This is a genomic window from Massilia scottii (assembly GCF_030846495.1).
In the GTDB taxonomy this organism is placed as follows: Bacteria; Pseudomonadota; Gammaproteobacteria; order Burkholderiales; family Burkholderiaceae_D; genus Telluria_A; species Telluria_A violaceinigra.
In genome coordinates, this window is record NZ_JAVCWM010000016.1 from 57,672 (window position 1) to 115,158 (window position 57,487).

The 57,487-nt window shown below is 64.1% G+C and carries 50 protein-coding genes (2 of these 50 only partly in view); 31 read left to right on the forward strand and 19 right to left on the reverse strand.

Annotated elements, in window-relative coordinates; genetic code table 11:
* The 4 genes from truA to trpA all read left to right on the forward strand — a co-directional run.
* Positions 1-141, forward strand: partial view of a tRNA pseudouridine(38-40) synthase TruA gene (truA, locus tag RBA41_RS21630; protein ID WP_306626321.1) — the 3' end only. 657 nt of this gene lie to the left of the window's left edge; 141 of the gene's 798 nt are visible here — the last part of the coding sequence; its start codon lies off the left edge, out of view; its stop codon occupies positions 139-141.
* A 9-nt stretch (positions 142-150) separates the two neighbouring features.
* Positions 151-813 carry a phosphoribosylanthranilate isomerase gene (locus tag RBA41_RS21635; protein WP_306626322.1) on the forward strand — a complete coding sequence of 221 codons (663 nt, stop codon included), beginning with the start codon at positions 151-153 and terminating at the stop codon, positions 811-813.
* Positions 814-1,123: 310 nt separating this feature from the next.
* Positions 1,124-2,371: a tryptophan synthase subunit beta gene (gene trpB / locus RBA41_RS21640; RefSeq protein WP_306626323.1), complete on the forward strand. Its 1,248-nt coding sequence runs from the start codon at positions 1,124-1,126 to the stop codon at positions 2,369-2,371.
* 63 nt (positions 2,372-2,434) lie between these two features.
* On the forward strand, positions 2,435-3,232 hold the full coding sequence (trpA, locus tag RBA41_RS21645) for a tryptophan synthase subunit alpha (protein WP_306626324.1): 798 nt from the start codon (positions 2,435-2,437) through the stop codon (positions 3,230-3,232).
* A 70-nt stretch (positions 3,233-3,302) separates the two neighbouring features.
* Here the strand turns inward: trpA and RBA41_RS21650 are convergent, their stop codons facing one another.
* On the reverse strand, positions 3,303-4,130 hold the full coding sequence (locus tag RBA41_RS21650; RefSeq protein WP_306626325.1) for a PEP-CTERM sorting domain-containing protein: 828 nt from the start codon (positions 4,128-4,130) through the stop codon (positions 3,303-3,305).
* A 346-nt stretch (positions 4,131-4,476) separates the two neighbouring features.
* Between RBA41_RS21650 and RBA41_RS21655 the strand changes: the two genes are divergently transcribed.
* Complete coding sequence (locus RBA41_RS21655) at positions 4,477-7,014, forward strand: cellulose binding domain-containing protein (protein ID WP_306626326.1); 2,538 nt, start codon at positions 4,477-4,479, stop codon at positions 7,012-7,014.
* Positions 7,015-7,098: 84 nt separating this feature from the next.
* On the opposite strand, the gene RBA41_RS21660 is transcribed toward RBA41_RS21655, so the two are convergent.
* A complete protein-coding gene (locus RBA41_RS21660) occupies positions 7,099-7,434 on the reverse strand; it encodes a TIGR02450 family Trp-rich protein (protein WP_306626327.1) in 336 nt (111 codons plus the stop codon).
* Positions 7,435-7,506: 72 nt separating this feature from the next.
* Between RBA41_RS21660 and accD the strand changes: the two genes are divergently transcribed.
* From accD to RBA41_RS21695, 7 genes are all read left to right on the forward strand, one after another.
* Positions 7,507-8,379: an acetyl-CoA carboxylase, carboxyltransferase subunit beta gene (gene accD / locus RBA41_RS21665; protein WP_054263957.1), complete on the forward strand. Its 873-nt coding sequence runs from the start codon at positions 7,507-7,509 to the stop codon at positions 8,377-8,379.
* 111 nt (positions 8,380-8,490) lie between these two features.
* Positions 8,491-9,789 (forward strand): bifunctional tetrahydrofolate synthase/dihydrofolate synthase, encoded by a 1,299-nt coding sequence (folC, locus tag RBA41_RS21670; protein WP_306626328.1) that lies wholly within the window; start codon positions 8,491-8,493, stop codon positions 9,787-9,789.
* A gap of 10 nt (positions 9,790-9,799) precedes the next feature.
* Positions 9,800-10,858: an SPOR domain-containing protein gene (locus RBA41_RS21675; RefSeq protein WP_306626329.1), complete on the forward strand. Its 1,059-nt coding sequence runs from the start codon at positions 9,800-9,802 to the stop codon at positions 10,856-10,858.
* A gap of 25 nt (positions 10,859-10,883) precedes the next feature.
* A complete protein-coding gene (locus RBA41_RS21680; protein WP_306626330.1) occupies positions 10,884-11,369 on the forward strand; it encodes a CvpA family protein in 486 nt (161 codons plus the stop codon).
* A 41-nt stretch (positions 11,370-11,410) separates the two neighbouring features.
* Entirely contained in the window at positions 11,411-12,931 is a 1,521-nt protein-coding gene (purF, locus tag RBA41_RS21685; protein WP_099876113.1) for an amidophosphoribosyltransferase, read from the forward strand.
* A 3-nt stretch (positions 12,932-12,934) separates the two neighbouring features.
* Positions 12,935-14,173 carry a cystathionine gamma-synthase family protein gene (locus RBA41_RS21690; protein WP_306626331.1) on the forward strand — a complete coding sequence of 413 codons (1,239 nt, stop codon included), beginning with the start codon at positions 12,935-12,937 and terminating at the stop codon, positions 14,171-14,173.
* A 94-nt stretch (positions 14,174-14,267) separates the two neighbouring features.
* Positions 14,268-14,993 carry a tetratricopeptide repeat protein gene (locus tag RBA41_RS21695; RefSeq protein WP_306626332.1) on the forward strand — a complete coding sequence of 242 codons (726 nt, stop codon included), beginning with the start codon at positions 14,268-14,270 and terminating at the stop codon, positions 14,991-14,993.
* A 34-nt stretch (positions 14,994-15,027) separates the two neighbouring features.
* On the opposite strand, the gene lexA is transcribed toward RBA41_RS21695, so the two are convergent.
* Entirely contained in the window at positions 15,028-15,663 is a 636-nt protein-coding gene (gene lexA, locus RBA41_RS21700; RefSeq protein ID WP_306626333.1) for a transcriptional repressor LexA, read from the reverse strand.
* A gap of 132 nt (positions 15,664-15,795) precedes the next feature.
* Here lexA and RBA41_RS21705 point away from each other — a divergent pair, with 132 nt between their 5' ends.
* The 9 genes from RBA41_RS21705 to RBA41_RS21745 all read left to right on the forward strand — a co-directional run bounded on the left by RBA41_RS21705 (position 15,796) and on the right by RBA41_RS21745 (position 21,675).
* Positions 15,796-16,266, forward strand: a complete 471-nt coding sequence (locus RBA41_RS21705) for a DUF29 domain-containing protein (RefSeq protein ID WP_306626334.1) — start codon at positions 15,796-15,798, stop codon at positions 16,264-16,266.
* A 29-nt stretch (positions 16,267-16,295) separates the two neighbouring features.
* A complete protein-coding gene (locus RBA41_RS21710; RefSeq protein WP_306626335.1) occupies positions 16,296-16,742 on the forward strand; it encodes a DUF29 domain-containing protein in 447 nt (148 codons plus the stop codon).
* A 138-nt stretch (positions 16,743-16,880) separates the two neighbouring features.
* On the forward strand, positions 16,881-17,285 hold the full coding sequence (rpsF, locus tag RBA41_RS21715; RefSeq protein ID WP_054263949.1) for a 30S ribosomal protein S6: 405 nt from the start codon (positions 16,881-16,883) through the stop codon (positions 17,283-17,285).
* Between the two features lie 41 nt (positions 17,286-17,326).
* Positions 17,327-17,620 (forward strand): primosomal replication protein N, encoded by a 294-nt coding sequence (priB, locus tag RBA41_RS21720; RefSeq protein ID WP_054263948.1) that lies wholly within the window; start codon positions 17,327-17,329, stop codon positions 17,618-17,620.
* A 34-nt stretch (positions 17,621-17,654) separates the two neighbouring features.
* Entirely contained in the window at positions 17,655-17,945 is a 291-nt protein-coding gene (rpsR, locus tag RBA41_RS21725) for a 30S ribosomal protein S18 (RefSeq protein WP_008450941.1), read from the forward strand.
* Between the two features lie 27 nt (positions 17,946-17,972).
* Complete coding sequence (rplI, locus tag RBA41_RS21730; protein ID WP_306626336.1) at positions 17,973-18,425, forward strand: 50S ribosomal protein L9; 453 nt, start codon at positions 17,973-17,975, stop codon at positions 18,423-18,425.
* Between the two features lie 142 nt (positions 18,426-18,567).
* Positions 18,568-19,953, forward strand: a complete 1,386-nt coding sequence (locus RBA41_RS21735) for a replicative DNA helicase (RefSeq protein ID WP_099876125.1) — start codon at positions 18,568-18,570, stop codon at positions 19,951-19,953.
* Between the two features lie 73 nt (positions 19,954-20,026).
* Complete coding sequence (locus RBA41_RS21740) at positions 20,027-20,653, forward strand: DUF47 domain-containing protein (RefSeq protein WP_099876127.1); 627 nt, start codon at positions 20,027-20,029, stop codon at positions 20,651-20,653.
* 11 nt (positions 20,654-20,664) lie between these two features.
* Positions 20,665-21,675 (forward strand): inorganic phosphate transporter, encoded by a 1,011-nt coding sequence (locus RBA41_RS21745; protein ID WP_099876129.1) that lies wholly within the window; start codon positions 20,665-20,667, stop codon positions 21,673-21,675.
* Positions 21,676-21,747: 72 nt separating this feature from the next.
* Here RBA41_RS21745 and RBA41_RS21750 read toward each other — a convergent pair whose 3' ends face one another.
* Positions 21,748-23,574 carry a GspE/PulE family protein gene (locus tag RBA41_RS21750; protein ID WP_306626337.1) on the reverse strand — a complete coding sequence of 609 codons (1,827 nt, stop codon included), beginning with the start codon at positions 23,572-23,574 and terminating at the stop codon, positions 21,748-21,750.
* A gap of 70 nt (positions 23,575-23,644) precedes the next feature.
* Complete coding sequence (locus RBA41_RS21755) at positions 23,645-23,947, reverse strand: hypothetical protein (RefSeq protein WP_306626387.1); 303 nt, start codon at positions 23,945-23,947, stop codon at positions 23,645-23,647.
* Between the two features lie 555 nt (positions 23,948-24,502).
* On the opposite strand from RBA41_RS21755, the gene RBA41_RS21760 reads away from it, so the two are divergent.
* Positions 24,503-25,423, forward strand: a complete 921-nt coding sequence (locus RBA41_RS21760; RefSeq protein WP_306626338.1) for a hypothetical protein — start codon at positions 24,503-24,505, stop codon at positions 25,421-25,423.
* A gap of 118 nt (positions 25,424-25,541) precedes the next feature.
* Here the strand turns inward: RBA41_RS21760 and RBA41_RS21765 are convergent, their stop codons facing one another.
* From RBA41_RS21765 to RBA41_RS21775, 3 genes are all read right to left on the reverse strand, one after another.
* Complete coding sequence (locus RBA41_RS21765) at positions 25,542-25,778, reverse strand: hypothetical protein (RefSeq protein ID WP_306626339.1); 237 nt, start codon at positions 25,776-25,778, stop codon at positions 25,542-25,544.
* A gap of 134 nt (positions 25,779-25,912) precedes the next feature.
* Complete coding sequence (locus tag RBA41_RS21770) at positions 25,913-26,266, reverse strand: hypothetical protein (RefSeq protein WP_306626340.1); 354 nt, start codon at positions 26,264-26,266, stop codon at positions 25,913-25,915.
* Positions 26,267-26,402: 136 nt separating this feature from the next.
* Entirely contained in the window at positions 26,403-26,723 is a 321-nt protein-coding gene (locus tag RBA41_RS21775; RefSeq protein ID WP_306626341.1) for an antibiotic biosynthesis monooxygenase family protein, read from the reverse strand.
* Positions 26,724-26,831: 108 nt separating this feature from the next.
* Here RBA41_RS21775 and lepB point away from each other — a divergent pair, with 108 nt between their 5' ends.
* Positions 26,832-27,752 carry a signal peptidase I gene (lepB, locus tag RBA41_RS21780; RefSeq protein ID WP_306626342.1) on the forward strand — a complete coding sequence of 307 codons (921 nt, stop codon included), beginning with the start codon at positions 26,832-26,834 and terminating at the stop codon, positions 27,750-27,752.
* Positions 27,753-27,761: 9 nt separating this feature from the next.
* On the opposite strand, the gene RBA41_RS21785 is transcribed toward lepB, so the two are convergent.
* Both RBA41_RS21785 and RBA41_RS21790 read right to left on the reverse strand, forming a co-directional pair.
* Positions 27,762-30,131 (reverse strand): GspE/PulE family protein, encoded by a 2,370-nt coding sequence (locus tag RBA41_RS21785; RefSeq protein WP_306626343.1) that lies wholly within the window; start codon positions 30,129-30,131, stop codon positions 27,762-27,764.
* 34 nt (positions 30,132-30,165) lie between these two features.
* Positions 30,166-31,056: an MBL fold metallo-hydrolase gene (locus RBA41_RS21790; RefSeq protein WP_306626386.1), complete on the reverse strand. Its 891-nt coding sequence runs from the start codon at positions 31,054-31,056 to the stop codon at positions 30,166-30,168.
* A 248-nt stretch (positions 31,057-31,304) separates the two neighbouring features.
* On the opposite strand from RBA41_RS21790, the gene RBA41_RS21795 reads away from it, so the two are divergent.
* From RBA41_RS21795 to RBA41_RS21810, 4 genes are all read left to right on the forward strand, one after another.
* On the forward strand, positions 31,305-33,569 hold the full coding sequence (locus tag RBA41_RS21795; protein WP_306626344.1) for a CHASE2 domain-containing protein: 2,265 nt from the start codon (positions 31,305-31,307) through the stop codon (positions 33,567-33,569).
* 221 nt (positions 33,570-33,790) lie between these two features.
* Positions 33,791-35,374, forward strand: a complete 1,584-nt coding sequence (locus RBA41_RS21800) for a ShlB/FhaC/HecB family hemolysin secretion/activation protein (RefSeq protein WP_306626345.1) — start codon at positions 33,791-33,793, stop codon at positions 35,372-35,374.
* Between the two features lie 11 nt (positions 35,375-35,385).
* Complete coding sequence (locus RBA41_RS21805) at positions 35,386-40,014, forward strand: two-partner secretion domain-containing protein (protein ID WP_306626346.1); 4,629 nt, start codon at positions 35,386-35,388, stop codon at positions 40,012-40,014.
* Positions 39,983-40,732, forward strand: coding sequence for a FecR family protein (locus tag RBA41_RS21810; RefSeq protein WP_306626347.1), 750 nt, complete (start codon positions 39,983-39,985; stop codon positions 40,730-40,732). The genes RBA41_RS21805 and RBA41_RS21810 overlap by 32 nt, the downstream gene beginning before the upstream one ends.
* 8 nt (positions 40,733-40,740) lie before the next feature.
* Here the strand turns inward: RBA41_RS21810 and RBA41_RS21815 are convergent, their stop codons facing one another.
* From RBA41_RS21815 to RBA41_RS21825, 3 genes are read right to left on the reverse strand one after another with little or no spacing between them, the layout of a single operon-like run.
* Complete coding sequence (locus RBA41_RS21815) at positions 40,741-41,664, reverse strand: lipase secretion chaperone (RefSeq protein WP_306626348.1); 924 nt, start codon at positions 41,662-41,664, stop codon at positions 40,741-40,743.
* On the reverse strand, positions 41,661-42,551 hold the full coding sequence (locus RBA41_RS21820; protein ID WP_306626349.1) for a peptidylprolyl isomerase: 891 nt from the start codon (positions 42,549-42,551) through the stop codon (positions 41,661-41,663). The genes RBA41_RS21815 and RBA41_RS21820 overlap by 4 nt, the downstream gene beginning before the upstream one ends.
* Positions 42,552-42,578: 27 nt before the next feature.
* Complete coding sequence (locus RBA41_RS21825; RefSeq protein ID WP_306626350.1) at positions 42,579-43,226, reverse strand: esterase/lipase family protein; 648 nt, start codon at positions 43,224-43,226, stop codon at positions 42,579-42,581.
* A gap of 330 nt (positions 43,227-43,556) precedes the next feature.
* On the opposite strand from RBA41_RS21825, the gene RBA41_RS21830 reads away from it, so the two are divergent.
* Positions 43,557-44,582: an AraC family transcriptional regulator gene (locus RBA41_RS21830; RefSeq protein ID WP_306626351.1), complete on the forward strand. Its 1,026-nt coding sequence runs from the start codon at positions 43,557-43,559 to the stop codon at positions 44,580-44,582.
* Here RBA41_RS21830 and RBA41_RS21835 read toward each other — a convergent pair.
* The 4 genes from RBA41_RS21835 to RBA41_RS21850 all read right to left on the reverse strand — a co-directional run bounded on the left by RBA41_RS21835 (position 44,579) and on the right by RBA41_RS21850 (position 51,088).
* On the reverse strand, positions 44,579-47,893 hold the full coding sequence (locus RBA41_RS21835) for an ATP-binding protein (RefSeq protein ID WP_306626352.1): 3,315 nt from the start codon (positions 47,891-47,893) through the stop codon (positions 44,579-44,581). The two genes, RBA41_RS21830 and RBA41_RS21835, sit on opposite strands and share 4 nt — an antisense overlap.
* Positions 47,894-47,993: 100 nt before the next feature.
* Positions 47,994-49,793, reverse strand: coding sequence for a PhoH family protein (locus tag RBA41_RS21840; protein WP_306626353.1), 1,800 nt, complete (start codon positions 49,791-49,793; stop codon positions 47,994-47,996).
* A gap of 248 nt (positions 49,794-50,041) precedes the next feature.
* Positions 50,042-50,512, reverse strand: coding sequence for a peroxiredoxin (locus RBA41_RS21845; protein ID WP_306626354.1), 471 nt, complete (start codon positions 50,510-50,512; stop codon positions 50,042-50,044).
* Between the two features lie 195 nt (positions 50,513-50,707).
* On the reverse strand, positions 50,708-51,088 hold the full coding sequence (locus RBA41_RS21850; RefSeq protein WP_306626355.1) for an Mth938-like domain-containing protein: 381 nt from the start codon (positions 51,086-51,088) through the stop codon (positions 50,708-50,710).
* A gap of 226 nt (positions 51,089-51,314) precedes the next feature.
* On the opposite strand from RBA41_RS21850, the gene RBA41_RS21855 reads away from it, so the two are divergent.
* A complete protein-coding gene (locus RBA41_RS21855; protein ID WP_306626356.1) occupies positions 51,315-52,544 on the forward strand; it encodes a pyridoxal phosphate-dependent aminotransferase in 1,230 nt (409 codons plus the stop codon).
* A 22-nt stretch (positions 52,545-52,566) separates the two neighbouring features.
* Positions 52,567-53,889: a homoserine dehydrogenase gene (locus RBA41_RS21860; RefSeq protein ID WP_306626357.1), complete on the forward strand. Its 1,323-nt coding sequence runs from the start codon at positions 52,567-52,569 to the stop codon at positions 53,887-53,889.
* An 84-nt stretch (positions 53,890-53,973) separates the two neighbouring features.
* On the opposite strand, the gene RBA41_RS21865 is transcribed toward RBA41_RS21860, so the two are convergent.
* Positions 53,974-55,560 carry a glycoside hydrolase family 9 protein gene (locus tag RBA41_RS21865; RefSeq protein ID WP_306626358.1) on the reverse strand — a complete coding sequence of 529 codons (1,587 nt, stop codon included), beginning with the start codon at positions 55,558-55,560 and terminating at the stop codon, positions 53,974-53,976.
* Positions 55,561-55,623: 63 nt separating this feature from the next.
* Entirely contained in the window at positions 55,624-56,214 is a 591-nt protein-coding gene (locus RBA41_RS21870; protein ID WP_306626359.1) for a response regulator, read from the reverse strand.
* A 116-nt stretch (positions 56,215-56,330) separates the two neighbouring features.
* Between RBA41_RS21870 and RBA41_RS21875 the strand changes: the two genes are divergently transcribed.
* Positions 56,331-57,487, forward strand: partial view of an AfsR/SARP family transcriptional regulator gene (locus tag RBA41_RS21875; RefSeq protein WP_306626360.1) — the start only. Its footprint extends 2,026 nt past the window's final position; 1,157 of the gene's 3,183 nt are visible here — the first part of the coding sequence; its start codon is at positions 56,331-56,333; the stop codon falls past the right edge of the window.

Genomic DNA, 57,487 nt, shown 5'->3' on the forward strand with positions numbered 1-57,487 from the left:
CTGCAGGACGTGCTCGAAGGGCGCGACCGCAACGACGCGGCGCCCACCTTCATGCCCGATGGCCTGTACCTGGCCAAGATCGACTACGATCCCAAATGGGGCTTGCCGCACGAGGCGGCCCGTCCACTGCCCTGGTTTTAAAGGCCATCCATGCAACGCACACGCATCAAGATTTGCGGGCTGACCCGCCCTGAAGACGTCCAGGCCGCAGTGGCCGCGGGCGCCGATGCACTCGGCTTCGTGTTTTACCCGAAAAGCCCGCGCTATGTCACCCCCGCGCAGGCCGGCGCGTTGATGTCGGCGGTGCCGCCGTTCGTCTCCACGGTGGCGCTGTTCGTCAACGCCAGCATCGACGAGGTGAGGGCGGTTGCGGCCGTGGCGCCGTTTGCGCAGCTGCAGTTCCATGGCGACGAAACGGTGGAGCAGTGCGCCGCGATCGCCGCCGCGGTCGGGCGTCCGTTCATGCGCGTGTTCCGCGTGCGTCCCGAGACCACCGGCGCCGACCTGCTGGCCGAAGAGGCGCTGTGCCGCGCCGCCAGCCCGCTGTTCTCAAGCCTGCTGCTCGACACCTTCGTGGACGCCTACGGTGGCGCCGGCAAGGTCTTCGACTGGGCTGTCATTCCGGCCGAACTGGCCCCGCGCGTGGTGCTGAGCGGCGGCCTGACGGTCGACACGGTGGCCGGCGCGGTGCGCCAGGTGCGTCCGTACGCGGTCGACATCAGCAGCGGCGTCGAACAGGCCAAGGGCATCAAGGATGCCGCCAGGATCGACGCTTTCACTGGCGCCGTACGGTTGGCCGATCACGGGGCCTGAAGCGCCTGATGCGTCGGCGTCACCACAAGCGGCGCCGATTTGCTAGAATACGTTCAACAATACCGCACTACCAGTTGCCCGCATCCGGCGTCCGCCCGGAGCGCGTGACCTCCACGGTGGCGCAGGAAAGGCTGCGATTTGGTTACTCATTCCAAAAGAACGCGCGCCTCGGGTCGTTTTGTGTGGTGGCTCGGGCGTACTAAACGCGATTGACGCGGGGCTGCTCACGCCCCTGTTTTTCCAGCCATGGACCGCCGCCTTCGCGGCTGCGGCCGGCCTGCCGATATCACCTTCGAAAGCGAGCATACTCATGAAAGACGCACCTGCGCGCGGCCCTGCCGCCCCGATTTTCCAGACTTCCGATTACCAGCTCCCCGATGCGCGCGGCCACTTCGGCCCGTACGGCGGTTCCTTCGTCGCCGAAACGCTCACTCACGCGCTGGCCGAGCTGAAAGAGGCGTACGCCAAATACAGCCACGATCCCGAATTCCTCGACGAATTCCGCTATGAGCTCAAGCACTTCGTCGGCCGTCCGTCGCCGATTTACCACGCCAAGCGCTGGTCCGAGCAGCAGGGCGGGGCACAGATCTTCTTCAAGCGCGAAGACCTGAACCACACCGGCGCGCACAAGATCAATAACGTGATCGGCCAGGCACTGCTGGCCAAGCGCATGGGCAAGCCGCGCATCATCGCCGAAACCGGCGCCGGCCAGCACGGCGTGGCCACGGCCACCATCTGCGCCCGCTTCGGGCTCGAATGCGTGGTCTACATGGGCAGCGAAGACGTCAAGCGCCAGGCCCAGAACGTGTACCGCATGAAGCTCCTGGGCGCGACCGTGGTGCCGGTGGAATCGGGCTCCAGGACGCTCAAGGACGCGCTCAACGAAGCGATGCGCGACTGGGTCACCAACATCGAAAACACTTTCTACATCATCGGCACGGTGGCCGGTCCCCATCCGTATCCGATGATGGTGCGCGACTTCCAGTCGGTCATCGGCGAGGAATGCCTGGTGCAGATGCCGGAACTGGCCGGACGCCAGCCCGACTACGTGCTGGCCTGTATTGGCGGCGGCTCGAACGCGATGGGGATTTTTTACCCTTACATCGACGAGAAGAACGTCAAGCTGATCGGCGTGGAAGCGGCCGGCGAAGGGCTCGATTCGGGCAAGCATTCGGCCTCGCTCACGGCCGGCATTCCGGGCGTGTTGCACGGTAACCGCACCTATCTGCTGCAGGACGAGAACGGCCAGATCATCGAGACGCATTCGGTGTCGGCGGGGCTCGATTATCCGGGCGTGGGGCCGGAACACGCGTGGTTGAAGGATCTGGGACGCGCGCAGTACGTGTCGGTGACCGATGACGAAGCGCTGCAGGCGTTCCACGACTGCTGCCATATCGAAGGCATCATCCCGGCGCTGGAGTCGTCGCACGCGCTGGCCTATGCGGCCAAGCTGGCGGCCACCCTGCCCAAGGAGCAGCTGATCCTGGTGAACCTGTCGGGCCGGGGCGACAAGGACATGCACACGGTGGCGGAGCGGATGGGACTCGATTTCAGCTGATTTTTCAGCGCAATTGTGTTCTGAAGTCCGACCTTTTCGACCACCCTACAAGAAAGCATCGCCATGTCCAGAATCGCACCAACCTTTGCCGCCTTGGCGGCCAGTAAAAAAACCGCGCTCGTCACCTTCATCACGGCGGGCGACCCGGGTCCGGAAATGACCGTGCCGCTGATGCACGCCCTGGTTGCCGGCGGCGCCGACATCCTCGAACTGGGAGTGCCGTTTTCCGATCCGATGGCCGAAGGGCCGGTCATCCAGCGCGCCTGCGAGCGCGCGCTCAAGTTCAATGTCGGCATCGGCGACGTGTTCGGCTATGTGCAAGAGTTCCGCAAAACCAATCAGAGCACGCCGGTGGTGCTGATGGGGTATGCCAATCCGATCGAGCGCATTGGCACCGACGCCTTCATCGCGCGGGCCAAAGAGGCGGGCGCCGATGGCGCGATCGTGGTCGATTATCCACCCGAGGAGTGCGAGGAATTTGCCACGGCGATGCGCGCCAGCGACCTCGATCTGATCTTCCTGCTGGCGCCGACATCGACGCCGGAGCGCATTGCGCAGGTGGCCAGATTCGGCAGCGGCTTTAGCTACTACGTGTCGCTCAAGGGCGTCACGGGGGCGGGCAATATCGACGTGGCCGATGTGGCGCGCCGCCTGGCGCCGATTCGCGAGCATGTGAAGCTGCCGATCGGTGTGGGCTTCGGGATTCGCGATGGCGAGACCGCCAGGGCGGTGGCCCAGGTGGCCGACGCGGTGGTGATCGGCAGCCGGATTATCCAGGAGATCGAGGCGACGCCGAAAGAGCAGGCCGTGGAGGCCGTGCAGCGTTTCGTCGCGGGCATCCGCGGCGCGCTCGATCGCTGACTGCGGACCGAAGCGCGCCGCCTGCTTTTTAGCGGCTTGGCAGCCGCTTCAGGTCGGCCAGGGTCCGGTGTCAGCGGCGGCGGCGGCGCGCCGTTGCCGCCAGTACCCCAAGGCCGGCCAGCAGCATCGCGTAGGTAGCCGGTTCCGGCACCGGCGAGGTGGCCAGGGTGTGGGCCGAGGCCATCGCGTTGAAGGTCACCATGTTGGTGATCGAGGCGCTCGAGCGGTTGTTGAGCACATAGTCCACACGGGTGGCCTGGAACAGGCTGGTGGTGCTCTCGTCAGGCATGTAGGTGGCGGCGAGGTGCTCGTCCGGACGGGAGTAGCCGGACGACTCGGGAACGTCCTGGAAAATCAGGAAGTGCACGTCGGCATACGAGCCGCCGTCGATCAGGCCCGGGGCGCGCGTCGCGGTTGCATACAGGTCGGCCGTGATGCGCACCGCGGTGTTAGGGGACAGGATGAAATGAACGTGGCCCGACGTGGCGAGACTGGTCGCCTCGGCCTCGCCACCCGCGCTGCTGGCCTGCGCTTGCATCACCAAGCCGTCGAACAAGCGGCCGGTCACGCTTGCCGAGGCGTTCAGCGCCGTGCTGGCGGAGGGGGCATACGATGCGCTGCGCTGGTACGGTTCAGACATTGTCTCGTTGTGCCGCTGCGTGTCGTTGTAGCCGCTGCGCTGGTCGGCCAGCTTCAACTCCGTGTACGGATCTTCAAAATAATAACCGCCGGTGACGTTGAAATTGAGCGAAGGCGTGATGCCGTCGTTCAGATCGAGATCGATCAGCTCGAAACCGATATTGCTGACCGTGCCACGTGCGGTCGTAGCGGCGTACGAGGGCGCAGCAGCGGCCAGACTGAGGACGGCCGACAGGATGGCTGTGCGGTAGGTGTGCATGAACTCTCCGTTAAAAAAAATGCAATCTTAATTGAAGATATAGCACAGCGCACGTGTTCTTTTTGCTTTCGTGTCGATCGTTTCCGCGTCACACCTGGCAGACCGCCGTGCAGGCAAAAGCGAACAGGCAAGTGCCCGGATGGTCGCCTTGGTCGTCGCCTTATTCCACGCAATCATCTCTTGCTTATGGGCTGTACTTTTTGCTTGTAAACCATGCAAATTCGTCCATTGTTTTGTCAAATGCTTTCAAAATAAAGATTGGACACCCGTACATACGGGGCATAGCATGCATTCGCTAACGTGTGCAAACGTTTTCATTTTCATGACAACTAGAAAAGCGAATCCCATGACCTTCATGCATCGACTCTCGACGATTGCCGCCGCGTGCGCTCTCTGCGCCGCCGCTTCCGCACCGGCCTCGGCCGCATCCGAAACTTACCAATGGAACAGTGTCGCCATGGGCGGCGGTGGTTTCGTCTCGGCGGTGATTCCGAGCAAGACGCAAAAAGGCCTGGCCTACGCCCGCACCGATGTCGGCGGCGCTTACCGCTGGGACAACAGCGCCGCGCGCTGGGTGCCGCTGATCGACTGGGCGTCGGAAGATGAAACCGGCCTGCTGGGCATCGAATCGATCGCCCTCGACCCGAAAAATGCCGCCAAGGTGTACATGCTGGCAGGCATCAGCTACTTCAACAACGGCAAGACCATGATCCTGCGTTCCTCGGATTACGGCAAAACCTTCATCAAGACCGATGTCACGGCCTTGTTCAAGGCGCACGGCAACGGCATGGGCCGCCAGACCGGCGAACGCCTGCAGGTCGATCCCGGTTCGAGCAACATCCTGTACGTGGGCACCCGCGCCAACGGCCTGTTCAAGAGCATCGACAGCGGCGCCACCTGGGCCCGCGTGGCCAGCCTGAACGTGACCACCACGCCCAATGAAAACGGCATCAGCTTCGTCTCGCTCGATCCGTCCAGCGTGGTGGGCGGCGTGGCCCAGCGCATCGTGGTGGGCGTGTCGCGCTTCGGCTACGTGGCCCCCAATCTGTACCGCAGCAACGATGGCGGCAAGACCTTCGCACCCGTCGCGGGCGCCCCGACCGACCTGATGCCGCAGCGCGTGGCGCGCGCCGGTGACGGCAAGCTGTACGTCACCTACGCCAACGGCGCCGGTCCGCACGGCCACTGGGCCCAGCCGGAACCGATGGACCGCGGCCAGATCTGGAAGTACAACGTGGGCACGGGCGCCTGGACCAATGTCACGCCGGCCGGCATCAGTTCTGCATTCAGCGGCATCAGCGTGGCGCCCGACAATCCGAACAACCTGGTGGCGTCGACCGTCAACACCTACCAGCAGCAGGGCAACGCCTGGGGCGACCGCATCTATACCTCGGCCAACGGCGGCGCCAGCTGGACCGACGTGATTGCCCGCGGCTTCGCCAAGGACAGCGCGGGCGTGTCCTGGGTCGGCGACAAGGCGATCCACTGGGCTGGCACGGTCGAGCTCGATCCTTTCGATACCAAGGCGGCGTGGGTGTCGTCCGGCAACGGCATCTTCAAGACCGCCAACATCAACGCGACCCCGGCCACCTGGACCTTCAACGTCGCCGGGCTGGAGGAAACCGTGCCGCTCAACCTGGTCAGCATCCCGGGCGGACCGCTGGTGTCGGCGATCGGCGACTACGATGGCTTCCGCCACACCGATCCGACCCGCTATGCGCCGATCCACACCCCATCGATCGGCAGCACCACCGGCCTCGACTTTGCCGCGCGCAAAACCTCGGTGCTGGCGCGCGCCGGCGGCAATGACAACCCGGGCATGTACTACTCGACCGACACCGGTGCCACCTGGAAGAAGAGTGCGGTGATGAACGGCAAGAACGGCCAGGTTGCGCTCTCGTCCGACGGCACCGTGTTGCTGCACAGCCCGGACAGTTCGGCCACCAGCTACCGCTCGACCGACTTCGGATCGAGCTGGACCGCCGTGAATGGCTTGAACGTGACCAGTGCGCGTCCGGTGGCCGATGCCGTCAACCCGCGCAAGTTTTACGCGTATGACAACGGGCGCATGTTCGTCAGTACCGACGGCGGCGTGTCGTTCGCGCCGAAAGCGAGCCTGCAGTCGGGCGGATCGAAGGTGATCCGCGCGGTGCCGAACCGCGAAGGCGAGCTGTGGGTGCCGCTGTATGGTGCGGGTCTGGCGCGCTCGACCGATTCGGGCGCCACCTTCAGCAGCATCGGCAGCGTCAGTTATGCCGCCGCGGTCGGTTTCGGTGCCGCCGCACCGGGCGCAAGCTTCCCGACGGTGTTTATCTGGGGTACGGTCGGCGGCGTGAAAGGCGTGCACCGCTCCGGCGATGCGGGCGCCACCTGGGCGCGCGTCAACGATGATGCTCACCAGTACGGCGGACCGGGCAACGGCCAGTTCGTCATCGGCGACATGAACCGTTACGGCGTTGTGTATATGAGTACCGCCGGACGCGGCATCGCCATGGGCGTGCCGGGCGGAACCACGACCCCGCCGATCGATCCGCCGCCACCGGTCGAACCGCCGCCAACGCCCACGCCGACCAGCCAGTGCGTGTATCAGGTGCGCAGCCAGTGGCCGGGTGGATTTAACGGGGCGGTGCAGATCACCAACCGCGGCACCAGCGCCATGAATGGCTGGAGCGTGAGCTGGACCTACCCGGATGGCTCGAAAGTGGCCAGCATGTGGAATGCGGTCCTGAGCGGCACCAATCCGTACACGGCGACCAACGTGGGCTGGAACGGGGTGATCCAGCCGGGCCAGACCGTCGAGTTCGGTTTCCAGGGCACCAGCGGCAGCGCGGGTACCCAGGTGCCGGTACTGGGCGGTACCGCTTGCGCCAAGGCAGCCAGGTAAGCGCTCACACCGTACCAGGCGGGCGCCAAGTGAGTATTCACTAGCGCCGCATGCAGCCGGGCCGGCGATCCGGCTGCGCTTTCCCTACAGCCAGCCCTGGCGCCACTGGGTTTCGTCGCGCAGCGTTTTCCAGGCGATGCGCCGCGTCTGCCGGCTGTGCACGGCATCGATATCGACCCACTCCACGGGCTCGCCGGGCTGCTCGGGCTCGATCACCTTGATCACGATAAAATGCTTCTCCTTGTTCACGGGAGCGAGCGCCGTCCATTTCGAAAGCAGTAATTTTTTAGGATGCAAGGGATTCATGCCAGGAGCATAGCGCATCGCACGCCTTCGCGCCGCACGGTGAACCGCGCTGATGAGTTGACGATCCAACACCCGTACCACGACCGAAAAGAATGTTAAAAAAGCAATTTTCATTCCGTTGTGTTCGACAAGCAGTGTCTTAACGGCTAAACTACCGACCACTAAGATGCCGCAGAAGGAGAATGTATGAGTTGGTTAGAGAAACTACTGCCCCCACGAATCCAGCGTTCCGACGCTGCCGCGCGCAAGACCATGCCCGAAGGCCTGTGGGTCAAGTGCCCCTCCTGCGAAGCCGTCCTGTACCGTACCGACCTCGAATCGAATCTTCACGTCTGCCCGAAGTGCAGCCACCACATGCGCATTCGCGCCCGCGAGCGCCTCGACGGCCTGCTCGACGAAGGCGGCCGCTATGAAATCGGCCAGGAAACCCTGCCGGTCGATACGCTCAAGTTCAAAGACAGCAAAAAATACCCCGACCGCCTGAAAGCGGCGATGGAAGCGACCGGCGAGACCGATGCGCTGATCGTCATGGGCGGCGCCATCATGAGCCTGCCGGTGGTGGTGGCCTGCTTCGAGTTCGAATTCATGGGCGGCTCCATGGGTTCCGTGGTCGGCGAGCGCTTCGTGCGCGGCGCCCAGATCGCGCTCGAACAAAAAGTGCCGTTCATCTGCATCACCGCCACCGGCGGCGCGCGCATGCAGGAAGGCTTGCTGTCGCTGATGCAAATGGCAAAAACCACGGCCATGCTGACCAAGCTGTCCGAGAAAAAGCTGCCGTTCATCAGTGTGCTGACCGATCCGACCATGGGCGGCGTATCGGCGTCGTTCGCTTTCATGGGCGACGTCGTCATCGCCGAGCCGAAAGCGCTGATCGGCTTTGCCGGCCCGCGCGTGATCGAGAACACCGTGCGCGAAAAGCTGCCTGAAGGCTTCCAGCGCGCCGAATTCCTGGTCACCAAGGGCGCTGTCGACATGATCGTCGACCGCCGCAAGATGCGCGAAGAAATCGCGCGCCTGCTCGCGTTGCTGCAAGACCAGGCGGTTGAAGTCCTGGCCTGATCGATTATTCTGACTGGTTCACGCCAGTCGTTTGGTTTTATCGCGGTTCATGGCGGACGGGCATGCGTGCCCGGCTTCCATGAGCCGCCGTTGTTTTTACAGGTTCATTCCATGTCCACTCTCCCCACCACCTTGCCCGACTGGCTGGCGCTGCTCGAATCGCGCCACGCCGAAGTCCACATCAACATGGGCCTCGAGCGCGTGCGCCAGGTCAAGGAGCGCCTCAATCTGGCGTTCAGCTGCCCGGTCATCATGGTGGCCGGTACCAACGGCAAGGGCTCGACCTGCTCGATGCTCGAAGCGATCCTGCTGCGCGCCGGCTACAAGGTGGGCCTGTACATCAAGCCGCACTTCCTCGACTTCAACGAACGCGCCCGCATCAATGGCGACATGGCGTCCGATGAAGCGCTCATCGCCAGCTTCAACGCCGTCGAAGCGCAGCGCGGCGACACCGACCTGACGTACTTCGAATTCACCACCCTGGCCATCATGCACCTGCTGGCCGGGTCGAAGCTCGACGTAGCGATCCTGGAAGTGGGCCTGGGCGGGCGCCTGGACGCGGTCAACGTGATCGATGCCGACGTGGCCATCGTCACCTCGATCGATATCGACCACACCGACTTCCTTGGCACCACGCGCGACGAAATCGGCTTCGAGAAAGCGGGCATTTTCCGGCCGGGCAAAGCGGCCATCTGCAGCGACCCGGTGCCGCCGCCGACCCTGATCGCGCACGCCGAGGCGATCGGCGCCGACCTGTGGCTGCTGGGGCGCGACTTCAATTATTCCGGCGACAAGCAGCAGTGGAACTACGGCGGGCGCGAACAGCGCCGCAATTCGCTGGCCTACCCGAGCCTGCGCGGCGCCAACCAGCTGCTCAACGCCTCGGCCGCGCTGGCCGCGCTCGAAGTGCTGCGCTTCGCGCTGCCGGTTGGGGCGCAGGAAGTGCGCACCGGGCTGGTGGTGGTCGAGCTGCCGGGGCGCTTCCAGGTGCTGCCGGGACGTCCGACCGTCATCCTCGACGTCGCCCATAATCCGCACGCGGCGTCGGCGCTGGCCCAGAACCTGGGCAACATGGGCTTTCATCCCTACACCTATGCCGTATTCGGCATCATGCAGGACAAGGACATCGATGGCGTTGTTGCCCCGATGGCGCAATATGTCGACCACTGGTGCGTGACCAACCTGCCATCGCCACGCGCGGCCGACCCGGAAACGCTGGCCGATACCCTGGCGGCGCTGCCGCCGGGCGACGCCAAACCGGGCGAACGCAGCGTCACAACCTTCGCCGATCCAGCCCAGGCTTTTGCAAATGCAATGAGTCGAGCCGGGGAGAATGATAGAATTGTGGTCTTTGGCTCCTTCTACACCGTCGCCGGTGTCATGGCTGCCCGAAAATCCTCACATCACTGAAGAAAAACGCATGGGCTTGTTCTCGTTCCTCAATAAAAACAAGCAAGAATCCACGGAAGATAGTGGCTATTATTCCAAGTCGGACGACGACAGCGTCGCCGCCCGTGCCCGTTCCAAGCGCGCATCTTCCGCCGGCGAACCCGCAGCCCGCCGCGGCAAGGACGCGCGCGCCGCTGCCGATCCCGTTCTGCCCGAGAAAAAGCGTGCGCGCCGCCGCCTGGTAGGCGCCGTCGCGCTGGCGCTCGGCGTGGCGGTCGGCTTGCCGATGGTGCTCGACTCCGAACCCAAGCCGCTGGCCGGCGACATCGATATCCGTATTCCCTCCAAGGACAAGGTCGCGCCGCAGGCGCAGCCGCGCGCCGTGGCTGCCGCCGATGCGCTCGACAAACGCGAAGAAATCATCGACGTGCCGCCAGTGCCAATGGTGACGCTGCCGAAAGAAAGGCCGGTGCCGAGGGATGAGATCAAACCCGAGGCCAAGCCCGTGGCGAAGCCCGAAATCAAGCCGGCGGTGAAGCCCGACGTCAAACCGGTCGTCAAGCCGGAACCGAAACCGGTCGTCAAGCCCGAGCCCAAGGTTGTGGTCAAGCCCGAGGCCAAGCCTGAGAAGCCGAAGCCGGAGCCGAAAGTCGCCGAGGTCAAGAACGTCGAGAAGGCGCCCGAAAAGCACGTCGAAAAAACGGTCGACAAGGCAGTCGAGAAGCCGGTTGAGAAACCGCTCGCCAAGGCGCCGCCCAAGGTCGAGGAAAAGGAAAAACCGGCCGTCAAGCCGCCGGTGCCGGAGGCCCAGCGCGCCATGTCCATCCTCGAAGGCAAGGCGCCCGAGAAAGCCGTCGACGAGAACCAGCGCTTCGTGGTGCAGGTCGCCGCGCTGGCCACGCAGGAAAAAGTCAACGAATTGCAGGCCAAATTGAGCGGCGCCGGCATCCGCTCGTTCACGCACAAGATACCGACCCAGTCGGGCGACCGGATTCGTGTGCAGGTGGGCCCGTTCAGCAAGGATGAAGCCGAAAAAGTGCGCGCCAAGTTAAGCAAGATGGGACTGTCGGGCATCATGGTCCCGGGCTGATGACATACGTTTGGGCTGACGCAAGGTGACGGAGTTCGATTATGTGGTGCTGGTGATCCTCATTTCCTCGGTGATCATCGGCACGTTGCGCGGCCTGGTCAAGGAAATCCTGTCGCTGATCAGCTGGGTGGTGGCCTTCGTCGTTGCCAACGCCTACGGCGCCCAGCTCGCGCCCATGTTGTCGGTGATCCCCGGCGAAACGGTGCGCCTGATGGTCGCCTTCGTGGCGCTGTTCCTCGGCACCCGCATCCTGATGGGACTGGTCATGATGGCGGTCGACCTGATGGTCAAGGCCACGGGACTGAGTCCGGCGAACCGCCTGCTGGGGGCCACGTTCGGCCTCGCGCGCGGGGTGGTGATCGTGCTGGCCGCCGTCATCTTGTGCGGCATGACCGACCTGCCCAAGCAGGCGTTCTGGACCAAGGCGGTATCGAGCCCCATGGCGGAAGAGGGCGCACGGATGGTAAAGACATTGTTGCCCGCTGATTTGGCGCGGCATGTTCAGTTTTGATATTTTTTAAAATCAGTAGGTCCAGTCTCTAGGAGCGCACCATGTGTGGCATCGTCGGCGTCGTCTCGAATAACCCCGTCAATCAAGTGCTGTATGACGCTTTGCTGCTGTTGCAGCACCGCGGTCAGGATGCGGCGGGGATCGCAACCAGTCATTCCAATATGTTTTCCATGCACAAGGCCAATGGCCTCGTGCGTGACGTTTTCCGCACGCGCAATATGCGTTCGCTGCAGGGGAACTCGGGCATCGGCCACTGCCGCTATCCGACCGCCGGTTCGTCCAGCGAGGAAGAAGCGCAGCCGTTCTACGTGAATGCGCCGTTCGGCATCACGCTCGCGCACAACGGCAACCTGACCAATCAGGAACAGCTCAAGTCCGAGATGTTCCGCAACGACCGCCGCCACATCAACACCGACTCCGATTCCGAAGTGCTGCTCAACGTGCTGGCGCATGAAATCCAGGAATCGACCACCGGCTTCACGCTCGATCCAGATTCCATCTTCAAGGCGGTGCAAGCGGTGCACCGGCGCGTGCGCGGCGCCTACGCCGTTGTCGCCCAGATCGCCGGCCACGGCCTGCTGGCCTTCCGCGATCCGTTCGGGATTCGTCCGCTGTGCATCGGCACCAACGAAACCGACAACGGCACCGAATACCTGGTGGCCAGCGAATCGGTGGCGCTGGAAGGCATGGGTTTCCGCTTCCTGCGCGATATCGCGCCGGGCGAAGCGGTGTTCATCGACATGGACATGAAGCTGCACGAACGCCAGTGCGCCGACAATCCGTCGCTCAACCCGTGCGCCTTCGAGTACGTGTACCTGGCCCGCCCGGATTCGATTCTCGACGGCGCCTCGGTCTACGCCACGCGCCTGAAAATGGGCGAGTACCTGGCCGACAAGGTGCGCCAGGAGTTCAAGTCGGGCGAGATCGACGTGGTCATGCCGATTCCCGATTCCTCGCGTCCTGCCGCGATCCAGCTGGCGCTCAAACTCGGTGTCGAGTACCGCGAAGGCTTCATCAAGAACCGCTACATCGGCCGCACCTTCCTGATGCCGGGCCAGGCGATCCGCCGCAAGTCGGTACGCCAGAAACTGAACGCGATCGGTTCCGAATTCAAGGGCAAGAACGTGCTGCTGGTCGACGACTCGATCGTGCGCGGCACCACCAGCCAGGAAATCGTGCAGATGGCGCGTGAAGCGGGCGCGCGCAACGTGTTCTTCGCGTCGGCCGCGCCTCCGGTGCTGTTCCCGAACGTGTACGGCATCGACATGCCGACCCGCGATGAACTGATCGCCTACGGCCGCAGCACCGAGGAAGTCTGCCGCGAGATCACGGCCGACGCCCTGGTGTACCAGGACGTCGATGCGCTCAAGCGCGCGATCTCGGACGTGAACCCGGCGTTGACCAGCTTCGAGGCATCCTGCTTCGACGGCGTGTACGTGACTGGCGACGTCACGCCCGCGTATCTGGACCGGCTGGAATTCGCGCGCCACAATCCGAAAGCCGCACCGGCCGAAGATGCGGCGCGCACCCAGCTGAACCTGAACCTGGCGACCGCCGAGTAACTGATGAGCGAGAAGAAAAGCTACGGCTTCACCACGACCATCCTGCACAACGACCGGCAAAAGCCGATCGAGCATGGGTCGCTGCACAAGCCGATTCACACCTCGGTGACCTTCGGCTACAACGACGCGCGCCAGCTGGCGTCGGTGTTCCAGGGGAAGGAGCCGGGCTTTCGCTACGGCCGCCAGGGCAATCCGACCATCTCCGCGCTCGAAGACAAGATCACGCAGATGGAAGACGGCGTATCGACCTTGTGCTTTGCGACCGGGATGGGGGCCATCGGCGCCGTGTTCCAGGCGCTGCTGCGCGCCGGCGACCACATTGTGTCGTCGTCGTTCTTGTTCGGGAACACCAACAGCCTGTGGCAAACGGCGGCCGGGCAGGGCGTCGAGGTGGCGTTTGCCGATGCGACCGACGTGGCCAACGTCGAAGCCGCGCTCACGCCGGCCACGCGCCTGGTGTTCGTCGAAACCATCGCCAACCCGCGCACGCAGGTGGCGGACCTGGCGCGCATCGGCCGGCTGTGCAGGGAACGCGGCATTCTGTTCGTGGTCGATAACACCATGACGTCGCCCTACCTGTTCCGGCCTAAAACGGTCGGTGCGGGGCTGGTGGTCAATGCGCTGACCAAGTCGATCGGAGGCCACGGCAATGCGCTTGGCGGCAGCCTGACCGATACCGGCGAATACGACTGGAGCGCGTTCCCGAACATTGCGGCCAACTACAAGCGCAATGCGCCGGCGCAGTGGGGCATGGCGCAGTTGCGCGCCAAGGCCCTGCGCGACTTCGGCGCCTCGCTGGCGCCGGAAGCGGCTCACCACATCGCGGTGGGGGCGGAAACGCTGGCGCTGCGCATGGAGCGCGCTTCGGCCAATGCGCTGGCAGTCGGGCGCATGCTCGAAGCCGACGCGCGCGTGGCGGCGGTGTATTACCCGGGCCTGGCATCGCATCCGCAGCACGCGCTGGCGAGCGATCTGTTCAAGGCTTACGGTTCGCTGTTGAGCTTTGAACTGAAAGACGGCATCGATTGCTTCGATTACCTCAATCGCCTCAAGCTCGGTATCTCCGCCAGTAACCTGGGCGATACGCGCACCCTGGTCATTCCCGTCTCGCACACCATCTTCTACGAGATGGGCGCCGAGCGGCGCGCCAGCATGGGCATCGCCGAATCGCTGATCCGGGTGTCGGTCGGCATCGAAGACACGGCTGACTTGCTCGACGACTTCCGCTCCGCGCTGGATTGAACGGGGCAGGACGGCGCGCGCCGCCCTGTCATGTCATCTGGTGACGATGCGGGTTTGTCCACATGGTTCGTACAAATACAAGGTCCTACACGCGATGAAGAAATACCTGTTCTGCCTGGGCTTGATGCTCGCCGGCGTGGCGCACGCGGACGAGCTGGCCAACGCCAACGCCCTGTTCGCGAAAAAGGCTTATCCGCAAGCGCTGCAGCTGTACACCAAGCTGGCCAACGCCGGCAACGCCGAAGCCCAGCTGCACATGGGCGAGATGTATTTTTACGGCGAGGCCGGCACGGTCGACCTGGCCAAGGCCGAAGCCTGGTTCAAGAAGTCCGCCGCCAAGGGTAACAAGACTGCGGCCGGCTCGCTGGAGATGATGAAAAAGCGCGATGCGCGCCGTGCCGACCTGGATTACTGGATCGGCAAATACGATGGCGCCGACCTGACAACGGGCCAGTTCCGTTGCCCGGCGCCGCGCATTCCGGCCATGTCGAAGCAGAACGAAGAAATCGAGAGCGTGTCGGCCAAGGTCGCGGCCTGGCAGGATTGCTACAACGGCTTCGTGCGCAACCTGAACGAGGCCAGCCCGCTGACCAAGCGCATTCCCAAGGATGTGGCCGACCTGCTGACCAAGGAAGAAACCGAGCAGTCGCGCGTGTATCTGGAAGGCGTGTATGCGGGCATCGCCGAAAACGCCAAGGTCTCGGCCAAGCTGGTGCTGGCCGACTTCGGCGCGTGGCGTGCCGCCACCGACGCCTACATCAAGGAACACAACCGCATCGTCACCGAAGCGGCGGCGACAGCGCCGCGCAAGGGCGACTAGGCGGCAAGGGCGCAGTGGAACCGCGCCCGCACGCTCAGTTCCAGCTGCGCATCAACCCTACCGCCAGGCCTTCAAGCGCGAACTCGTCGGTTGCGGGATCGACGTGGATCACCTTGAAGTCCGGATTTTCCGGCAGCAGTTCGATCAGCGAGCCGGTCTTTTTGTAGCGCTTGACGGTGACATCGTCACCGATGCGGGCCACCACGATCTGGCCATTCTTGGCGCTGTCGACCTTTTTGACGGCCAGCAGGTCGCCATCCATGATGCCGGCGTCGCGCATCGACCACCCACGCACCTTGAGCAGGAAATCGGGACGCGACGAAAACATCGCCGGGTCCACGCTGTAGGTCGCTTCCACATGCTCCTGCGCGAGGATGGGCGAACCGGCGGCCACGCGCCCGACCAGCGGCAGCGACATGAGCAGGTTCGGCGGCGGCATGGCAATGGCGTCGACGCTGGCGCCGATCAGGCGGATGCCGCGCGAGGTGCCGGGCGAAATTTCGATGGCGCCCTTGCGCGCGAGCGCCTGCAGATGCTCTTCGGCCGCGTTGGCCGACTTGAAGCCCAGTTCATTGGCGATCTCGGCACGGGTAGGAGGAAAGCCCGTGTTCTCGATCGCATCCTTGATCAGGTTGAGGATTTGTTCTTGCCTTGGAGTGAGCTTGATCATCGGTATGCGGGACTGTGTATATGGACAGACTGTATTTTTGTACAGTATTTCGCGCAATGCAAGGGTTAATTAGCCGAACAGGCGAATTATTTGCGATGGGCGCTGTCCAACAAGTAGCAGAGGAGGTGAGTCATGGATCGGCTTGAGGTTCCAAGGGTGGGTTATGAGGAAGATTTTGTGCTGTGGCTTGAGGATCAGGCGGAGTTGCTGCGTATGGGAAAGTTCGAGCTACTTGATGTCGACAACCTCATCGACGAGCTTGAAGGCGCAGTGCGTGCCGACCGGAGTGAGCTCGAGGGGCACCTTGAATATATCACTGCGTACTTGCTCAGTTTGCAGTTGCGGCCACGGTACAAGCCACGGCACTGGTGCATCAAGCTGAACGACGCCCGTTTTGGCGTGGAATTGCTGATTGCCGACAGTCCCAGTCTGGTTGCCGACATACCCGAACTAGCAGCGCGGCGCTATGCCGAAGCGCGCCGGCGTGCCGCTTGGGAAACACGCCTGCCGGAGTCCATCTTCCCGGCTGCGCTACCTTACAGTGCCGCGCAGCTGCTCGACGACGACTTCGTGCCGTCGTACTCGCCGGATGAGGGGCCGTGAACTGAAATACAGGGTAGAGGAGGCGGGTCATGGATCGACTCGGGGTGCCACTTGCTGACTACGACGATGATCTGATCCAATGGATCGATCAACAGGTGAGGCTGTTGCGCGCCAGGGACTTTGAACACCTTGATGTCGAACACCTTGTGGAGGAGTTTGAGGAAATGGTCGGCCGCAATCAAAGGGAATTGTGTAGCCGGCTGCACGTTCTGATCATGCGCCTGCTCAAGTGCCAGTATCAGCCGCGGCGCAAGTCGACGAGCTGGCTGGCGACCATCAACGAGCAGCGCCGCGCAATTGCTCGGCTGCTGGAGCGCAGTCCCAGCCTGAGCAGGGCGGTCGAGCGCATGGCACGACAAGAGTATGCGCACGCCGTGCGTAGCGCGGCCATCGAAACCCGGCTACCGAAAAGCGCTTTCCCGCCGGAGCCACCCTACACCCCGGCCCAACTGCTCGACGACGACTTCGTGCCATGAACGACGCGCAATCGCACAGCTTTCTCAATGCGCCCTTGATTGTTGCTCTATTTCACGCTATAATCGCCGGCTTTCCCTTCCCACACTCGTCTTGACGCCGAGGTGGGCATTTGTTTAAACGTCCCTAAGGAGTTATGCATGCGTCATTATGAAATCGTTTTTATCGTCCACCCGGACCAAAGCGAGCAAGTCCCGGCGATGATCGAACGCTACAAAGCCAGCGTAACCACGCGCGGCGGTTCGGTTCACCGTGTTGAAGACTGGGGCCGTCGTCAGATGGCTTACTCGATCCAGAAGCTGCCAAAAGCGCACTACATCTGCCTGAACATCGAATGCGACAACGAGACCCTCGTGGAACTCGAAACCGCGTTCAAATTCAATGATGCCGTGCTGCGTCACCTCACCGTTAAGATGAAGAAGGCTGAAACCGCGCCGTCGCCGATGATGAAATCGGTACAACGTGAAGACGCAGCCAAGAGCCACCGCACTGAAGCCCCTGCTCCTGCAGCCGCTCCAGCGCCAGCTCCAGCCGCAGCAGCGTAATTGTTGACCGGGATCCCTGAACCTGACTTGACCTCACCTCGGTGAATCAACTCCAGTTCGTAGCCCTGATTTGCGAGCGCGACGTATTGCGCTATACCCCGGCCGGCGTGCCGATCGTGACCGCCACACTGATGCACAGTTCGCAGCAGATGGAAGCAGGGGTAGCCAGGTTGGTCGAATTTGAAATCACCGCGCTTGCCGCGGGCGAGATTTCAGGTCGATTCAGCCAGGCCGAATTGGGCGCCGTGCATCAGTTCACGGGATTTTTGGCCAAGAAGAACCGCAGCAGCAAAAGCCTGGTGTTTCACATCATTGATTTCTGTGCCGCCGCCTGACGCGACAGCACATTTTTAGATACAGGAGCCTCAAATGGCATTCGGTAAAAAATTCGACAAGAACAAGCTCAAGCTTAAAGAAAAGCGCAAACAACAGAACCCACTGTTCAAGCGTAAGAAATTCTGCCGCTTCACCGCAGCAAACGTTGAACAGGTCGACTACAAAGACGTAGACACCCTGAAAGACTTCGTCCAGGAAAATGGCAAGATCATGCCAGCACGCCTGACCGGTACCAAAGCGCACTACCAGCGCCAGGTTGACACCGCAATCAAGCGCGCCCGCTACCTCGCGCTGCTGCCATACACCGATCTGCACCACGCTTAATCGCTGCGGATAAACTGGAGAAACTCTATGCAAATCATTCTGTTGGAAAAAGTTGTTAACGTCGGCAACCTGGGCGATGTTGTTAAAGTCAAAGACGGTTACGCACGTAACTTCCTGATCCCGCAACGCATGGCTCGCCGTGCTACCGCATCGGCTGTCGCTGAATTCGAAGTCAAGCGCGCCGAACTGGAAAAAGCAGCAGCTGAAAAGCTGGCCGCTTCCCAGGCTCAAGGCGACAAGCTGGGCGGCATGACCATCTCGATCGCTCAAAAAGCGGGCGTCGATGGCCGTCTGTTCGGTTCCGTGACCAACTTCGACATCGCTGAAGCGCTGACGAAAGCTGGCTTCGCTGTAGAAAAAGCGCAAGTGCGCATGCCTACCGGCCCGCTGAAAACGACAGGCGAACACGCTGTTGCAGTAGCCCTGCACACCGACGTCGTTGTCGAGATCACCATCGCTGTCGTTGGCGAAGCTGCCTAAGTCATACTGCCTCATATAGTTGCCTTGCAAGTATCATGCTTGCATAACAACCACAAAAAAGCCGGGTCTTCCCGGCTTTTTTTACGCCCAAAATCCCCCAATTATGTCAGCCAGTTGACCCGAAGCAGGTATAATTCGCGCCATGAACGCACCATCCGATCCGCAGCTCGACGCACTCCGCATCCCGCCCCATTCCATCGAAGCAGAACAATCTGTGATCGGTGGTTTGCTGCGCGATAACGCCGCGTTCGACCGCATTGCCGACATGATGCATGCGGACGACTTCTACCGCTACGATCACCGCATCATCTTCGAGCAGATCGTCAAGCTGATCAACCAGTCGAAACCGGCCGACGTGATCACCGTGTTCGAGGCGCTGACCAACATCGCCAAGGCCGAAGACGTGGGCGGCCTGCAGTACCTGAACGCGATGGCGCAGAACACGCCGTCGGCGGCCAACATCCGGCGCTACGCCGAGATCGTGCGCGACCGCGGCGTGCTGCGCAAACTGATCACCGTGGCCGACGAAATTTCGGGCAATGCGTTCAACCCGCAGGGCAAGGAAGTCAAGCAGATGCTCGACGAAGCCGAGTCCAAGATCTTCGCCATCGCCGAACAGGGCGCGCGCGGCTCGCAAGGCTGGATCGCGGTGCAGCCGCTGCTGACCCAGGTGGTCGAGCGCATCGATGAACTCTACAGCCGCGACAACCAGAGCGAAATCACGGGCGTGCCGACCGGCTTCATCGACCTTGACCGCATGACGTCCGGCCTGCAGCCGGGCGACCTGGTGATCGTGGCCGGCCGTCCGTCGATGGGCAAGACCGCGTTCTCGGTCAATATCGGCGAGAACGTGGCCATCGAAGCGGGCCTGCCGGTCGCGATCTTCTCGATGGAGATGGGCGGCGCCCAGCTGGCCATGCGTATGCTCGGTTCTGTCGGCCAGCTCGACCAGCACCGCCTGCGCACCGGCCGCCTGAACGACGAAGACTGGCCGCGCCTGACGCACGCGATCCAGAAAATGAACGACGCCCAGCTGTACATCGACGAGACCCCGGCCTTGAATCCGATCGAGCTGCGCGCGCGTTCGCGGCGCCTGTCGCGCCAGTGCGGCAAGCTTGGCCTGATCATCATCGACTACATCCAGCTCATGACCGGCAGCCAGCCGGGCGACAACCGCGCCTCGGAGATTTCCGAGATTTCGCGAAGCCTCAAGGGCCTGGCCAAGGAGCTGCACTGTCCCGTGATCGCCCTGTCGCAGTTGAACCGGTCGCTGGAACAACGCCCCAACAAACGCCCCATCATGTCCGACTTGCGCGAATCGGGCGCTATCGAGCAGGATGCGGACGTCATCATCTTCCTGTATCGCGATGAGGTCTACAACCCGGATTCGCCCGACAAGGGCACCGCGGAGATCATCATCGGCAAGCAGCGTAACGGCCCGATCGGCTCGATACGACTGACCTGGATCGGCCAGTACACCAAGTTCGGTAACTACAGCGGTAACCTGGCGGTCTACCAGGGCGACTAAATCACGATGCCGCCGCCATGAGCGGTGGCCTTCTGCAGTATCAATAACGCTTTAACGCTTTAACGGAGAAACCATGTTTGGACGCCTGATGCCCACCGAGGGCAAATTTTTTGAGCTCTTCAACCAGCACGCCGCACTGTGCGTGAAGGGCGCGCATGAAATGGTCGGCCTGATGACCAACTTCGACGACCTCGAAAACCGCGTCCATGCGATCGAAAGCATCGAGAAGCAAGCCGACAAGATCACCTACGCCACGGTCGACATGCTGCACAAGACCTTCATCACGCCGATCGACCGCGACGACATCCACAAGCTGATCACGCGCATGGACGACATCCTCGACCTGATGGAAGACGCGGCCCAGACGGTCTCGCTGTACGACCTGAAAGCGGTGACCCCGGAAGCGAAGCGCCTGGCCGAACTGTGCCTGGCCTGCTGCGAAAAAGTCGAGGCGGCCGTCGGCCTGCTGCACAACATGGACAACTCGCAAAAGATCGTCGCCATCTGCGAAGAGATCGACCGCCTGGAGTCCGATGCCGACCACGTGATGCGCGCCGCCATGTCGAAGCTGTTCCGCGATGAACCGGACGTGCGCAACCTGATCAAGCTCAAGGCCATCTACGAGATCCTCGAAACCGTGACCGACCGCTGCGAAGATGTTGCCAACATCATCGAAGGCATCATCGTCGAAAACGCGTAAGCGGCACGAGCATGGAACATATCCAAATCAGCATTTACGTGCTCGGCATGTTGATCGCCCTGGCATTGGTGTTCGACTTCATGAACGGCTTCCACGACGCGGCCAATGCCATTGCCACCGTCGTCTCGACGGGCGTGCTCAAGCCGCAGACCGCGGTGGCCATGGCCGCCGTGTTCAACTTCATGGCCATCGGCGTGGTCGGGCTGCACGTGGCCACCACCCTGAGCAAGGGCACCATCGACCCCAAGGTGGTGGACCATTACGTCATTTTCGGGGCCCTGGTCGGGGCCATCATCTGGAACCTGATCACCTGGTACTACGGCATTCCCTCGTCCTCCTCGCACGCGCTGATCGGCGGCCTGGTAGGCGCCGCGGTGGCCAAGTCGGGCACCGGCGCGCTGATCGGCGCGGGCTTGCTCAAGACCGTCATCTTCATCGTGGTGGCGCCGCTGCTCGGTTTTGCGCTCGGTTCGATCATCATGCTCATTGTCGCATGGGTATTCGTCAAGTCGACCCCGCGCAAGGTCGATACCTGGTTCCGCCGCCTGCAACTGGCATCGGCGGCGGCGTATAGCCTGGGCCACGGCGGCAACGACGCGCAAAAGACCATGGGCATCATCTGGATGCTGCTCATCGCCAGCGGCTACACCGACGCGGCCGACAAGGCGCCGCCGAGCTGGGTCATCATTTCGTGCTATGCGGCGATCAGTTTCGGTACGCTGTTCGGCGGCTGGCGCATCGTCAAGACCATGGGCCAGAAGATCACCAAGCTCAAACCGGTGGGCGGCTTTTGCGCCGAAACCGGCGGCGCGATCACCCTGATCCTGTCGAGCTATTTCGGCATTCCCGTCTCGACCACGCACACCATCACCGGCGCCATCGTCGGCGTGGGCTCGTCGCAGAAGATGTCGGCGGTGCGCTGGGGCGTGGCCGGCAATATCGTATGGGCCTGGGTTTTCACGATTCCGGCGTCGGCCTTCATGGCCGCGGTGGCGTGGTGGATCGGTACCCACATCATGTAAGCCAGGCACGCGCCTGACAAAGAACGCCGGTTGCGACCGGCGTTTTTTTTCGCGGTGCGCCGTGCCAGCGCGCTACCGAATGCAGACCTGGCGCACCGTGCGCAGGTCGGTGATGCCCAGCAGGACCTTCTCGATGCCATCCATTTTCAGGGTCAGCATGCCGTCGTCCAGGGCGGCGGCGAGCACGGTGGCGACCCGGCCGCGCTCCTGCAGCAGGCGCTTGATGCGGTCGGTGCCGATCATCAGTTCGTGCAGGCCGACCCGGCCCCGGTAGCCCTTGTTGCACTCGGCGCAGCCGCGCGCGCGGAACAAGGTGAAGTGGCCGTCGCTGCCGGCATGGCGCGCGCGCCAGCCGTCCAGCAGCGCGCTGCGCGCCTGCCCGGCCGCGCTGCCGGTACCGTGGGCGTGGGGCAGGTCGGCGCAGTACTCGGCGAGCAGCTGCGCCATCTCGGCGCCGTCCGGCCGGTAGGGCTCCTTGCATGCGCTGCACAGGCGCCTGGCCAGGCGCTGCGCCAGCACCCCGAGCAGCGCGTCGGCGAAGTTAAATGGGTCCATGCCCATGTCGAGCAGGCGCACGATCGATTCCGGCGCGCTGTTGGTGTGCAGCGTGGCCAGTACCAGGTGCCCGGTCAGCGACGCCTCGATGCCGATGCCGACAGTTTCGCGGTCGCGCATCTCGCCCACCATGATGACATCCGGGTCGGCCCGCAGGAAGGCCCGCATCACGGTCGCGAAATCGAGCCCCGCCTTGCGGTTGACCTGCACCTGGCGCAGCCCTTTCTGCGTGATCTCGACCGGGTCTTCGGCGGTCCAGATCTTGGTGTCGGGCGTATTCAGGTAGGCCAGCAGGGAGTGCAGGGTGGTGGTCTTGCCCGAGCCGGTGGGCCCGCATACGAAGAACAGGCCGTGCGGCTTGTCGACCGCCGCCCGCAGGCGCGCCAGGTTATGCGGCAGCACGCCCAACTGGTCGAGCGCCATGGCGTCGCCGGCCGGCAGGATGCGCATGACGATATCCTCCACGCCGCCGGCCGAGGGAATCGTGGCCACGCGCAGTTCGATGTCGAGGGGGCCGTATTTTTTGAACTTGATCTTGCCGTCCTGCGGCTTGCGCCGCTCCGAGGTGTCGAGGTCGCACATGATCTTCACGCGGGCGACGAGCGCATTGCGGTAGCTGGCCGGGATGTCGATGTAGGGCACCAGCGCGCCATCTTTGCGAAAGCGGATCGCGGTGCGCCCGTTGCCGGGCAGCGGCTCGATATGGATGTCGGAGACGCCCTGGCGGCTGGCATCCATGATCACCTTGTTGACCAGCTTGACCAGTTCATTCTCGACCGCCTGCGACACCGGCTGCACGGCCTCGCCGTCGCTGTCGTCGTGCGCCATGCCCGACAAGACCTCGCGCAGCGAACTGCCGTCGCTGCGCGCGGTGGTGCCGAAGAACTGGTCCAGCGTCTGCCGGAATTCGGCGCGCGTGGTCACGCACCAGGCCAGCGTCGACTTGGGGAAGACCTGGTTGACGATGCGGCTGGCGCGCACCCGCTCCGGGTCGAGCGCGAGCACCAGCAGCCCGTCCTTGTCTTCGTCGAGCGGCAGCCACTGGTTTTCTTCGACATACTGGGCCTTGAGGTTGCGCAGCAAGAAGGCGGGCTTCATGCGGCCCGGCTGAAACGGCTCGTACGGCACCTTGAAGTGGCGCGCCAGTGCCTGTCCGATGGCCGCCAGCGGCACCTGAAAGTCCATGACCAGCACTTCCTCGATGTCGAGCAGTTGAGCATGGGCCGCGTGGCGCGCGCGTTCGAGCTCGGCGGCGGACAGCAGCGCGTCCGTTACCAGCGCCTCGTACTTGGTATGCGATTGCATGCGGTTCCCGTCGTCGTGGTCGGCGAAAACCATCATCATGTGGATTTTTTGACAACGCCAGCTTGATCCCCCTCACGTGTGCCGGCGGAACCGGAAGGGCGGCGCCGTGTCAGTCAGGAACGAGCAAGTCGTGCGCGTCGAGGATGGCGTAGAAAATTTCGGGATGCCGGTCGAGGCAGCGCCGGATGGCGGTCGGGACCGCCTGGCGGGTCTTGCGGCGCAGGCCCGGCCATTCGGCGAGCACGATGCTCAGGCCGTCCTTGCCGGAAAGCACGCCGGACCAGATATCCCGGCGTCTTTTGCACTGCTGCTCATGAGCGAATCGGAGGGGCAACGTTGTTCCAGTAGACCTCTTCGGTAGCCAGCCCAGGCGCGCCTTCGTGAAGCGAAGCTTTTTGAAGAGCAGCGTCACTGCTGCTTCGATATTTTTAATCTACGCAGGGATTGTTTCGTCGTTATCAACTCGGCCAGACGTTAGCCAAAAACAAACCGCGCACTTATGCATTGGATACATAGAAAGATACACAGTGTCTCGTACGCCAGGCACCTCGCCCTTAGCCAACCTCATCGGTTTTAGCAGTTCAGCCCGTGCAAAATAATTCGCGAGAGAATTCAGATTGCGAACCAAAATTAAACAGGCGAAGCCGCGCTCGCGGCCACTAATTTCGCGATATAAATTTACTGGAAAAAATTCTGCCGTTAATTAAGGCTAGCTCAAGTTAAATAAACAAAAAATGCCTCATTTTTGAGGTTTTTTGTCCTTGGTTCTGTTGGACAGGCGTACATTCAGCTAGTAGTATTTACTCCGTCGCACAAAAAACCGCCAATTGCATATAAGTAAGGCATCGAAAGGGAGGCTCAGGTATGCCAACAATTTTAGTGGCCTGCGTGTTCGCTCTAGCCACCTCTTCCGCACATTCCGGGCCAGGTCAGCAGTCCGACGCGGACGACAAACAGGTATTAAATCATGGAAATGTTAATTTTGACAAAGATTGTTGCCGTGTTATCGGTGCTCCTATACTGTTCGCTGAGTTATGCAGGAATTCCTACGTCACAGCGGCTGCAAATTTTTATCGCGAAAACCGATGCGATTTCAATAAGCGGCAAACCGACTGCGGAAAGAGCTAAATTAGTCTATGCGGAGTACATAAAAAATTTCGCGGCTGATGCGACGGCTATACGTGATGACGAGCTAGCCGAATTTTTCGAGGCAACGCAGCAGATGATGTTCTATACGCTAGACAAGTCCCAATTACCTTCATTTGAAAGAATGTTCGCTCGCTTAGTTGACACAGATAAGGCAACATCGGAACAATACGGAAAGTTATTGCAGATGTATTACGCTCTGCGCGAGTTCGAGAAAGCAAATACTTTTTTAAGGCGATACAGCCAAAAGCCCTCATCGGGGGAGGCAATTAAGATAAGTGACCTTACAAGCCCGTTGGCGCCGCGAACCGGCTGGGTTTTGCGGGATAACCGCAGCTTGACTCGGCTAGATTTGGATTTGAATTCCGGGAGGCATCTTGTTATCATTATCTCCCCTTATTGCCCCTTCGCAATCAAGGCTCTGTCGGCAATTGAGAGTGATTCCACGCTAGCACCTTTGCTACGTCGGCAGGTAACGGTTATGGTAATGCAGGATTTCAATTTCTTTTACGATAAATATGCTCACTGGAACCAAGTGCACCTGCTACTTCCTCTTGTCTTAACGCATAGCCGCGAGGAGTGGCCTGAAGTGTCCCATTGGGTATCGCCTCTTTTTTTGTTTTTCCGCGATGGTAAGCTGGAGTCTAAATTTTCAGGATGGCCATCCGATGAAGATTTGGATAAGGTGTATAGAGGGTTGGGACTCACTTTTTCGTCCGCGAAAGCTATCACAAAGGAATAGCTCATTCAGGACCCCGTCCGCAACTCAACATATTACTTCAGATGTTTGCCTGAAGGGCCATGCCAGCATCGCAATGGCTATGACCCGAATCCACCCAAGTCAAGGATTTCGTCCGTGCTCAACATGGCTTTTGAGCCAGGTGTTTATGAGGTTTCGGTTTGGGTTTCCGCGGCTTTGACAGGTTTTCTCGATGGAGGTAGGTCTGTTTCGCAATCAGGTTCAGCACCTCGCGCAAGCGCCTGGCGACCATTTTCCCGAGCAGCAGGGCCGGCATCACAGGTTTGAACGCAGTGTCCGCGTAGGGATGGTTGATGTGGTCGATTTCGCGCAGGGTCGCCTGCTCATAGGCGGTCAACGACCAGGGTCTGCAAATTGTCGCACATGATTTTGGGGGCGACATCCTGTACCACGGCCTGCTGGGACAGGCCGGAAACATGCTTAAGATTGAGGCGCTGCTTGAGCCGGCGGAACCGGCAGGGCAGTGCTGTGTCAGTCAGGACCAAGCAAGTCGTGCGCGTCTAGGATGGCGTAGATAATTTCCGGATGCCGGTCGAGGCAGCGCCGGATGGCGGTCGGGACCGCCTGGCGGGTCTTGCGGCACAGGCCCGGCCGTTCGGCGAGCACGATGCTCAGGCCGCGCGCGCTGCGCACCTCATTGTTGCTTGGCGTGATGTGCAGCACTACGCCGAGCTGGCCGTACAGGCGCTCGGCCAGCTTGTTCAGGTCCTCGTAGGTGGCCATATTGTCGATGTGTGCGAGCAGCTTCTTTTCTTCTTCGCGCGTCAGGCGCAGGATGCGCGTGTCGCTGTCGGCATCGGCCAGCAAGGTCTCGCGCTGGCACACGCAGGCGCCTGGCGGACATTCTGTTCGGATCGGGAAGGGAAATGCCTGGAGCATCGTCATCAATCGCGGCAGCGGTGGGGCACGGCGGAATCACAGGGTAGCGCCGGAGCGGTGGGGCTGTCAATCGCGCGCGCTGTCAGGCTGGTTTCACCCGGTGGCCCAGGTCTTCGTTGCCATACGTGCGCACTACCTCCGAAATCACCACGTGATAGCCGTCCAGCCATCGGGCCTGAGCCGCCTTGGCTTGCAGATGCGCCGGGTGTTGCATCAGCGCCTGCAGCGCTTCCAGGCTCTCCCAGTAATACACGTTGGAAAACAGGCCGGTCGCGCGATTTTCCCACGCCTCTTCCCCCAGATAGCCGGGCAGCGCCTTGGCGGCGTCGGCGATGAGTTTATCGAGCTGGTGGAATTCTTCGTCGAGATGTTTGGTGCCGAAGATAAAAGTGGAGGAGTACATGGCCTTGATGGTGAATGAGTGAGCTGCGATTGTGCCATGTTGGTATCGATATTGCTGGCCAATCATAATTGCATGAGAGAATGCCGCACATTGTCGTGAACGAATGCCGTGAACTGGAAGCCGAACAAGTGGATCGCCACTGCCCTGAACATCTTTTTCTCTCCGCTCGGCTTGGTGTACGCCGGCGCGCCGCGCCTGGCCGCGCTGGTGTTCGGCGGTGCCCTGCTGCTGATGTGCGCCATTTTCTTCCTGCTGCCCGGACCTCTTTCCGCCACCGTCATGGTGGCGTTCCAGGTGGCGCTGGCGGTGCTGTGCATGAGCGCCGCCTACCTGATTGCCGCGCGCGCGCCGGTGCGCGCGGTCAGGCCCGTGTCCACGCGCTGGCATGTCCTGCTGGCGATCATGCTGACGTATTTCACCACTGTCGTCGGCCTGCGCGCCTTCTTTTACGAGACCTTTCGCGCGCCGTCCACGTCGATGGCGCCAGCCATTGAATCGGGTGCCCATCTGCTCGTGCAGAAATGGGGCTACGGGCATGCCAGCACCTTCGGGATCACCTTCGCATCGCGTCCGATTTCTGCGCCAATGACGCGGGGCGATCTGATCGTGTTCGATTTTTCGCTTGATCCGAGCCAGCAATACATCAAGCGCCTGGTAGGCCTGCCGGGCGATAAAGTCGCGTACCGCGACCGCCAGCTCTTCATCAACGGCGCTGCCACGCGGGTGCGCGAGCTCGAAGCCTATCTGGACCCGGAACAACTGGTGGCCTTCCAGCGCTTCGAAGAGCAACTCGGCAATGTGCGCTTTCAAATCTTGCTGCGCACGGGCGAGGCCCGCAGTATCAAAGAGCCCGATGATTTCGCGTTCAAAGAAAACTGCGTTCACGAAGCCATGGCGATGCAATGCGAGGTCCCGCCCGGTCACTACTTCGTCATGGGCGACAATCGCGATAACAGTTACGACAGCCGCTATTGGGGCTTTGTCCGCGCCAACCAGGTGGTCGGCAAGGTGGTGCGCATCATGCAGTAAGGCGCCGGCTTACTTGATGCACACCTGCCGCACCATCTTGATATCGGTGATCCCGGACAGCACCTTTTCGATGCCATCCATTTTCAGCGTCATCATGCCGTCTTCCAGCGCCGCCGCGAGCAGGGCGGCCACGCGGCTGTGCTCCTGCAGCAGCTTCTTGACCTTGTCGGTGCCGATCATCAGTTCGTGCAGTCCGACCCGCCCGCGGTAGCCCTTGTTGCACTCGGCACAGCCGACCGCCCGGTACAAGGTGAATTTGCCGTCCGCGTTGGCATAGCGCTGGCGCCAGCCGGCCAGCACCTGCGCGCGGCCCGCGTCCGGGTCGGCGATGAAGGCTTCGGTCGAGAGCAGCTCGGTGCAAAACTCGGTGAGCATCAGCTCCACCTCGGCCGCATCCGGATGGTAAGCCACCTTGCAAGAGGAGCACAGGCGCTTGGCCAGGCGCTGCGCCAGGATGCCGAGCAGCGCATCGGCAAAGTTGAACGGGTCCATCCCCATGTCGAGCAGGCGCACGATCGATTCCGGCGCGCTGTTGGTGTGCAGGGTCGCCAGCACCAGGTGGCCGGTGAGCGAGGCTTCAATGCCCATGCTGACGGTTTCCTTGTCGCGCATTTCGCCGACCATGATCACATCCGGGTCGGCCCGCAAGAACGCCCGCATCACGGTGGCGAAGTCCAGCCCCGCCTTGCGGTTGACCTGCACCTGGCGCAGCCCCTTTTGCGTGATCTCGACCGGATCTTCGGCGGTCCAGATCTTGGTGTCGGGCGTATTGAGGTGGCTGAGCACCGAGTGCAGCGTGGTGGTCTTGCCCGAACCGGTCGGCCCGCACACGAAAAACAGGCCGTACGGTTTTTCGATGGCGGCGCGCAGGCGCTCCAGGTTAAACGGCAGCACGCCCAGCTTGTCGAGCGGGATCGGTTCGCCCGCGGCCAGGATGCGCATCACGATGTCCTCCACCCCGCCCGACGAGGGAATCGTGGCCACGCGCAGCTCGATGTCGAGCGGGCCGTATTTTCTGAACTTGATCTTGCCGTCCTGCGGTTTGCGCCGCTCCGAAATATCGAGGTCGCACATGATCTTCACGCGCGCGACCAGCGCATTGCGGTAGCTGGCCGGGATTTCGATGTACGGCACCAGCGAGCCATCCTTGCGAAAGCGGATGCCGGTCTTGCCCTTGCCCGGCAGCGGCTCGATGTGGATGTCCGACACGCCCTGGCGGTAGGCATCCATGATCACCTTGTTGAGCAGCTTGACCAGTTCATTTTCGACGGCGGCCGAGACGTCGAGCGAGCCGTCGCCATCGGCGTCATCCTGGTCCATCCCCGACAGCAGTTCGCCCACCGAGCCGCCCTCGGCGTCGACAGCGGCGCCAAAGAACTGTTCGGCGGTGCGCCGGAAGTCCTCGCGCGTGGTCACGCGGTAGACCACTTTGGCCTTGGGGAAGATCTGGTTGACGATCTTGCTGGTGTTGATGCGCTCCGGGTCGAGCGCCATCACCACCAGGCCCTCGGTGGTTTCTTCGAGCGGCAGCCACTGGTTCTCTTCGACGTACTGCGCCTTCAGGTTGCGCAGCAGTTCGCCCGGCTTGATCCGGTCCGGCTTGTACGGCTCGTAGGGCATGCCGAAAAACTTCGCCAGCGATTCGCCGATCGCCTGCGCGCGCACCTGGAACTCCCTGATCAGCACTTCCTCGATATCGAGGTTCTTCTTGCGCGCCGAGCGCGTGGCCAGTTCCAGCTCGGGCGCCGACAGCACCGCCTCGTGCACCAGCCCCACGTACTTGGTGCGCACGGTCTGCGGCGGTTTGAGGCGCTGGCTGAAGGCCACCGACAAGGTGTCGCACAGATCGCGCACGCCTTCCTCGCACACCTTGGAAAACGGTCCGCCCTTGCGGTTGTTGATGAACTGGATCACGCCGAGCAGTTCGTTCGACTGCACCGTCAGCAGCGGCGCGACCAGCATTTCGCGCGTGCGGTAGCCGGTGCGCTGGTCCACCCCGCTCTGGAAGTGCAGGCCGGGCGCGAGGCGCCGCAGTTCTTCCTCGTCGTAGGCATCGCGGATGTTCAGGGCCTTACGGCTCATGGCCACGAAGCCGGCGATCGAGCTCGGCGAAATCGACAGGCGCAGCTCGCGGAAGGTCGTCAGGCCGGTCTTGACCTTGGAGACGATATGGTCGTTCTCGGGCGTGACCGCGTACAGGGTGAAGCGGTCGCAGTCGAACAGGTCGCAAAAATCCATGCCCAGGTCGAGCATGATTTCATCGAGGTTGGCGGTCGCGTGAATCTTGTTCGTGACCGCTTGCAGCCTTCTGGAGAAGTCCAGGCGCGCGCCCGTGTCTTCGTCGTTACCACCTTGCTTGCCGCTTGACGCTTCGTTCATGGGTGCTTTCGCTTTCGACAGATGAGGGCCAAGTTCAGTTCAGTGCGACTTCGAGACCTTCGTAGGCCAGCACCACGCGCAGGCCGGTGGGCAGCGGCCCGTGGCGCCCCAGCGCATCGGCGAAGACGGCTTCGAGTTCGTCGTCGCCCCGGGTCGGTTCATGGTGGGTGCAGTACAGGGTGCGCGCTCCGACCCGCACCGCGCTGGCCAGCGCGGCGTCGAAGGTGCCGTGCCCCCAGCCGCGCTTGGACGGGTACTCGCCCTGCGTGTACGAGCAGTCGAAAATGAGCGCATCGACGCCCTGCATGGCGCGGTCGATGTCGCGCTGGCGCTGTTCCATCTGCAGCTGGTACGGCGCATGGCGCGCGTCGTCCTCCGGATACAGGTTGTAGAACGGTTCATGGTCGCCCGTGAAAAACAGCGACTTGCCGTTGCAGCTGATGCGGTAGCCCAGATTGGTCACCGGGTGGTTCATGACCACGTTCTCGACCAACGCGTCGCCCACCGCGACGGCCACGCCCACGTCGAGCGTGCGGTATTCGATGGTGGCCGCCATCTGCGCTTCGCCGACGGGAAAATAACTGTTCTGGAGCTGCACGCCCATGATGTGTTCGATGCCCTGGCCGGTCGCTTCGTCGCGCGCGCCGTGCAGGCGCACCCGGCTCGTGGGGATGAACAGTGGCGTGAAGAAGGGCAGGCCGTGGATATGGTCCCAGTGGCTGTGGGTGATGAAAATGTTCGCGTTCACCGGCAGGCGCGTGAGCAGGTCCTGGGCCAGCGCGAAAATGCCGGTGCCGCCGTCGAGGATGATCAGGGTGCCGTCGTCGGTGCCCACTTCGATGCAGGTGGTGTTGCCGCCATAGCGGGCGGTGCGCGGTCCCGGCGAAGGAATCGAGCCGCGCACGCCCCAGAAGCGCAATTTCATGTCGTCACTCTCATGGCCGAAATCGTCGATGTTGCAATTACGGTCGATCATAGCGGTTTTGCCTGCGCGTGGCTGCAAAATTTACCTGCGGAATCTGCCGCGCCCGCTTTCGTGCCGTTTTGCCCACGCTTTTCGCGCGGCGGTGTACAGGGTTGGCGGGCGGCGCTACACTCGTCCGTATTACCACGAAGTAATGGTATGGCGGCATCCTGAGACGGGCGGGTACATCGTATGCAAGCGACTGACCGATGACAAAGCGTGTGCGCATGCTGCGCAAGTACGGCCCGCGCTGGCTGCTCGGGCTGGCCCTGACCGTGGCGGCGGCGCTGTCCACGCTCGGCTTTTTTCACAGCGATTCGATCGAGCGCATGGACGGCTTCGTGGCCGGCCTGCGCATGCGCATCGAGGCGCCCGTGCTGGACGCGCGCGTGGTGATCGTCGATATCGATGAAAAGAGCCTGGCCGCGATCGGGCGCTTTCCGTGGAGCCGCAATATCCAGGCCAACCTGGTCACGCAGCTCACGCGCCACTACGGGGCCGGCGCGGTCGGTTTCGATATCTCCTTTCCCGAACCGGATACCTCGTCCGGCTACGCCGTGCTCGAACGCCTCGCCGACGACCAGCTGGCCGGGGTGGCGGGCCTGAAGGCGCAGCTGGCGGACCTGAAAGCGGGCATGGATTACGACGGCCTGCTGGCCGAGGCCCTGCGCGGCCAGAATGTGGTCCTCGGCTACAACGTGTCGGACAAGCTGCGCAAGGGCGTGCTGCCGGCCCCCGCGTTCACCCTGGAGAGCCTGAACGGACGCGAGCTGCTGGCCTACACCTCGGACGGCTACGAGGCCAATATCGCGCGCTTGCAGCAGGCCGCTGCCGGCGCCGGCATCTTTACCGCGTCGACCGATGCCGATGGCGTGATCCGTTCTTCCATTCTGCTGCAGCGCATCGGCGACGCCTATTACCCGTCGCTGTCGCTGGCAACGGCGGCCGTGTATCTCAAGGCGCGCGCCATCGCGCCGTATTTCGACACCACCGTCGAACAACTGTCGGACGCCCAAAAAGACAGCGGCAGCGCCGCCTTCATCTCGCTGTTCCTGCCGCGCGGCCAATTGCGCATTCCGGTGGGCGAAGGGCTGACCACCTACGTGCAGTTCCGCGGGCGCGGCGGGCCGGCTGGCGGCGCGTTCCGCTACGTGTCGGCGGCCGACGTGCTCACCGGCGCGGTGCCGCCCGCGCAGCTGAAGGGCGCGCTGGTGCTGGTCGGCTCCACCGCGCCCGGCATCAACGACCTGCGCGTCACCCCGGTCAACCCGGAATACCCGGGGGTGGAGGTGCACGCCAACCTGCTCAAGTCGATCCTCGACAACGACTTCAAGGCGCGTCCGGCCGAGGCCTATCTGTTCGAGTGCCTGCAGGTGCTGGTGTTCGGCCTGGTGCTGGCGCTGATGCCGGCGCTGCTTTCGCCGTCCAGGGCGGTGCTGCTGACGACGGCGGCGCTGGCAGCGGCCATCGGCATCAATTTCTACCTTTATTATGAAGCCGACATGGTGCTCAACGCGGCCGTGCCGGTGCTGCTGATCCTGGCGCTGTTCGTGCTCAATCTGGGCTTCGGCTACTTTGTCGAGGTGCGCAAGAGCCAGGCCCTGGTATCGCGCTTTCGCGAGTACGTGGCGCCCGAACTGGTGGCCGAAATGGCCGAAAATCCCGAGCAGTACACCATGGACGGCGAAAGCCGCGAACTGACCGTGCTGTTCATCGACGTGCGCGGCTTCACCACGATCTCGGAACAGCTCACGCCCAAGGCGCTGCGCGAGTACATCAACCTGTACCTCACCGCCATGTCGGAAGATATCCGCGACAGCCACTGCGGCACGCTCGATAAGTACATCGGCGACGCCGTCATGGCCTTCTGGGGCGCGCCGGTGGCCTTTGCCGACCATGCCAGGCGCGCGGTCGCCACGGCGCTCCTGATGCAGGCCGGCGCCGCGCGCCTCGATCTTGAATTCCAGGCGCGCGGCTGGCCGCCCCTGAAGGTGGGCATCGGCATCAACAGCGGCTTGATGCACGTGGGCGACATGGGCTCGAAGATCCGCCGCGCCTATACGGTGATGGGCGACGCCGTCAACCTCGGCGCGCGCCTGGAAGGCATCACCAAGGTGTACGGCGTCGGCATCGCGGCGGGGGAGTCAACGCGCCACGCCGCGCCCGAATTCGCCTGGCGCGAACTGGACCTGGTGCGGGTCAAGGGCAAGCACGAACCGGTCGCCATCTTCGAGCCGCTCGGCGCGGCCGATTCCCTCGGCGAGACTGGCGCGGCGCGCCTGGCCACCTGGCACGCCGCGCTGGCGCTGGTGCGCGCGCAGCAGTGGGATGGCGCCGAGGTGATCCTCAACCAGTTGCAAACTGACGAGCCCGAGTGCGCCCTGTACCGGCTTTACCTCGACCGCATCGCCATCTACCGCGCCAACCCGCCCGCGCCGGATTGGGATGGTGTTACCACTTTCGACACGAAATAGCGCGCCTGGCGTGGTCGTTTTTGCTTGCATTTGTCATTCTCTTAACGCCGGCTGACTCCGCCATACAACGCTTCGCAGAAATCGGCCGGATCGGGCAGGAATTTCTCACTCGCACGAGGCAGCACGATTACACTCGACAGAGAAACGCAAGCTGTGTTGCCAGTGCTTTCCTCCGGGGTTGAACCTATGCCAACGATAAAAACACACCGTAGAGCTTATTCATGAAACGACCTTTTGCCCGCCTCGCCGCCGGCGCCGTGCTGGCCGCCGCCGTGGGAGCGGCCTGGGCGAACGAGCCCGCCGCGACCGATCCCATCCGCTTCGACATCAGCCGCTTCGACGTGGCCGGCAACACCTTGCTCGCCTCGTCCGAGATCGACGCCGCGCTGCAACCGTTCGCCGGCAACGGGCGCGATTTCGGCGACGTCCAGCGCGCGCTCGAAGCGCTCGAAGCGCTGTACCACGCGCGCGGCTACCAGGTCGTCACGGTGCGCCTGCCCGAGCAGGAACTGAACCGCGGCGTGGTGCGCCTGGACGTGGTGCAGACGAAAATCGGCCGCATTCTCGTGAGCGGCAACAAGGTGGTCGACGAAGCGAACGTGCGGCGCGCCCTGCCGGCCCTGCAGCCGGGCCGCACGCCCAACCTGGACCGCGTTTCGGCCAACCTGCGCATGGCCAACCAGAATCCGGCCCGCAAGATCAGCCTGAACCTGCAGAACGGCGCCGCCGACGACGAACTCGACGCCCGCCTGGCGGTCGTCGACGACAAGCCGTGGACGGCCATGCTCAATCTCGACAATACCGGCACCGGGCAAACCGGCAAGACCCACGCCGGCGTGGTCTTGCAGCACGCCAACCTGTGGGGGCGCGACCATGTGGGCAGCGTGCAGTACACCACCACGGTGGAGGAACCGGGCAAGGTCAGCGTGTACGGCGCGGGCTATCACATTCCCTTATATGAGCTGGGCGATTCGGTCGACCTGTACGCCAGCTATTCGGACATCGATTCGGGCGCGGTCACGGCCGGCATCTTCAACCTGGCCGTCAGCGGCAAGGGCACGGTGGCCGGGGCGCGCTACAACCAGACCCTGGCGCGGCGCGGCAGCCTCGATCCGCGCCTGGTGTACGGGTTCGACCACAAGGCGTACAAGAACAGCGTGCTGCTCGCAGGCCAGAATTTCGGCAACGATATCACTGTCCATCCGCTCAGCGTGACGTACCTGGCCAGCACGCCGCTGGCCGGCGGCGACGTCAATTTTTCGGCCGGGCTGGTGCGCAACCTGCCCGGCGGCAGCCGTGGCGGCAGCGCCGATTTCGCGCGCACCCGCTCTGGCGCCAAGGCCGGCTACACCATGGCGCGCTTTGCGGCCGGCTTGAACCGGGCGTTCGGCGCCGACTGGCAGTTGCGCGCGCTGCTTAACGGCCAGATCACGGGCGACGCGCTGGTGCCGGGCGAGCAGTTCGGCGCCGGCGGCGCGTCATCGGTGCGCGGGTTCGACGAACGTGCCGTCTCCACCGATTCGGGCCTGCTGGCCAACCTGGAAGTCTACAGCCCCAATTTCTGCGCCGCGCGCCAGCGCTGGCAGTGCCGCGTGCTGGGCTTTGTCGACGCCGCCCACGGCCGCCGCAACGAGGCGCTGCCGGGCGAAGCGGCGCGCGCCACGGTGTCCAGCGTCGGCCTGGGCTGGCGTTTTTCGATGGGCAATTCGCTCAATATGCAGATCGATTACGGCCACGTGCTGCGCCGGGATGCCGGCGTGAGCGAAAAGAATAAAGTGCATGTGCGCGTAGGCCTGGCCTACTAAAGGTGAAACAAATGACGATCCAGAACCATTTTCCGCGCTTGTTGAAGCGACTCTGCCTGCCGCTGCTGCTGGCCTTCGGCGGCGCTCCGCTGTCCCACGCCGCGCCCGGCTCGCCGCAGGTGGTGGCCGGCCAGGCGACGTTCGGGCAGCAGGGTAATGTCTTTTCAATTACCAATACGCCCAACACCATCATTAACTGGCAGAGCTTTTCGGTGGGGGCCGGCGACATCACGCGGTTTATCCAGCAGGATGCGAATAGCGCCGTGCTCAACCGCATCACCGGCCAGGACCCGAGCCGCATCCTCGGCGCGCTGCAGTCGAACGGCCAGGTATTCCTGATCAATCCGAACGGCATTCTGTTCGGGCGCGACGCGCGCATCGACGTGGGCAGCTTGACCGCCTCGACCTTGAACCTCACCAATGCGGATTTTCTGGCCGGCAAGCGCAACTTCAATGGAACGCCATCGGCCGGCGCCATCGTCAACCAGGGTGCGATCACCACGCCCGGCGGCGGCAAGGTATTCCTGATCGCGCCCAATGTCGAGAACAGCGGCATCATCACCTCGCCGCAGGGCGACGTGGTGCTGGCGGCCGGCCACAGCGTGCAACTGGTCGATTCCAGCAATCCCGACCTGCACGTGGTGGTCTCAAGCCCGGCCAGCGCCGCGCTCAACCTGGGGCAGGTGATTGCCCAGGGCGGCAAGATCGGCATCTACGGGGCGCTGGTCAGGCAGCGCGGGCTGGTCAGCGCCAACAGCGCCCAGGTCGGCGCCAACGGCAAGATCGTATTCAAGGCGAGCGCCGATGCGCTGCTCGAAGCGGGCAGCGTCACCAGCGCGACGGGGGCCGGCAAAGGCGGCGAGATCAGCGTGCAGGGCGAGCGGGTCGGCATGACGGGCGACGCCCGCATCGACGCCAGCGGCGCGGCCGGCGGCGGCACGGTGCTGGTCGGCGGCGGCTACCAGGGCGGCAATACGCTGGTGCGCAATGCGCAGCAGACGGTGATGGGCAAGGCCGCCTCGATCCGGGCCGACGCCACCGGCAGCGGCGACGGCGGCACCGTGGTGCTGTGGTCGAATGGCGCCACGCGCGCCTTCGGCAGCATTTCGGCCGCGGGCGGCAAGGGTGGCATGGTGGAAACCTCGGGCTACCATCTCGACGTGAACGGTATCCGGGTCAACACTGGCGCGCACGGCACCTGGCTGCTGGACCCGTACGACGTGACCATCGGCGCCAATGGCAGCACCGACCAGCTCAATACGGTCGATGAATTTGTCGACACCCCGGCCGACACGATGACGCTGATCGATTCGGCCATGCTCAACTCGGCAGCGCCCGCGACCGATATCGTGATCCAGGCCCGCCACGACGTGCTGGTCAACGGCGCCATCACCCGCCCCGACGGCACCACGGGCATCCTGTCGGTCGAAGCGGGCAATAACATTTCCATCGATGCCAACATCGCGACCGAGGGCGGGGCGCTGACCTTGAACGCCAATGTCGCGCCGTACGCGAGCGGCACCGGCACCGTGGCCATCAATGGCGCGCTCAATACCAGCGGCGGCAACCTGTCGCTCAGCGGCCATACCATCAGGCTTGGCAACACCGCCAACGCGCCTGTCAACAGCGGCAGCGGCTACATGGCATTCGTCGCCACCGACACGTTCCAGCAGTTCTCGGTCGCGCCCTTGCAGGGCGGCGGCAATATCGATATCGTGGCCGACAACGTGCAGCTCATGGGCGGCATGATCGGACCGGCGCAGTCGCAACGTCCTTTCGTGAGCATTGCCCCATATACCAATAACCGCGACATCGTCGTCGCCACGGGCGGCCCGACGGCATCGCTGATGCGCCTGTCGCCATTCGACCTGAACCCGATCCATGCGCAGGAACTGATCATCGGCTCCTCTGCGCATACGGGCAAGATTTTGGTCGCCGCGCCCCTGGGCGGCCAGGCCACCCCGGCCGAGATGACCGTGCTGCGCCTGCGCACCCAGGGCAACATCGAGGTGAACGCGCCCATCGCCCTGGCGGCCGGCGCCGGCACCAAGCTGGCGCTGGAGCGCGCCGGCCTGACGGCGGGGCTGATCAATACCGGTTCCACCGCTGCCCTCAGCGCCGACCACGTGCTGCTCATGTCGGACAATATCAACATCGGCGCGAACATCACCGGCACCGGCAGCGCCGGCGGCGAGGTGGTGCTCAGCCCCGGCAATCCCGGTACTAATATCCACCTCGGCAACAACGCCCTCGATGCGAACGGACGGCTGGGCTTGAATACCAGCGAGCTGACCAGGATTTTCGCGCGCCAGTTGACCATCGGCGGCGAACTGGCGCAGACCGGCGCGGTCGACGTCAACGGCGAGCTCAACCTGACCAACCTGACGCCCACCAGCAAGCTGGCGATCGACGCCGGCAATGGCGCCATCAACCTGCTCAATCCGCTTATCACGCCGGGAGCCTTGCTGCTCACCGGTGCGAGCGTCGGCAACAGCGCCACGGCGCCGGCCCGGGCCGGTGCGATCGCGATCCTGACCAGGCAGCAGACCGGCTCCGCGTCCACGCCGTTTTATACGCAGACGGGCTACCTGGCTGCCACGAACATCACCGAGACGGGCAACGGGCCGATCAATATCAGCAATACCGGCACGCTCGACCTGGGCAGCGTCGTCCAGAGCGGCGGCAACAACACGGGGGCGATCACGATTGCAAACAAGGGCGGCATGACGGTACTCAAGGATGAGCCGGGGACGACCAGTCCGGTCATCGTCAGCAGCCTCGGCGGCCCGATCAATCTGTCGACCCAGAGCCCGCTGACCATCAACGGCAGCGTGGCGTCGAGTGGCGGCGCCATTGGCTTGCAAGCCGGTAATGGCGGGGTGCTGACCATCGGCACCAGCGGCAGCGTGGCCTCCGGCGCCGGCAATATTTCCATGGTGGCCGGATCGATCGTGAACGATGGCAGCGTCAGCGCCACCACCGGCAATATTTCAGTGAGCGCCGCCTCGCTCAGCGGCAGCGGCACGATTGCCAGCTCCAGCGGCGCGGTGACCGGTGTGCCGGCGGCCGTGCCGACAATCGACGCCTGCATCGCCACGCCCACCCTGGCCGGCTGCGCCACGGTGCTGGCCGACGCCGTGAGCGCCTGTACCGCCAATCCGGCGCTGCGCTATTGCGCCGCCGTGATGCCGAGCATTGCCACCTGTATCGCCAATCCCGCCACGCCTGGCTGCAGCGCGGTGCTGCCGACCCTGAGCCAGTGCGTGGCCACGCCATCGGCGCCCGGTTGCAGCGTGGTGCTGCCGTCGCTCAGCGCCTGTATCGCCACACCCACCGCGACCGGCTGCAGCGTGGTGCTGCCGTCCCTGGCCGTGTGCACCAGCGCGCCATCGACCCCGGGCTGCAGCGTGGTGCTGCCGACCCTGGCCCAGTGCGTCGTCAATCCTGCCCAGGCCGCCTGCGCGCAGGTGCTGCCCAGCCTGAACACCTGTATCGCCGCGCCCGCCACCAATGGCTGCACGGCGGTGCTGCCGACCCTGAGCGCCTGCCTGGCGACGCCATCGCGCGCCGGTTGCGTGGCGGTGCTGCCGACCCTGGCCGCCTGCGTGGCCAGCCCGACCCAGGCCGGCTGCAGCGTGGTGCTGCCGTCGCTGGCGGCTTGCAGCGCCAGTCCCGGCCTGCCCGGCTGCTCGGTGGTGCTGCCGAGCGTGGCCCAGTGTGTGGCCGCGCCCACCCAAGCCGGCTGCGCGGTGGTGTTGCCGACCCTGACCCAGTGCATTTCCGCCACCAGCCTGCCAGGTTGCAGCGTGGTGCTGCCGTCGCTGAGCCGTTGCGCGGCCAATCCGGCCACCCCGGGCTGCGCGGTGGTGCTGCCGTCGCTGAGCCAGTGCGTGGCCAATCCGGGCGCCAGCGGCTGCACGGTGGTGCTGCCGACCCTGGCGCAGTGCGCGGCGAATGCGGCCGTGCCCGGCTGTAACGTGGTGCTGCCGACCCTGAACCAGTGCGTCGGCAACGCGGGCCTGCCGGGCTGCGGCGCGGTGCTGCCGAGCTTGCAGAATTGCGTGGCCAATCCGGGCGCACCGGGTTGTTCGGTGGTGTTGCCGACCCTGGCGCAGTGCAGCGTGACGCCATCGCTGGCGGCCTGCAACGTGGTCTTGCCGACGGTGGCGCAGTGCACGGCCGCGCCTGGCCTGGCCGGGTGCGTGGCGGTCTTGCCGCCGATCGCGCAGTGCATCGCCACACCATCGGCGCCGGGCTGCGCGGTCGTGCTGCCTGGCCTGAGCCAGTGCGTGGCCACCCCAAGCGCCGCCGGCTGCAGCGTGGTGCTGCCGACCGTGGCCCAGTGCGTGGGCAGTCCCGGCCTGCAAGGCTGCAGCGTGGTGCTGCCGTCAATCAATAGCTGCGTGGCCAATCCGGCGCTGGCGGGATGTGCCGTGGTGGCGCCGCCGCAGCAGCTCGCCGACGGCGTGGTCAAGGAAGTCATCGTCAACACGATCAACGTCATCAACAGCGTGACGCCGTCCAGCGACAGCACGGCGCCGGAAAAAGTGGCGGGCAAGGAAGCCGGCGCGCAAACCGCCGATACGAGCAACATTAAAGGAGACGCCAGTGAACTGCGCAAAAAGACGTACTGCAACTAAGGCGCTCGCGGGTTTCCTGCTGGCTAGTTCCTTCGGGCTGGCGTGGGGGGCGCAGGTGGCCGGTACCATCGTCAACCTGAGCGGTCCGCTGATGGTCAAGAAGGCCGACGGCAGCGTCAAGGTGCTGGCCTTGAAGTCGGAGGTGGAGCAGGGCGATACCCTGGTGTCGGAAAAGAACACCTATGCCCAGATCCGCTTCATCGACAACAGCGAAATCACCTTGCAGCCGGGGACCACGTTCAAGGTGGAGGCGTTCGCCTACGAGGCCGGCAAGCCGGACGCCGACAGCGCCAGCTTCAGCCTGATCAAGGGCGGGCTGCGCTCGCTGACCGGCTTGCTTGGGAAACGGAACAAGGAAAAGTTTTCGCTCAAGACGCCGAGCGCCACCATCGGTATTCGCGGCACCACCTTTATCGCGCAATATGTGCCGGCGGGGGCCGGGACAACGGGGCTGGCGCGACCGGGAGCGCTGCAGCCCGGTTTGTATGTGTCGGTGATCGATGGGATGATTTCGATGTCGAATGCGGGCGGCAGCATGAATTTTTCGGCCGGACAGTTCGGCTACACCCCGAGTACGCTCAAGCCGCCGGTCATGGTGCCAGCCAATCCAGGCATCAAGTTCACCCCGCCGCCGGTGTTCAGCATGCAGACGGGGCCGGGTGCACAAAACACCAGCGCCTCTAGCAAGGCGGCAGCGGTCGATTGCGAAGTGAGGTAGGCCGCCGCTTATTGCTTGTTCTGTGCGCCGGCGGCTTGCTGGCTGCGCAGGCGCTCCAGGTTGTAGGCGCGCGCGGCCGGCATTTCCTGTTCCGAGTACAGATCACGCAGCAGGGCTTCCATGTCGACGCCCGGCTGCGCGGCGGCGAGGAAGGTCCGGCTGCGCTGCTCCCAGTCGGACTGCACCAGCTCCGTGTCGTGCAGCTGCTGCGCGCGGTCCGCTCCAAGCATCTGCGTGCGCAGGGCCGTGACCCGCGCCTCGGGCGCGCCCGCCTTGCGCAGCGCGGCAACGTCGTTGCGCAGGCGGTCGAGCGCGGGATCGGCGGCCAGGCCGCGCTCCTGCGTGTCCGCGCTGCGCGGCGCCCCCGGGCGCGTGGCCGCCAGGTCGGCGCGCATCTGTTTTTCTTCTTCCCGATACAGTGACCCGGCAAGCTGCTCGCCGAAGTGTGCCACGCGCAGCGCGTGCAGCTGGTCCAGCGCCAGCTCGGGCGTGAGGGTGGCGTCGGCGCGCTGGCGCTCGCTCAGTTCCGTTTCCGCGTCGCGGTAGGCGACATAGGTGCGCAGCAGCCGCGCAAGCTGCTGCGCTGCCTGCGCCGGCAGCCCGGCCGTCATGCGCTTTTCGATCTGGTCCACTTCCACCCGCCCAGGATGATGCGGCAGCCCCGCCAGCAAGACGTCGAGCAGGGTACTGGTGCGTTCGTTGATGGCCAGGCTGCCATCGGCCGCGAGCGGGAACGATGGCGGATCGGCGCGCTGCTCCGGCATGGCGCCGAACACCGGGCTGGCCTCGGCCAGGACGGTGAAGCTGCGCTCGACCGCCTGGCCGGTGCGCTCGCGCGCCGTGGCGGGCGTTTCGATGACGGGCTCGCGGTACAGCATGAATCCGGCGCCCAGCAGGGCCGCGATGCAGGCAAGCGGGCCCTTGATGCTCACTGCGCAGCTTCCTTCTGCGGCGCGCGCTCGGCGGTGAGGCGGATGCCGGTGCGCGTCTTGAGGGCCTCGATCCGCTGGCCGAGGCGTTCCTGCATGATCTGCATGCGCAGGCCGGCACGCAGCTCATCGAGCGGCGGCTTGGGCAGTTCCTTGGTGGCGATCAGCTGCACGATCTGCCAACCGCCTTGCGGCAATGCCCGCTCGATGGCCTGTCCGGGAGCCATGCCGGCCACCCGCGGCGCCAGATCGGTGTCCATTTGGGATGCCAGCACCCAGGCCGGCGCAACCGGGCGGGCGCCGTTCGACCAGCGCCTGGCGACCTGCGCAAAGCGCTTGCCTTGCCGCAGTGCCGCCAGCGCGGCGTGTGCCGCCGCCGGCGTGGCCACATCGACGCTGGCGATCTGAAACTGGCGCTCCGCCGGCACGCCCTGGTAGCGCTGCGCAATGTCCTGGTCCGTGACTGGAATGGTGGACAGCATGTGGCGCACGAGGTCGCGCTGCAACAGGGTCTTGTAAGCGAGCTCGGCCTCGGCCACGATGTCCGCCGACTGATGCAAGCCAAGTTTGACGGCTTCCTGCGCCATCAGTTCCAGGGTCACCAGTTCGCCCAGTACCGCCTTGCGGTCGAGCGCCGCGCGGGCGCTGGCGCGCTCCTGCCGGTCCTGCGCGTTTTCTTCATCGAAGGGATTGGGGCGGCCGGCGTTGGCATCCATGAGCGCGTCGAGCAAGGCCTTGCGTACCGGCTGGTCGCCGACCTGCGCGACCGTTTCCTGTGCCGGCGGCGCGGCCGGGGTAGCGGCCGGGGTAGCGGCATACGCGCCCGGCAACGCCAGCAGCAGGACCAGGCAGTGGCGGCCCAGGCTGGCCGAGGTGAAATGAAAATCCATGGCTGATCCTTGTGCTGGTCGATCGTGTTACGGCAGTTGCGCGCGAACCTGGTTGTACACGCTCGTGTCGGTCAACATCGAAATATGGCCGACACTGGCTGTCTGCACGCTCACGCCGCACTGCGCATTGCGGGCTGGCAGGATGACGCCATCGTTGGCGGACCACAGCGAGCGGTCGCAACCGGCGCCGGCGAGCTGGGTGATGAACGATGAGCCGGGCCGCATGTCGAAGCACGCGGGGGAATAGCAACCGTAGGCGCTGGTGGTGCCTTTGTGCGGCGTACCCAGGGTGATGAAGCGGCGCATGCCGGCCTCGCCGCCCAGCTTGGCGCGCTGCCAGCGCACCACCAGGCCGCCGTTCGAATGCGCGATCACGCTCACAGGCTGGTTGCCGTTGTTGGCGCGCACGGAGTTGATGAAGCTGTTGAGCGAGGCGGCGCTGGTCCGGTCGCTGCTCACCATGGAGTTGTAGTTGAAGCCGTACAGCTTCGAGCGCGGATAGCCGCTGGCGGCAAAGCGCGCGACCATGGCGTCGAAGTTCGAGGACGAGCCGCTGTAGCCGTGCACGAAAATCACGGGTTCCTGGGCCATGGCCGCACCGGACAGTACGACGCCTGCTGCGAATAAACCAAGTGCGAGCGCCGATGTAGCGGCCTGGCGGAATGAATGTCGCATGTATATCTCCGTTTGTTGTAGATCAGTAAATGGGGCTTGTCGCGCTTGCGAAGACCAGTAGGCGCTTTCACCCGGGGATGAACCTGGCTGACTTTGCGCTGTTCTTCCGACAACGTTGTTGCTTACTATAAGCGGCGTGGTCAGACCACGCATACGCCGGACAGGCCAATTCGCTCGCTTTGGCGGCCATGCGGCGCGGCTGTGGTACCGATGACAACAAACCAAAAGAGTTGTTTTGGTGACAATGCAATCGTAGTATCATGTTGGCAAGGCGGCACAGCGCCAAGGCGCGCCGCAGCCGTTTCCGCAGGCCAGAAAGACGAGGTTCCCATGACCGTGACGATATCCAGACCGACCGTGTCCGCAGCGTGGGTGAAAGGGATCGTCGAGCTGATCGGCGAGCTCGGTCTTGAGCCGCTGGCCCTGCTCGAGGAAGCCGGCATGCCGCTGGACGAACTCGACGACGCCGACGGCCGCTTCGACAGCGCCGCCGTCTCGGTCTTGTGGTCGCTGGCGGCGCAGCAGTCCGGCCACCCGCATCCGGGCGTGGCACTCGGAGGCGCCGCCAAGCCGGCCTGCTTCGGCGTGGTGCTGCACGTGATGATGTCCAGTCCGGACCTGGGAAGCGCGCTGCGCCGCATGGCGCAGTACGTCCCCATCATCAGCAGCGCCGCCCGCTTCATCCTCACGCAAGACAGCCAGGGCTGCGGGCTGACGCTCACGCTGGGCGATGGCGCGCCCGGCGACCGCCATGATTTCGCGCTGCTGATGATCGCCAACCTGTGCCGCTGGCTGACCGGGCGCGATCTGCGCCCGCAGTCGGTGGAACTGGCCCATGCGCGGCCGGCCAACCTGGTGCCCTACCTGGCGGCTTTCGGCTGCCCCTGCCATTTCGGCGCCAAGCGGTATCGCCTGAGTTTTTCGCCGGCCGACCTGGGATTGCCGCTCATGACCGGCAATCCCCTGCTGACCGAACTGCACGAGCGTTTCGCCAACGAGCGCCTGGCGCGCCTGGGCGACGCGCGCACCACCCGGCGCGTGCGCGAACTGGTGCTCGATTGCCTGGCGGACGGCGAACCGGCGCGCGGCGACGTCGCCCGGGCACTGTGCATGAGCGAACGGACCTTGCAGCGCCGGCTGCAGGACGAGGGCACGTCGTACGTGCAGTTGGTGGACGCGGTGCGGCGCGAGCAGGCCGCGCATTATCTGGATCAGACCAGTCTGTGCTTCACCGAAATCAGCTACCGGCTCGGTTTCGCCAACCAGGGCACCTTGTTCCGGGCCTGCAAGCGCTGGTTCAACGTGTCGCCGGGGCGCTATCGCGAACGCCACCGGGCCGGGGTGGAGAGCGCTTAAGTTCTTGCGTCGCCGAGCTTGACCAGCGAGATGGTCAGCTGGCCGGCGATCAGCATCACCGTGTCGAGCCGCTCGGCCGTGAACGCGTTGCGGGTAGCGCTGTTCTCGAGCAGCAGCACGGCGTGCAGCAGGTGGTGCGTGAAAATCGGCACCGCCAGCAGCGAACATTGACTCCAGCCTGAAAAATACGGATCGCGCGCAAAGCGGTCATCCTGCAGCGCGTCGTCGAGCAGCAGCACGTCGCGTGCGCGTTCGACGTGGCGCAATACCGACATGGGCAGGGCAGGGGCGTGCTCCGCCTGCCCGACCGGCACGATCAGCAGCTTGACGGCGGTGGCACCCGCGAGCGAACAAAGCAGCTCGCAGGCGCGCGTCTGCAGGCGCGCCAGCGTGGTTTCGGCACTCAGGGCCTGCGACGCCCGCAGCACGGCCAGCAAATCGACCTTGTCCAGCGGGGCGTTGGCCGCATCGGCCGCGCGCCGCGCCGGGGCGCTGGCGGTGCGCAGGAAGGCGTGGTTCGCGCGCATGGCGCTTGCCTTGGCCGGGGCGCCCCACGCCTCGTAAAGGCGCAGCGCCTCGGCGAGCAGCGACGAGCCGACATACTGCAAGCCCTGCGCCAGATAACACAGGCCGGCGCGCTCGGTCATCAGCGCGCGGTGCCATGGCCGCCTGTGCGCGCGCATGGCCAGCAGGCCCTGGTCGAACAAGCTGGCCGCGGCGGCGCCGTCGCCCGTGGCCCAGGCGCGTTCGGCATCGATCCAGGTGACCAGATGGGCGAAATTGCGCGGCGCATCCGCTGCGCGCAGCGCCATCCAGTCGCGGCACGCATCGAGTTCGGGCAGGGCGCCGTCGCCGCCATGCGCCTGGCGCGCCAGCGCCAGGGCCCGGAACAGATAACCCAGGGCGGCCGGATAAATACCGGCAAAGGAGGCCAGCAAGGGCATGGCGGCCGTGGAATGGCGCGCCAGCGCATCGTCGTCGCCGAACAGCAGGGCCGCATGCGCGCGCGCGAGGCACGCGCTCAAGGTGTCCGGGTCCCCCGCGAGCGCCGGGAAATGGATGTCGATATCGCCGCGCGCCGCATCGAGCAGGTAGCGATAGCTGCGGTGAATGCGGCTTGCGGTGACATTGCCGCTGCGCCGGGCGCTGGTTTCGGCCTCCGACAGAATCGCGGCGAGAATGTTCAGGGTCGGCGCCGATTCGAGCTGCGCCACGATCTCGATGTGATAGGTGTGGGTCGCGTAGTGCAGGTCGCCGCTTTGCAGCAGTACCTGGCGTGCCTGGCGCGCGTGGGCGATGGCGTTTTCCAGCGGCTCGACCCAGTGCAGCGACGCCAGCGCAAACACGTGCTGCAGCCACGCCGCCTCGTCATCGTAGCCGCGCGCCTTGCCGATCGCCTGCGCCTTGATCAGCACCGCGTAGCCGGTGCGGTAGTCGCCGTGCCGCTTGAACAGGATCGGCAACGTGCCGAAGGTCTTGAGCAGCGCCGCGCAGGGGCCGTGTTCGATCCACATCTGCTGGTAGCGCACCAGCAGCCAGATGAGGCGCTTGTCGTCGGCGTAGTAGGTCGCCATGGTGGTCAGGTGCAGCAGGGTGCCGACCGCCAGCACATGCGGATCGATCGGCCCTGCGCGCTGCAGATCGGCGTCCAGCGCGTCGCTGTAGGCCCAGGCGGTGATGGCGTCGAGCCGGCGTGCGATGTCGTCAGGGTCGTTGTCCGGCAGCTCGATGCCGGCCCGCGCCAGCAGGGCGATGCCGAGGGCGATCGCTTCGGGCAGCATGCGGCGGCTGGTCAGGCTGTTGATCTGCACCGAACTGGCTTCAATCAGGCCGGTCAGGTCGCTCTCTTGGGCGGCGATCCGCGCATAGACCTGGTCGGCCTCGGCATGCCGGCCCAGGATGTACAGCGAGGCGTGCCAGGCCCGCATGGCTTGCGCCAGCGCGGGCGTGGGGCCGTCAAGGCGCAGCAGCCGCACGGCGGCGCTGAGAAACCGCTCTTCGAGCGCGTAGTCGGCCTGGCTTCTGGCATGCAGCGCCGCCTGGCCGAACAGGCTGGCGACCTGGCGGCGCTCGGGCGTGTCGGGCAGGCTGTCGCCGAGGACGAGGTACTGCTCGGAGGCGCCGGTTTCGTGCCCTGCATGCGCCAGCAGGCGGCGCCCGATCGCCAGATGCAGCGCCTGGCGTTCGTCCACCGGCATGCCTTCGTAAATCACCTGCTGCACGCGGTCGTGGCAAAAACGCAGGCTGCGCTGGGCTTCCAGCACCAGTCCATCGGCCAGCGCCGGATCGAGCTGGCGCGCATCGACACCGGCGGCCAGCGCCAGCACCTGGCCGTCGACCGCGCCGCCCAGGCAGGCAAGCACCTGCAGCATCAGGCGCGTTGCGGGCGGCAGGCGGCCGATGCGCAGCGCGAGCAAATCGGTCACCTCGCGCTGCGCGATGAAGGCGCGGATGCCGGCCGCATCGCGAACCCCGCCATCGGCGCTGAGCAAGCCTTCCTCGCGCAGGGCGTTGACCAGCTCAATCGTGTCGAAGGGATTGCCGTGGGTGCGCTCACCGATCAGCGTGGCCAGGCTGGCGCAGCGCGCAGGCGCAATGTGCAGGAGCGTGCCAAGGAAAGGGGCCAGGCAGGCCGGCGGCAGGTTGTTCACTTCCAGCGTCGGGCAGCCACGCCAGCGCAGCAGCATGGGATGCAGCGGGTGTGCGTCGTCGACTTCATCGTTGCGGTAGGCGCCCACCAGGAACAGGCCGTGCAGGGCCGCGTCCTGCAGCAAGGCGTGGAACGCGGCCAGCGCGCCGGGCCCGGCCCACTGCAGGTCGTCGATCGCCATCACCACCGGGCGCGCGGGCGAAACGACGGCGCGCAGCAGGTCGACAACGGCATCGCGCATCCTGGCCTGGTGCCGCGCCGGATCGGTGTGGGTGGCATCGTGGCAGCCTAGCAGCAGGGCGAATTCGGGCAGGGCGGCGGCGATCAGGCCGGCGTTGCCGTCCAGCGCCGCCAGGATGCGCTCGCGCTGCTGGACCAGCGCCGCTTCGGGTTCGGCCAGAAGCAGGTGGCCGAGCGCGCGCATGGCCTGCACGATGGCCGATGGGGCATCGTGCCGGTACTGGTCGAACTTGCCGCTGACGAACCAGCCGCCGCGGTCGGCCGCCATGCTGGCCAGCTGCGCGAGCAGGGCGGACTTGCCGGCGCCGGCCGCACCGGCAACGAGCAAGGCGCCGCCTGCGGCAAAGGCGCTGTGCAGCGCGCCGATCTCGGCCGAGCGGCCGGTCAGCGGCGCGGATTGGCCATGCGGCAGTGGGTCCATATTGTCCTTCGCAAAGCGGGCGGCAAAAAGAAAACGGCCTCTGTCCAGATGACTGGAGAGAGACCGTTTCGACTGTACTAGTCTGTCGGAACGCGGCGTGTTACAGCACTTCGCTCGCGTGATCGGCCAGGCGTGAACGTTCGCCGCGCGCCAGGGTCACGTGGCCGCTGTGCGACCAGCCCTTGAAGCGGTCCACCACGTAGGTCAGGCCGCTCGAACCTTCGGTCAGGTACGGCGTGTCGATCTGCGCGATATTGCCCAGGCACAGAATCTTGGTGCCGGGACCGGCGCGCGTGACCAGGGTCTTGATCTGTTTCGGCGTCAGGTTCTGCGCTTCATCGATGATCAGGAACTTGTTCACGAAGGTGCGGCCGCGCATGAAGTTGAGCGACTTGATCTTGATGCGCGAGCGGATCAGGTCTTGCGTTGCCGCGCGACCCCACTCGCCGCCATCCGAATCGGACTTGTTGAGCACTTCGAGGTTGTCGTCGAAGGCGCCCATCCACGGCCCCATCTTCTCTTCCTCGGTACCCGGCAGGAAGCCGATGTCTTCGCCCACCGGCACCGTGACGCGGGTGACGATGATTTCGTTATACAGCTTGGTCTCGAGCACCTGCGCCAGGCCGGCAGCGAGGGCCAGCAGGGTCTTGCCGGTACCGGCCTGGCCGAGCAGGGTGACGAAGTCGCATTCCGGATTCATCAGCAGGTTCAGCGCAAAGTTCTGCTCGCGGTTGCGCGCGGTGACGCCCCACACATTGTTCTTGTTGTGGCTGAAGTCGCGCAGGGTCTGGATGACGGCGGTTTTGCCGTTGAGCTGCTTGACCTGGCCGTAGAACGGCGCTTCGCCATTCTTCGGTTCCAGGTACACGAACTGGTTCACCAGCAAGGTCAGCATGGTCGGGCCGGTGACGCGGTAGAAGGTCGACGAGACGCCGTTCTTGTTTTCCTGCCAGGACTCCATGTCCTTGCCGTTCTTGTTCCAGAAGTCGTCCGGCAACTGCACGATGCCCGAGTACAGCAGGTCGCTGTCTTCCAGCACGTGGTCGTTGAAGTAGTCTTCGGCAGGCAAGCCCAGCGCGCGCGCCTTGATGCGCATGTTGATGTCCTTCGACACCAGCACGATGGCACGGCCCGGCTGCTCCGCTTCCAGGTTGCGCACGACGCCCAGGATCTGGTTGTCGGCCTTGCCGACCGGCAGGCCCTCAGGCAGGGTCGGACCGTTTTGCAGGCGCGTCTGGAAGAACAGGCGGCCCTTGGCGTCCTTGTTGCCCAGCTTGGCCAGCGGGATGCCGTTTTCGATCGCGCCATCGTCGATGCTGCCGACCAGCGCGTCGAGCGTGCGCGAGACCTGGCGTGCATTGCGCGCCACTTCGGACATGCCCTTCTTGTGATCGTCCAGCTCTTCCAAGGTCATCATCGGCAGGTAGACATCGTGCTCTTCGAAGCGGAACAGCGACGATGGGTCGTGCATCAGCACGTTGGTGTCGAGCACGAACATCTTGGTCTTGCCGGTCTGGTCGGCATGGCGGCTGGTGGAGGACTTGACCGTCATCTCGACAGCCTTGTGCTTGGCCGGGTGCGGCGCTTCCAGGTCGACCGGCTGCTTTTCCTTGCCGCGGCCGGAAGGTTTGGCGACTGGCGTTTCCATTACCAGCGGTGAGGAGACCAGCGGCGCCGGCGGCGGGGCGACCAGGGCAGCCTGCTTGGCTGGCGCCTTGGCGCGCGTGGTTTTGGCCGGCGCTTTGGCGACCGGTTCGGCCGCGATCTCGGCCACCGCGCTCAGTTTTGGTTTGGCGACCGGGGCGGCCTGCACGGCGGCGGGCTTGGTGCGGTCGGCTTTTGGATAATCTTCGGCCAGCAGCAGGGTGGCTGGCTTGGTGGGGATTTTTGGCAGTGGCATCAGAGTCTCAATCTAAAAAGGTGCAGGAGGATAGCCCGGTGGCGTCGGCGCAGGCGGCGCTTGTGGCGGCGGGCTCGATGCGGCTGTGCGAACTAAGGGGGTGGTGGTCGGGCCCGGCATAGTGGCCGGGCCGGCAGGCCGCCAGATTGGGATGATGCGGAATACGGAAGGTGTGACTCAAAATGGCTGGTGCAATCGGTTCTGCTGCAGGTTGATCGACAGGGTCCCCTGGCTTCGAGCCGTCCTGCTCAAGGTTGGCTCTTTATAAATTCCAGCACGTCCTCGGCGTGATTAGGGACTTTCACGCCTCTCCATTCTTTCATCAATTTACCATCAGCGTCAATTACAAACGTGCTGCGTTCGACCCCGCGCACTTGCTTACCGTACATATTCTTCATTTTCATCACACCGAACTGGAGGCACATGGCTTCCTCGGGGTCGGAAATGAGTTCGAACGGCAGGCCGAGCTTGGATTTGAAGCCTTCGTGCGAGCGCAGCGAATCGCGGCTGATGCCGTAGATTTCGGTGCCGGCCTCTTGGAACTGCGCGTGCAGGTCGCGAAAAGCGATGCTTTCGGTGGTGCAGCCAGGCGTATTGTCTTTTGGATAAAAGTACAGCACGGTGTAGCGGGCAGGGCGGCCGGACAGCTGGAACGGCTTGTCGCCCGTCATGACGGCGGAGAAGTCGGTATAAGGTGCTGCAGTTTGGCTATCAGCCACAGGTTCTCTCCTGAAGGTGAGTCAGCGCTGATTTTATACCCCGCAGCGCAACAGGGGAGGGGGAAACGTGTTTGGGCGGAGCAGATATGGGGGCGGGGTGCTGGATTGCAAGTGCCATCGTCGGTTCTGCCACTGGCAGGACCGACTTCCCGCGCCAAGGCGGCGCGGGAACGACGGCTGGGCAGCCTTACGTTCTTAACGAGCCTCGCCCAAAATCAGCGCCAGCGTCACCCTGCGCCCCTCGCCCATCAGGATGTTGTAGGTCCGGCAGGCCGCCTTGTTATCCATGCATTCGCAGCCGATGCGGCGCTCCAGCAGCGCGGCGATCAGCTTCGGATGGACGAACCGTTGGCGGTCGCCGGTGCCGAGAATGACCACATCCGGCTTGTCCTGTTCGATTTTCTCGAAATGTTCGGCCGTCAGCGCCTCGAAATGGGGGACGTCCCAGGCGCGCGGTGGCGTTTCGGGCATCACGAGCAGGCTGTAGTCGAAGCGCTGGGCGTTGATTTCGACCCCGGTTTCGTCGTAACCGGTCACGGTCTGGTATTGTTGGGTGGTGCTGGAATGGAGCTTCATGGCATGGGCACTGAAAAGGTGATGCAGGGCACTTTGGCACTGCGCGTGGCGTTAGCATGCCACAAAGTCCAGTAAACCGCGAATTTTCGCGAAACGGACGTCAAAGCGATACCATTTCGCGTGTTTTTGCCGAATTTTGGCGAAACCTCAGGTTGATTAAATCGCCTCCTTTCGGCAGAATGGGTATTTTTCGCACTGCAACAAAGCCACTGAACAGGGAAATATTTTGCGACCGATTCTGAAATCGAACAAGCTCGACGACGTCTGCTACGAAATCCGCGGCCCCGCGCTGGAGAAATCCAAGCAGATGGAGGAAGAAGGCCACAAGATCATCAAGCTCAATATCGGCAACCTGGCCGTGTTCGGTTTCGACCCGCCCGACGAGATCGTGCAAGACATGATCCTCAATATGCACGGCGCCGCCGGCTACACCGATTCGAAAGGCATGTTCGCGCCGCGCAAGGCCGTCATGCACTACACGCAGAGCAAGCACATCAGCGGCGTGACCATCGAAGACATTTACCTCGGCAATGGCGCGTCGGAACTGATCGTCATGGCCATGAACGGTCTGTTGAACAATGGCGACGAAGTGCTGGTGCCGGCCCCGGATTACCCGCTGTGGACCGCGGCCGTGAGCCTGTCGGGCGGTAACCCCGTGCACTACGTCTGCGACGAGCAGGCCGGCTGGTTTCCCGACATCGACGACATGCGCCGCAAGATCACCAGCAACACCAAGGCGATCGTGGTGATCAACCCGAACAACCCGACCGGCGCGCTGTATCCGCGCGAAATCCTGCTCGAGATCATCGAACTGGCGCGCCAGCACCAGCTGATCATCCTGGCCGACGAAATCTACGACAAGGTCCTGTACGACGGCGAGCAGCACGACTCGATTGCGTCGCTGGCCGACGATGTGCTGTTCATTACCCTGAACGGCCTGTCGAAAAACTACCGTTCGTGCGGCTACCGTGCCGGCTGGATGGTGGTGTCGGGCGAAAAACGCCACGCCAAGGATTACATCGATGGCCTGAACATGCTGGCCTCGATGCGCCTGTGCGCCAACGCGCCGGGCCAGTTCGCGATCCAGACCGCGCTGGGCGGCTACCAGAGCATCAACGACCTGGTTGGCCCCGGCGGGCGCCTGCTGCGCCAGCGCGACATGGCGCACAAACTTTTAACCGACATTCCGGGCGTGACCTGCGTGAAGCCAAAAGCTGCGCTGTACATGTTCCCCCGCCTCGACCCCGTGATGTACCCGATCGCGGACGATCAGCAGTTTGCCTACGACCTGCTGGCCGAAGAAAAAGTCCTGGTGGTCCAGGGAACGGGCTTCAACTGGATCGCGCCGGATCACTTCCGTCTTGTGTTCCTGCCCAATTCCGACGACCTGACCGACGCTTGCGGCCGCATTGCGCGCTTCCTTGACGGCTACCGACGCCGCCATGGGCGCGGCTGATACCTCTACCAGATAAAGAACTATGAAACCCATCAAAATCGGCCTGATCGGCCTCGGCGTAGTTGGTGCCGGCACCTTTAACGTCCTCAAACGCAACCAGGAAGAAATCCGGCGCCGCGCCGGCCGCGGCATCGAGATTGCGATGGTCGCGGTGCGCAACGTGGAACGCGCGCGCGCCATCGTGGGCACCGACTGCGAAGTGGTGAACGACCCTGAACTGGTGGTCAACCATCCCGACATCGACATCGTGGTCGAACTGATTGGCGGCTACGACACGGCCAAGAACCTGGTGCTCAAGGCAATCAGCAACGGCAAGCACGTCGTCACCGCCAACAAGGCGCTGCTGGCGCTGCACGGTAACGAGATCTTCGCCGCGGCCCAGGCCAAGGGCGTGATGGTGGCGTTCGAGGCGGCGGTAGCCGGCGGCATCCCGATCATCAAGGCGCTGCGCGAAGGCCTGACGGCGAACCGCATCGAATCGGTGGCCGGCATCATCAACGGCACCACCAACTTCATCTTGTCCGAGATGCGCGACAAGGGGCTCGACTTCGCCACCGTGCTGAAACAGGCGCAGGAGCTGGGCTACGCCGAAGCCGATCCGACCTTCGACATCGAAGGCGTGGACGCCGCGCACAAGGCGACCATCATCGCCGCGATTGCGTTCGGCATCCCGGTGCAGTTCGACAAGGCGCACGTGGAAGGCATCAGCAGCCTGCAGGCGATCGATATCCGCTACGCCGAGCAGCTGGGCTACCGTATCAAGCTGCTGGGGATCACCAAGCGCACCGTGGTCGATGGCGTGGAAGGAATCGAGCTGCGCGTGCACCCGACCCTGATTCCCGCCAAGCGCCTGATCGCCAACGTGGAAGGGGCGATGAACGCGGTACTGGTGCAGGCCGATGCGGTCGGCGCCACGCTTTACTACGGCAAGGGCGCGGGCGCGGAGCCGACGGCGTCGTCGGTGATTGCCGATCTGGTCGACATCACCCGCCTGGCGACGGCCGATCCGGAATACCGCGTGCCGCATCTGGCGTTCCAGCCGAACCAGATGACCAACGTGGCGATCCTGCCGATGTCCGAGATCACCACCAGCTACTACCTGCGGGTGTATGTGAAGGATCAGCTGGGCGTGATGGCCGACCTGACGCGCATCCTGGCCGACGCCAGGATCTCGATCGACGCGGTGCTGCAGAAGGAACCGGGCGAAGGCGAAACGCGCACCGACATCATCATGCTGACGCACCAGACGCAGGAAAAGAACATCGATGCGGCGATCGGCAAGATCGAAGCACTTGGTGCGGTGGTGGGCAAGGTCGTCAAGATCCGCCTTGAAAACCTGAGCTAGCCGCCGTCGCCCCCGCGCAGGCGGGGGACCAAGTCCGTTGATTCGCTGCGAACTTGAGCTCCCGCCCGCGAGGGGCGACTGGTACTACGGCATCTCGCAGCTCAACTGCGCCACCTTGGTGGTGCAAGCTCCATAGCTGTTAATCCCGCTGAACCCATACACACGCGTCCCCGGCGCAGCCCGTGGCGTTGCAAACCTCGCCGGCTCGATCACGCAGGCATTCGGCTTTGTCTCCGCACACGTCGCGCCATCGCATTCGGCCGGCGTGCTGGTCGCCTCCGGGTCCTGGCTGGCGTTGTACAGAAAGCCGTGCATCGCCGCGTTCCACACCATCGTCTCCCAGGTGCTGAACTCATTGCTGTTAATGAGTGACCAGCCGTCGCCCCAGCGCCGCAGGCCGGGCAGCTTGTCCCACGCCGGATACAGCTTGTTGCTCACCGCCGTCTGATAGGCCGCGCCGCTGCGTCCCTCGGTCGGTCCGTACACCACGATGCCCGGCACATTGCCGATGGCCTTGACATGCGGATCGCCGCCGGCACCGTCGGCAAGCCCGTACTTGGTGAAGTAAGAATCGAGATGCGCCGGACTTTGCGGCGTGTCCGTTCCCAGCCCGGTCACGAACGAGCGTCCCAAGGGATTAAGCCCCAGCGAGAAGTCGGCATACTGGCTGACCGCATTGATGTAGGCCTGCTTCTTGACACCGTCCGTTGCGAACAGCGACGCAAACGCATACACGTCCGCATATTTCCCCTGCGTCGTGGTCGCACCCCACGACAGGAACTTGGCGGCCCCCTGAGGGTAGGCCTGGCTTTCCGGAGACGGCCCGATATAGCCGCCGCGGTCGGCGAAGTAGACGATGCGGTCCTTGAGCGCCGTGCCGCAGCGCTGGTGATACATGCCGCGCGCGGAAACATAAGCGATCTTGCGGCTGGCGTCATCGCCGACGGCGAACGAGCGCGAACGCCCGCAACCCGGCACCGACACGAAGTAGGGACCGCCCTCGGCCAGCTGGTCGAGCCGCAGGCGGTAGACATGCTCGCCGGAGCTGGCGCCGGCGATGGCAGTATCGTCCTTGATGTATCGGGCTTCGCCGCCGAGCACCACCCTGCCGCTGCGTTGGTCGATCACCTCGTAGCGCGACCCGGCCGGCAGCTTGAGCGAGCCGGCGTCGCCCAGATACGCGCCGAAATTGGCGAAGCGCGAGCTGGCCAGCTTGCTGTAGCCGGTCTGGTTGACCTTGATCGATTCGCACCAGGTGGCGCGGTTGTCGAAGGCCAGCCGCGTTGCGCCGTAGGGTGTAATGATGGTGTACGGCTGTCCCTGGACCAGCGGATTGTCCAGCCGCAGATAGATCTTGTGGCGCACCGTCACGGGGAACAGGTTGGGACTGGCATTGGTCAGCGCCTTCTGCTCGTCGTACGGTGTCGACATGCGGCTGATCCCAAGCGCCACCCGGCTGTTGACAAGCCACTTGGACAGGGTCAGGTCGAGCAGGTCGGGCTTGGTGGCCGTGCCGCCGGCTTCGTTGGTGGCGGCGGTCTGCACTTCGACCACGATGACCTGCGGCGCTGCCGCATGCACGCTGACGATGGCGGTTGCCGCATGGGCGAATGACGCACCCAGGACGGACGCGCCGATGCCGGCCGCGATTGATAAAGTAAAGGTATTCATCGCTCTCCTCGTGTTGTGGCCAGATTCCAGGCCGCCAGGAGTTACCGAACGATTACCGATATGTTATGTGGGCAGCGCGGCCCGCGCGCGCTCTTCCAGCGCCGACAGGCTTGTTTGCGCTGCGCGCGCCTGCTCGCGCAGCGCCGCTGCCGCCGCCGGCAGCACCGGCAGCGTATCTTCCAGCGCCCGGTGATAGGCGCCCAGCAGGCGGCGATGCTCGAAAGCGGCCACCGCGCATTGCACCGCCAGCAGGAAGCCGCCGGCGTCGAATGGCTTGGCGATGAAGCGGTAGATGTGGCCGGCATTGACCGCGTCGACGATGGCGTCGAGATCGAGGTAGGCCGTCACCAGGATGCGCAGGGTATCGGGCAGCATGAGCGAGGTGCGCTCGAACAGCTGCACGCCGCTCATGCGCGGCATGCGGTGGTCGCTCACGATGCACGCCAGCTCCTGCGATGGCGGCAGTTCGCCGATCAGGCGCAGGGCTTCCTGGCCGTCGCGCGCTTCGACCAGATGAAAGTGCGGGCGCAGGATCGCGGCCATGACGGAAACGTTGGCGTCCATGTCATCGACCAGCATGACGGTGTGGCGCGCGTCCGACAAGGCGTGCTGCCGATCGAACAGGGCCAGGTTTTCTGTTCTGAAAATTGCCATGGTTTTGAGAGAATGGAGACCCGGTCCAGCCGCCCTGGCGGTAAGGAAAAATACGGCGGTGGCGCTGTGCGCTCGTGTATTGTATACGCCTTCGGGCCCTGAACGACAGCGAGACCATGGCTACACGCGCAATCGGAACACGCACTCACCCACGGCCGCACGCTGTTCCGGCCTACGCCAAGCTGACGCTTCCCCGCCTGTGCGAGCCGCTGCAGCGCACGCGCCTGTTCTCGCTGATCGACCGCCTGCGCGGCCGGCATGCGGTGCTGTGGATTTCCTCCCCGCCGGGCGCCGGCAAGACCACGCTGGCCGCCAGCTATGCGCTCCAGTGCGAGGCGCCGGTGCTGTGGTGCCAGCTCGATCAGGGCGACGCCGATCCGGCCACGCTGCTGTTCTTCCTGGCCGACGCGCTGCGCACCCTCGACGGCGCCTTGCCGTGGCGCGCTCCGCAAGGGGCAGGCGATGCGGCACAACACGCGCGTCTGTTCTTCCGCCAGTTCTATGCCCACCTGCCGCAAGGCGCTCTTGTCGTACTCGACAACGCGCACGACGTCGACTGGGATAACGCCGGCTACCTGCTCCAAGCGGCATGCGCGGAAGTGCCGGCCGGGGTGACGCTGCTGGCCGTCAGCCGCGAAGCGCCGCCCGCGTGCCTCGCGCGCATGGAGCTGGACGGGCGGCTGGGCACGATCGGTTGGGACGCGCTGCGCCTGGACGCCGCCGAGACGCGCGCGCTGGCGCAGGCAGGCGACCCGGCCGATCCGGAGGTGGCGCAATGGCTCGATCTGGTCGATGGCTGGGCGGCGGGCGTTGCGCTGCTGCGCAGTGTCCTCGGGCAGCCGCGCACCGGCCTGACGGAAGGACGCGAAGCGCTGTTCCGCTATTTCGCCGGCGAGATTGTCGGGCGCCTGCCCGCCCAATCGCAGCACCTGCTGCTGATGCTGGCCTGCTTGCCGGCCATGTCCGGCGCGGATGCGCACACGCTCACGGGCGACCCTGGCGCGCCGCTGCTGCTCGAACGCTTGTACCGGCGCCGCCTGTTCGTCGAGCGGCGCGGCGACAGCTACGCTTTCCACGGGCTGTTCGGCGCATTTCTGCGCCAGCAGGCGCGCGAACTGCTCGATCCGGCGCGGCGGCTGGCGCTGACCGCCCAGGCCGCAGCCATCGCCGACGCGCACGGCCGCATCGATGAAGCGGCGAGCCTGTATATCGAGGTCCAGGCGCATCAGGGGCTGGCAGGCTTGCTGCTGCGCCGTGCCGCCGGCATGGTGGC

What these genes read in the sequence shown, in the direction of transcription:
- RBA41_RS21635 (WP_306626322.1), top strand. Translation starts at nt 151, where the DNA reads ATGCAACGCACACGCATCAAGATTTGCGGGCTGACCCGCCCTGAAGAC.
- trpB (WP_306626323.1), top strand. Translation starts at nt 1,124, where the DNA reads ATGAAAGACGCACCTGCGCGCGGCCCTGCCGCCCCGATTTTCCAGACT.
- trpA (WP_306626324.1), top strand. Translation starts at nt 2,435, where the DNA reads ATGTCCAGAATCGCACCAACCTTTGCCGCCTTGGCGGCCAGTAAAAAA.
- RBA41_RS21650 (WP_306626325.1), bottom strand. Translation starts at nt 4,130, where the DNA reads ATGCACACCTACCGCACAGCCATCCTGTCGGCCGTCCTCAGTCTGGCC.
- RBA41_RS21655 (WP_306626326.1), top strand. Translation starts at nt 4,477, where the DNA reads ATGACCTTCATGCATCGACTCTCGACGATTGCCGCCGCGTGCGCTCTC.
- RBA41_RS21660 (WP_306626327.1), bottom strand. Translation starts at nt 7,434, where the DNA reads ATGAAAATTGCTTTTTTAACATTCTTTTCGGTCGTGGTACGGGTGTTG.
- accD (WP_054263957.1), top strand. Translation starts at nt 7,507, where the DNA reads ATGAGTTGGTTAGAGAAACTACTGCCCCCACGAATCCAGCGTTCCGAC.
- folC (WP_306626328.1), top strand. Translation starts at nt 8,491, where the DNA reads ATGTCCACTCTCCCCACCACCTTGCCCGACTGGCTGGCGCTGCTCGAA.
- RBA41_RS21675 (WP_306626329.1), top strand. Translation starts at nt 9,800, where the DNA reads ATGGGCTTGTTCTCGTTCCTCAATAAAAACAAGCAAGAATCCACGGAA.
- purF (WP_099876113.1), top strand. Translation starts at nt 11,411, where the DNA reads ATGTGTGGCATCGTCGGCGTCGTCTCGAATAACCCCGTCAATCAAGTG.
- RBA41_RS21690 (WP_306626331.1), top strand. Translation starts at nt 12,935, where the DNA reads ATGAGCGAGAAGAAAAGCTACGGCTTCACCACGACCATCCTGCACAAC.
- RBA41_RS21695 (WP_306626332.1), top strand. Translation starts at nt 14,268, where the DNA reads ATGAAGAAATACCTGTTCTGCCTGGGCTTGATGCTCGCCGGCGTGGCG.
- lexA (WP_306626333.1), bottom strand. Translation starts at nt 15,663, where the DNA reads ATGATCAAGCTCACTCCAAGGCAAGAACAAATCCTCAACCTGATCAAG.
- RBA41_RS21705 (WP_306626334.1), top strand. Translation starts at nt 15,796, where the DNA reads ATGGATCGGCTTGAGGTTCCAAGGGTGGGTTATGAGGAAGATTTTGTG.
- RBA41_RS21710 (WP_306626335.1), top strand. Translation starts at nt 16,296, where the DNA reads ATGGATCGACTCGGGGTGCCACTTGCTGACTACGACGATGATCTGATC.
- rpsF (WP_054263949.1), top strand. Translation starts at nt 16,881, where the DNA reads ATGCGTCATTATGAAATCGTTTTTATCGTCCACCCGGACCAAAGCGAG.
- rpsR (WP_008450941.1), top strand. Translation starts at nt 17,655, where the DNA reads ATGGCATTCGGTAAAAAATTCGACAAGAACAAGCTCAAGCTTAAAGAA.
- rplI (WP_306626336.1), top strand. Translation starts at nt 17,973, where the DNA reads ATGCAAATCATTCTGTTGGAAAAAGTTGTTAACGTCGGCAACCTGGGC.
- RBA41_RS21735 (WP_099876125.1), top strand. Translation starts at nt 18,568, where the DNA reads ATGAACGCACCATCCGATCCGCAGCTCGACGCACTCCGCATCCCGCCC.
- RBA41_RS21740 (WP_099876127.1), top strand. Translation starts at nt 20,027, where the DNA reads ATGTTTGGACGCCTGATGCCCACCGAGGGCAAATTTTTTGAGCTCTTC.
- RBA41_RS21745 (WP_099876129.1), top strand. Translation starts at nt 20,665, where the DNA reads ATGGAACATATCCAAATCAGCATTTACGTGCTCGGCATGTTGATCGCC.
- RBA41_RS21750 (WP_306626337.1), bottom strand. Translation starts at nt 23,574, where the DNA reads ATGATGATGGTTTTCGCCGACCACGACGACGGGAACCGCATGCAATCG.
- RBA41_RS21760 (WP_306626338.1), top strand. Translation starts at nt 24,503, where the DNA reads ATGGAAATGTTAATTTTGACAAAGATTGTTGCCGTGTTATCGGTGCTC.
- RBA41_RS21775 (WP_306626341.1), bottom strand. Translation starts at nt 26,723, where the DNA reads ATGTACTCCTCCACTTTTATCTTCGGCACCAAACATCTCGACGAAGAA.
- RBA41_RS21785 (WP_306626343.1), bottom strand. Translation starts at nt 30,131, where the DNA reads ATGAACGAAGCGTCAAGCGGCAAGCAAGGTGGTAACGACGAAGACACG.
- RBA41_RS21790 (WP_306626386.1), bottom strand. Translation starts at nt 31,056, where the DNA reads ATGAAATTGCGCTTCTGGGGCGTGCGCGGCTCGATTCCTTCGCCGGGA.
- RBA41_RS21795 (WP_306626344.1), top strand. Translation starts at nt 31,305, where the DNA reads ATGACAAAGCGTGTGCGCATGCTGCGCAAGTACGGCCCGCGCTGGCTG.
- RBA41_RS21800 (WP_306626345.1), top strand. Translation starts at nt 33,791, where the DNA reads ATGAAACGACCTTTTGCCCGCCTCGCCGCCGGCGCCGTGCTGGCCGCC.
- RBA41_RS21805 (WP_306626346.1), top strand. Translation starts at nt 35,386, where the DNA reads ATGACGATCCAGAACCATTTTCCGCGCTTGTTGAAGCGACTCTGCCTG.
- RBA41_RS21820 (WP_306626349.1), bottom strand. Translation starts at nt 42,551, where the DNA reads ATGGATTTTCATTTCACCTCGGCCAGCCTGGGCCGCCACTGCCTGGTC.
- RBA41_RS21825 (WP_306626350.1), bottom strand. Translation starts at nt 43,226, where the DNA reads ATGCGACATTCATTCCGCCAGGCCGCTACATCGGCGCTCGCACTTGGT.
- RBA41_RS21830 (WP_306626351.1), top strand. Translation starts at nt 43,557, where the DNA reads ATGACCGTGACGATATCCAGACCGACCGTGTCCGCAGCGTGGGTGAAA.
- RBA41_RS21835 (WP_306626352.1), bottom strand. Translation starts at nt 47,893, where the DNA reads ATGGACCCACTGCCGCATGGCCAATCCGCGCCGCTGACCGGCCGCTCG.
- RBA41_RS21840 (WP_306626353.1), bottom strand. Translation starts at nt 49,793, where the DNA reads ATGCCACTGCCAAAAATCCCCACCAAGCCAGCCACCCTGCTGCTGGCC.
- RBA41_RS21850 (WP_306626355.1), bottom strand. Translation starts at nt 51,088, where the DNA reads ATGAAGCTCCATTCCAGCACCACCCAACAATACCAGACCGTGACCGGT.
- RBA41_RS21860 (WP_306626357.1), top strand. Translation starts at nt 52,567, where the DNA reads ATGAAACCCATCAAAATCGGCCTGATCGGCCTCGGCGTAGTTGGTGCC.
- RBA41_RS21865 (WP_306626358.1), bottom strand. Translation starts at nt 55,560, where the DNA reads ATGAATACCTTTACTTTATCAATCGCGGCCGGCATCGGCGCGTCCGTC.
- RBA41_RS21870 (WP_306626359.1), bottom strand. Translation starts at nt 56,214, where the DNA reads ATGGCAATTTTCAGAACAGAAAACCTGGCCCTGTTCGATCGGCAGCAC.